The 57,671-nt window shown below is 42.5% G+C and carries 55 protein-coding genes and 1 pseudogene (1 of these 56 only partly in view); 30 read left to right on the top strand and 26 right to left on the bottom strand.

The annotated features are described in order from the left end of the window. A protein-coding gene (locus CDC33_RS19805; protein WP_109009987.1) for an efflux RND transporter permease subunit crosses the window boundary here: on the bottom strand, positions 1 to 2,329 show its 5' portion. It extends 947 nt beyond the left edge of the window; only the first 2,329 of its 3,276 coding nucleotides appear in the window; its start codon is at positions 2,327 to 2,329; the stop codon falls past the left edge of the window. Positions 2,330 to 2,397: 68 nt separating this feature from the next. Continuing rightward, positions 2,398 to 3,960: an efflux RND transporter periplasmic adaptor subunit gene (locus CDC33_RS19800; RefSeq protein WP_244919290.1), complete on the bottom strand. Its 1,563-nt coding sequence runs from the start codon at positions 3,958 to 3,960 to the stop codon at positions 2,398 to 2,400. A 590-nt stretch (positions 3,961 to 4,550) separates the two neighbouring features. Here CDC33_RS19800 and CDC33_RS19795 point away from each other — a divergent pair. Together CDC33_RS19795 and rbp are read left to right on the top strand one after the other, a co-directional pair. Then, positions 4,551 to 5,090: a phycobiliprotein lyase gene (locus tag CDC33_RS19795; RefSeq protein ID WP_109009986.1), complete on the top strand. Its 540-nt coding sequence runs from the start codon at positions 4,551 to 4,553 to the stop codon at positions 5,088 to 5,090. A 555-nt stretch (positions 5,091 to 5,645) separates the two neighbouring features. Then, positions 5,646 to 5,969 (top strand): RNA-binding regulator, encoded by a 324-nt coding sequence (gene rbp, locus CDC33_RS19790; protein WP_109009985.1) that lies wholly within the window; start codon positions 5,646 to 5,648, stop codon positions 5,967 to 5,969. Positions 5,970 to 6,070: 101 nt separating this feature from the next. Here rbp and CDC33_RS19785 read toward each other — a convergent pair whose 3' ends face one another. The 5 genes from CDC33_RS19785 to CDC33_RS19765 form a co-directional block, all read right to left on the bottom strand. Further along, complete coding sequence (locus tag CDC33_RS19785) at positions 6,071 to 6,454, bottom strand: nuclear transport factor 2 family protein (protein WP_109009984.1); 384 nt, start codon at positions 6,452 to 6,454, stop codon at positions 6,071 to 6,073. A 65-nt stretch (positions 6,455 to 6,519) separates the two neighbouring features. Beyond that, positions 6,520 to 6,762: a hypothetical protein gene (locus CDC33_RS19780; protein WP_109009983.1), complete on the bottom strand. Its 243-nt coding sequence runs from the start codon at positions 6,760 to 6,762 to the stop codon at positions 6,520 to 6,522. Continuing rightward, positions 6,743 to 7,021, bottom strand: coding sequence for a BrnT family toxin (locus tag CDC33_RS19775; RefSeq protein WP_181374084.1), 279 nt, complete (start codon positions 7,019 to 7,021; stop codon positions 6,743 to 6,745). Before CDC33_RS19775 ends, CDC33_RS19780 begins: the two co-directional genes overlap by 20 nt. A 315-nt stretch (positions 7,022 to 7,336) precedes the next feature. Then, positions 7,337 to 9,049 carry a diflavin flavoprotein gene (locus tag CDC33_RS19770; RefSeq protein WP_109009981.1) on the bottom strand — a complete coding sequence of 571 codons (1,713 nt, stop codon included), beginning with the start codon at positions 9,047 to 9,049 and terminating at the stop codon, positions 7,337 to 7,339. Positions 9,050 to 9,201: 152 nt separating this feature from the next. Continuing rightward, positions 9,202 to 10,926, bottom strand: coding sequence for a diflavin flavoprotein (locus tag CDC33_RS19765; protein ID WP_109009980.1), 1,725 nt, complete (start codon positions 10,924 to 10,926; stop codon positions 9,202 to 9,204). Between the two features lie 155 nt (positions 10,927 to 11,081). Between CDC33_RS19765 and CDC33_RS19760 the strand changes: the two genes are divergently transcribed. From CDC33_RS19760 to CDC33_RS19750, 3 genes are all read left to right on the top strand, one after another. Beyond that, positions 11,082 to 11,906, top strand: a complete 825-nt coding sequence (locus CDC33_RS19760; RefSeq protein WP_439956620.1) for a pantothenate kinase — start codon at positions 11,082 to 11,084, stop codon at positions 11,904 to 11,906. 82 nt (positions 11,907 to 11,988) lie between these two features. Then, positions 11,989 to 12,456: a hypothetical protein gene (locus CDC33_RS19755; RefSeq protein WP_109009979.1), complete on the top strand. Its 468-nt coding sequence runs from the start codon at positions 11,989 to 11,991 to the stop codon at positions 12,454 to 12,456. A 98-nt stretch (positions 12,457 to 12,554) separates the two neighbouring features. Beyond that, positions 12,555 to 12,929, top strand: coding sequence for a type II toxin-antitoxin system VapC family toxin (locus tag CDC33_RS19750; RefSeq protein ID WP_439956619.1), 375 nt, complete (start codon positions 12,555 to 12,557; stop codon positions 12,927 to 12,929). Here CDC33_RS19750 and CDC33_RS19745 read toward each other — a convergent pair. Both CDC33_RS19745 and CDC33_RS19740 read right to left on the bottom strand, forming a co-directional pair. After that, entirely contained in the window at positions 12,921 to 13,763 is an 843-nt protein-coding gene (locus CDC33_RS19745; RefSeq protein ID WP_109009978.1) for an alpha/beta fold hydrolase, read from the bottom strand. The genes CDC33_RS19750 and CDC33_RS19745 overlap by 9 nt on opposite strands. Positions 13,764 to 13,962: 199 nt before the next feature. Further along, on the bottom strand, positions 13,963 to 14,457 hold the full coding sequence (locus CDC33_RS19740) for an NUDIX hydrolase (protein ID WP_109009977.1): 495 nt from the start codon (positions 14,455 to 14,457) through the stop codon (positions 13,963 to 13,965). Between the two features lie 747 nt (positions 14,458 to 15,204). Between CDC33_RS19740 and CDC33_RS38930 the strand changes: the two genes are divergently transcribed. Further along, positions 15,205 to 15,369 carry an Asl3888 family RNA-binding protein gene (locus CDC33_RS38930; RefSeq protein WP_167407613.1) on the top strand — a complete coding sequence of 55 codons (165 nt, stop codon included), beginning with the start codon at positions 15,205 to 15,207 and terminating at the stop codon, positions 15,367 to 15,369. 262 nt (positions 15,370 to 15,631) lie between these two features. On the opposite strand, the gene argH is transcribed toward CDC33_RS38930, so the two are convergent. The 7 genes from argH to trmD all read right to left on the bottom strand — a co-directional run bounded on the left by argH (position 15,632) and on the right by trmD (position 23,413). Then, the gene (gene argH, locus CDC33_RS19735) at positions 15,632 to 17,017 is read right to left on the bottom strand and encodes an argininosuccinate lyase (protein WP_109009976.1); all 1,386 of its coding nucleotides are present in this window, start codon (positions 17,015 to 17,017) and stop codon (positions 15,632 to 15,634) included. 123 nt (positions 17,018 to 17,140) lie between these two features. Continuing rightward, positions 17,141 to 17,350 carry a hypothetical protein gene (locus CDC33_RS19730; protein WP_109009975.1) on the bottom strand — a complete coding sequence of 70 codons (210 nt, stop codon included), beginning with the start codon at positions 17,348 to 17,350 and terminating at the stop codon, positions 17,141 to 17,143. 106 nt (positions 17,351 to 17,456) lie between these two features. Next, on the bottom strand, positions 17,457 to 18,245 hold the full coding sequence (larB, locus tag CDC33_RS19725) for a nickel pincer cofactor biosynthesis protein LarB (RefSeq protein WP_109009974.1): 789 nt from the start codon (positions 18,243 to 18,245) through the stop codon (positions 17,457 to 17,459). Positions 18,246 to 18,317: 72 nt separating this feature from the next. Next, positions 18,318 to 20,135, bottom strand: coding sequence for an ABC transporter substrate-binding protein (locus CDC33_RS19720; RefSeq protein WP_109009973.1), 1,818 nt, complete (start codon positions 20,133 to 20,135; stop codon positions 18,318 to 18,320). A 178-nt stretch (positions 20,136 to 20,313) separates the two neighbouring features. Beyond that, positions 20,314 to 22,116: an ABC transporter substrate-binding protein gene (locus tag CDC33_RS19715; protein WP_109009972.1), complete on the bottom strand. Its 1,803-nt coding sequence runs from the start codon at positions 22,114 to 22,116 to the stop codon at positions 20,314 to 20,316. Positions 22,117 to 22,121: 5 nt separating this feature from the next. Beyond that, positions 22,122 to 22,604 carry a 2-C-methyl-D-erythritol 2,4-cyclodiphosphate synthase gene (gene ispF, locus CDC33_RS19710; RefSeq protein ID WP_109009971.1) on the bottom strand — a complete coding sequence of 161 codons (483 nt, stop codon included), beginning with the start codon at positions 22,602 to 22,604 and terminating at the stop codon, positions 22,122 to 22,124. Between the two features lie 59 nt (positions 22,605 to 22,663). Further along, positions 22,664 to 23,413: a tRNA (guanosine(37)-N1)-methyltransferase TrmD gene (trmD, locus tag CDC33_RS19705; protein ID WP_109009970.1), complete on the bottom strand. Its 750-nt coding sequence runs from the start codon at positions 23,411 to 23,413 to the stop codon at positions 22,664 to 22,666. A 585-nt stretch (positions 23,414 to 23,998) separates the two neighbouring features. Between trmD and CDC33_RS19700 the strand changes: the two genes are divergently transcribed. The 3 genes from CDC33_RS19700 to CDC33_RS19690 all read left to right on the top strand — a co-directional run bounded on the left by CDC33_RS19700 (position 23,999) and on the right by CDC33_RS19690 (position 29,232). Next, positions 23,999 to 24,862 carry a cyanophycinase gene (locus tag CDC33_RS19700; protein WP_100898664.1) on the top strand — a complete coding sequence of 288 codons (864 nt, stop codon included), beginning with the start codon at positions 23,999 to 24,001 and terminating at the stop codon, positions 24,860 to 24,862. A gap of 467 nt (positions 24,863 to 25,329) precedes the next feature. After that, positions 25,330 to 28,035, top strand: coding sequence for a cyanophycin synthetase (cphA, locus tag CDC33_RS19695; protein WP_109009969.1), 2,706 nt, complete (start codon positions 25,330 to 25,332; stop codon positions 28,033 to 28,035). 87 nt (positions 28,036 to 28,122) lie between these two features. Beyond that, positions 28,123 to 29,232 (top strand): RNA-guided endonuclease InsQ/TnpB family protein, encoded by a 1,110-nt coding sequence (locus CDC33_RS19690; RefSeq protein WP_109007771.1) that lies wholly within the window; start codon positions 28,123 to 28,125, stop codon positions 29,230 to 29,232. A 36-nt stretch (positions 29,233 to 29,268) separates the two neighbouring features. Here the strand turns inward: CDC33_RS19690 and tatA are convergent, their stop codons facing one another. Continuing rightward, positions 29,269 to 29,442: a twin-arginine translocase TatA/TatE family subunit gene (gene tatA, locus CDC33_RS19685; protein WP_109012645.1), complete on the bottom strand. Its 174-nt coding sequence runs from the start codon at positions 29,440 to 29,442 to the stop codon at positions 29,269 to 29,271. A 622-nt stretch (positions 29,443 to 30,064) separates the two neighbouring features. Here tatA and CDC33_RS19680 point away from each other — a divergent pair. Beyond that, on the top strand, positions 30,065 to 31,120 hold the full coding sequence (locus tag CDC33_RS19680) for an NAD(P)-dependent alcohol dehydrogenase (protein WP_109009968.1): 1,056 nt from the start codon (positions 30,065 to 30,067) through the stop codon (positions 31,118 to 31,120). Between the two features lie 234 nt (positions 31,121 to 31,354). Here the strand turns inward: CDC33_RS19680 and CDC33_RS19675 are convergent, their stop codons facing one another. Continuing rightward, positions 31,355 to 32,776 carry a serine/threonine protein kinase gene (locus tag CDC33_RS19675; RefSeq protein WP_109009967.1) on the bottom strand — a complete coding sequence of 474 codons (1,422 nt, stop codon included), beginning with the start codon at positions 32,774 to 32,776 and terminating at the stop codon, positions 31,355 to 31,357. Positions 32,777 to 32,870: 94 nt separating this feature from the next. On the opposite strand from CDC33_RS19675, the gene cbiT reads away from it, so the two are divergent. Then, on the top strand, positions 32,871 to 33,473 hold the full coding sequence (gene cbiT / locus CDC33_RS19670; RefSeq protein ID WP_109009966.1) for a precorrin-6Y C5,15-methyltransferase subunit CbiT: 603 nt from the start codon (positions 32,871 to 32,873) through the stop codon (positions 33,471 to 33,473). A 207-nt stretch (positions 33,474 to 33,680) separates the two neighbouring features. After that, positions 33,681 to 34,562 (top strand): phosphatidate cytidylyltransferase, encoded by an 882-nt coding sequence (locus CDC33_RS19665; protein WP_109012644.1) that lies wholly within the window; start codon positions 33,681 to 33,683, stop codon positions 34,560 to 34,562. 532 nt (positions 34,563 to 35,094) lie between these two features. On the opposite strand, the gene CDC33_RS19660 is transcribed toward CDC33_RS19665, so the two are convergent. Beyond that, a complete protein-coding gene (locus CDC33_RS19660; RefSeq protein ID WP_109009965.1) occupies positions 35,095 to 35,808 on the bottom strand; it encodes an LmeA family phospholipid-binding protein in 714 nt (237 codons plus the stop codon). A 133-nt stretch (positions 35,809 to 35,941) separates the two neighbouring features. Here CDC33_RS19660 and CDC33_RS19655 point away from each other — a divergent pair, with 133 nt between their 5' ends. Continuing rightward, entirely contained in the window at positions 35,942 to 36,700 is a 759-nt protein-coding gene (locus tag CDC33_RS19655; protein ID WP_109009964.1) for a pseudouridine synthase, read from the top strand. A gap of 29 nt (positions 36,701 to 36,729) precedes the next feature. Further along, on the top strand, positions 36,730 to 37,548 hold the full coding sequence (locus tag CDC33_RS19650) for a helix-turn-helix domain-containing protein (protein ID WP_109009963.1): 819 nt from the start codon (positions 36,730 to 36,732) through the stop codon (positions 37,546 to 37,548). Between the two features lie 144 nt (positions 37,549 to 37,692). On the opposite strand, the gene malQ is transcribed toward CDC33_RS19650, so the two are convergent. Next, a complete protein-coding gene (malQ, locus tag CDC33_RS19640; RefSeq protein ID WP_109009961.1) occupies positions 37,693 to 39,201 on the bottom strand; it encodes a 4-alpha-glucanotransferase in 1,509 nt (502 codons plus the stop codon). Between the two features lie 14 nt (positions 39,202 to 39,215). On the opposite strand from malQ, the gene CDC33_RS38925 reads away from it, so the two are divergent. Together CDC33_RS38925 and CDC33_RS19635 are read left to right on the top strand one after the other, a co-directional pair. After that, entirely contained in the window at positions 39,216 to 39,356 is a 141-nt protein-coding gene (locus CDC33_RS38925) for a hypothetical protein (protein ID WP_181374082.1), read from the top strand. 44 nt (positions 39,357 to 39,400) lie between these two features. Next, complete coding sequence (locus CDC33_RS19635; protein ID WP_109009960.1) at positions 39,401 to 39,832, top strand: NUDIX domain-containing protein; 432 nt, start codon at positions 39,401 to 39,403, stop codon at positions 39,830 to 39,832. 9 nt (positions 39,833 to 39,841) lie between these two features. On the opposite strand, the gene CDC33_RS19630 is transcribed toward CDC33_RS19635, so the two are convergent. Together CDC33_RS19630 and CDC33_RS19625 are read right to left on the bottom strand one after the other, a co-directional pair. Beyond that, on the bottom strand, positions 39,842 to 40,285 hold the full coding sequence (locus CDC33_RS19630; RefSeq protein ID WP_109009959.1) for a type II toxin-antitoxin system VapC family toxin: 444 nt from the start codon (positions 40,283 to 40,285) through the stop codon (positions 39,842 to 39,844). Positions 40,286 to 40,287: 2 nt separating this feature from the next. Beyond that, the gene (locus CDC33_RS19625; RefSeq protein ID WP_109009958.1) at positions 40,288 to 40,596 is read right to left on the bottom strand and encodes a hypothetical protein; all 309 of its coding nucleotides are present in this window, start codon (positions 40,594 to 40,596) and stop codon (positions 40,288 to 40,290) included. 160 nt (positions 40,597 to 40,756) lie between these two features. On the opposite strand from CDC33_RS19625, the pseudogene CDC33_RS19620 reads away from it, so the two are divergent. The 10 genes and pseudogenes from CDC33_RS19620 to CDC33_RS19575 form a co-directional block, all read left to right on the top strand. Next, positions 40,757 to 41,260: pseudogene (locus CDC33_RS19620) on the top strand (RidA family protein); the annotation flags it as partial. 152 nt (positions 41,261 to 41,412) lie between these two features. Then, a complete protein-coding gene (locus tag CDC33_RS19615; protein WP_109009957.1) occupies positions 41,413 to 42,387 on the top strand; it encodes a phosphate/phosphite/phosphonate ABC transporter substrate-binding protein in 975 nt (324 codons plus the stop codon). 152 nt (positions 42,388 to 42,539) lie between these two features. Continuing rightward, positions 42,540 to 43,274 (top strand): phosphonate ABC transporter ATP-binding protein, encoded by a 735-nt coding sequence (locus tag CDC33_RS19610; RefSeq protein ID WP_109009956.1) that lies wholly within the window; start codon positions 42,540 to 42,542, stop codon positions 43,272 to 43,274. Between the two features lie 22 nt (positions 43,275 to 43,296). Then, positions 43,297 to 44,091: a phosphonate ABC transporter, permease protein PhnE gene (phnE, locus tag CDC33_RS19605; RefSeq protein WP_109009955.1), complete on the top strand. Its 795-nt coding sequence runs from the start codon at positions 43,297 to 43,299 to the stop codon at positions 44,089 to 44,091. A gap of 392 nt (positions 44,092 to 44,483) precedes the next feature. Beyond that, a complete protein-coding gene (locus CDC33_RS19600) occupies positions 44,484 to 45,725 on the top strand; it encodes a phosphate ABC transporter substrate-binding protein (protein ID WP_109009954.1) in 1,242 nt (413 codons plus the stop codon). A 13-nt stretch (positions 45,726 to 45,738) separates the two neighbouring features. Then, a complete protein-coding gene (locus CDC33_RS19595; RefSeq protein ID WP_109009953.1) occupies positions 45,739 to 46,635 on the top strand; it encodes a vWA domain-containing protein in 897 nt (298 codons plus the stop codon). Positions 46,636 to 46,728: 93 nt separating this feature from the next. Beyond that, positions 46,729 to 50,031 (top strand): tubulin-like doman-containing protein, encoded by a 3,303-nt coding sequence (locus tag CDC33_RS19590; RefSeq protein ID WP_109009952.1) that lies wholly within the window; start codon positions 46,729 to 46,731, stop codon positions 50,029 to 50,031. 130 nt (positions 50,032 to 50,161) lie between these two features. Continuing rightward, the gene (locus CDC33_RS19585) at positions 50,162 to 50,635 is read left to right on the top strand and encodes a hypothetical protein (protein WP_109009951.1); all 474 of its coding nucleotides are present in this window, start codon (positions 50,162 to 50,164) and stop codon (positions 50,633 to 50,635) included. A 274-nt stretch (positions 50,636 to 50,909) separates the two neighbouring features. Further along, a complete protein-coding gene (locus CDC33_RS19580; RefSeq protein WP_109009950.1) occupies positions 50,910 to 51,206 on the top strand; it encodes a ribosomal eL19 family protein in 297 nt (98 codons plus the stop codon). A gap of 95 nt (positions 51,207 to 51,301) precedes the next feature. Then, entirely contained in the window at positions 51,302 to 53,872 is a 2,571-nt protein-coding gene (locus CDC33_RS19575; RefSeq protein WP_109009949.1) for a tetratricopeptide repeat protein, read from the top strand. 67 nt (positions 53,873 to 53,939) lie between these two features. Here CDC33_RS19575 and CDC33_RS19570 read toward each other — a convergent pair whose 3' ends face one another. Further along, entirely contained in the window at positions 53,940 to 54,575 is a 636-nt protein-coding gene (locus CDC33_RS19570; RefSeq protein ID WP_109009948.1) for a restriction endonuclease subunit R, read from the bottom strand. Positions 54,576 to 54,614: 39 nt separating this feature from the next. On the opposite strand from CDC33_RS19570, the gene CDC33_RS19565 reads away from it, so the two are divergent. Continuing rightward, a complete protein-coding gene (locus tag CDC33_RS19565; RefSeq protein ID WP_369694325.1) occupies positions 54,615 to 54,917 on the top strand; it encodes a hypothetical protein in 303 nt (100 codons plus the stop codon). Further along, a complete protein-coding gene (locus CDC33_RS19560; RefSeq protein ID WP_109009947.1) occupies positions 54,914 to 55,180 on the top strand; it encodes a type II toxin-antitoxin system RelE family toxin in 267 nt (88 codons plus the stop codon). The genes CDC33_RS19565 and CDC33_RS19560 overlap by 4 nt, the downstream gene beginning before the upstream one ends. 90 nt (positions 55,181 to 55,270) lie before the next feature. Here CDC33_RS19560 and CDC33_RS19555 read toward each other — a convergent pair whose 3' ends face one another. Beyond that, on the bottom strand, positions 55,271 to 55,516 hold the full coding sequence (locus tag CDC33_RS19555; RefSeq protein ID WP_109009946.1) for a toxin-antitoxin system HicB family antitoxin: 246 nt from the start codon (positions 55,514 to 55,516) through the stop codon (positions 55,271 to 55,273). A 329-nt stretch (positions 55,517 to 55,845) separates the two neighbouring features. On the opposite strand from CDC33_RS19555, the gene CDC33_RS19550 reads away from it, so the two are divergent. Both CDC33_RS19550 and CDC33_RS19545 read left to right on the top strand, forming a co-directional pair. Then, positions 55,846 to 56,100: a hypothetical protein gene (locus tag CDC33_RS19550; protein WP_109009945.1), complete on the top strand. Its 255-nt coding sequence runs from the start codon at positions 55,846 to 55,848 to the stop codon at positions 56,098 to 56,100. After that, positions 56,088 to 56,501, top strand: a complete 414-nt coding sequence (locus CDC33_RS19545) for a putative toxin-antitoxin system toxin component, PIN family (protein WP_109009944.1) — start codon at positions 56,088 to 56,090, stop codon at positions 56,499 to 56,501. The genes CDC33_RS19550 and CDC33_RS19545 overlap by 13 nt, the downstream gene beginning before the upstream one ends. 55 nt (positions 56,502 to 56,556) lie before the next feature. Here the strand turns inward: CDC33_RS19545 and CDC33_RS19540 are convergent, their stop codons facing one another. Together CDC33_RS19540 and CDC33_RS19535 are read right to left on the bottom strand one after the other, a co-directional pair. Beyond that, positions 56,557 to 56,802: a ribbon-helix-helix protein, CopG family gene (locus CDC33_RS19540; protein WP_109009943.1), complete on the bottom strand. Its 246-nt coding sequence runs from the start codon at positions 56,800 to 56,802 to the stop codon at positions 56,557 to 56,559. Between the two features lie 208 nt (positions 56,803 to 57,010). Continuing rightward, positions 57,011 to 57,667: a (2Fe-2S) ferredoxin domain-containing protein gene (locus tag CDC33_RS19535; RefSeq protein WP_109009942.1), complete on the bottom strand. Its 657-nt coding sequence runs from the start codon at positions 57,665 to 57,667 to the stop codon at positions 57,011 to 57,013. Positions 57,668 to 57,671: the final 4 nt, after the last annotated feature.

Below are 57,671 nucleotides of genomic sequence, written 5' to 3'. Positions count from 1 at the left end.
ACCCTAAAGCCGAAACTCTTTCCCAGTCAGGGCGAATTTGGATTTCCGGTTGCCGGGGGTCGGCATCTGGTCGGAATGTCGCTAATTTTGCCCTTTCTTGCAATGCTTGCAACACTTGTGCGCCTGCTTGCGTTAAGTTTTCTTCATTTTCACCTTGCAGAATCACGTCAACGTCTGACCCTTGCACTGGAGAATTACTCAAAACTAAACCCCGCACCTGACCAGGGTTGAGGCGTAGCAGAATTCCTGCTAAATTGAGTTTGTTAAATTCCTGAGTTACTTTTTTGACGAAAGCTTCTACATCTGTGCCTGGTTTTAGATTGATAGTGCTGCTGGCACGTAAAGGATTTTCTGTAGTATTGCTACCAAACAAAGAACCACCCACAGTTGTGAAAGCAGACTCTGTTTCTGGTTGTTTGAGCAAAATGTCATCGACAATTTGCATAACTTTCTCAGAAGTTCCTAAAGGTGTACCGGGAGGAAACTGCGCTCTCAAGTTAGCTTGCCCAGTACTGATGCGGGGTAAAATTTCTTGGGGAATTTGACCAAACATAAAGAAGCTGCTGCCGCCTAAAATTACCAAAGCAGCGATAACGACGAGGAGCCGATAGCGTAAAACCTTGGTTAAGAAATTACTGTATCCCCGTGTAGCATCTTCAAATCGGTGATTAAACTGTCTAAGCAACCAAAATTCACTGATTCGACTAGACCAGCTAATTCCCAAGAGTCGAGAAGATAGCATCGGCACTACTGTAATCGCTACGACAAGGGATGCTGCGACTGCGAAGCTAATTGTCAGAATCAGTTCATTAAATAGCAGTGCAATAAAGCCGCCAATTAAGAGGAATGGTACTACAGAAACTAAGTTAGCACCTGTAGCAGCAACTAAAGCAGATTCCACTTCTTGGGAAGCATTAATGGCACTGTCAATAAAGAATTTTGAATTTTTCCTCTGCCCCTCTGGCTCCATCTCTTTCTGATTGGGAGTCATCCCTGCTTTTTCAGAAATGTTCTCCAAAATCACAACGGATGTATCAATTGCTTGACCGACTCCTAATGTCAGACCTGCTAAACTAAATACATTCAAAGTTAAGCCAAATATTTTCATCAGAGCGATCGCTGCTAGAGTACACAACGGAATCGTCAAACTGATAATCAATGTTTGCCTGAATGATCCCAAAAATAACAACACTGCTGCTGCTGCTAACAATGCTCCAGAAATCCCTGAAAAGATGACATCATTTAAAGAATTGCGGATAAAAACAGATTCATCTGTGGTGGGACTCAAAGTCATATCTGCTGGAATTAAACCCGATTGTCGTAATTGTTCAATTCGCCGCTTCACAGCATCTACAACGGTAATTGTATTGGCCTCAGGCTGCTTTTGGATTGAAAATTTCACCGCAGGCTGACGATTTAGGTAGACAAATACTCGCTGGTCTTCTGTATCATCAATTACCTCAGCAAAGTCTCGCAAATAAACGCGGCGAGAAGGTGCAGGGGAGGTAGAAGAGGTAGGGGAGGCAGGGGAGACAGGGGAAGCAGGGGAGGAAACTTCTAAGGAGAGGTTTTCAATTTCTTTGGCATTTTGGAAACGTCCTACAGTCCGAGTTAATGGCTCGGAAGTTTGCCCTAGAATCCGACCACCAGAAGTATCTTGGTTACGGGCTGTTAATTCATCTAAGACATCATTTAACCCGACACCCAAAGCTTGCAATCGGTTTAAGTCAACAAGCACTCGTACTTCTTCCTCAGCACCACCAGATACATCGACTGAAGCAACTCCCGGCACGACACTGAGTTCACGGGTTAACTCTTCATCAGCAAATACACGTAAATCTTTGCCTGGCAACGAATCAGATGTTAGCGCCAATTCATAAACTGGCAATTGGGAGGGATCGAGTTTAAATAATCGCGGCTCCTCTATCGTATCTGGCAGTTGTCCTCGCCCTCGGTTAAAAGCAGCAGTAGCATCGTTTAGAGCTTGGTCAATATCGCCCCCTGGTTGGAAGTATAAATCGAGGCTTACCTGTCCTTCACGGGTGCGGGAAAAAACTTGCACTACATTCTCGGTTGCCGATAAAGCTTCTTCTAAGGGTCGGGTGATTTCATCTACTGCTACCTCTGGCGAAATACCAGGGGCTTCTAGTCGGACACTAACTCGTGGATAAGTAATTGACGGTAGGAGATCGACTTGGATCGTGGTGAGAAAAAATACCCCAATGACAATTACTGCCACGGTGAGCATGAGTGTGCCAATATGTTGGCGGATAGCGATCGCACTAAGACTAAATCCGCCATTGCCATTATTATTGTTCGCCTGTTGCATGATACTAAGTGATAAGTGCTGACTACTAAGTACTTTTTTCCTTGGTATGGTGGTTATTACTCACCCTACTATTGCTTTTCTGAAAGAATTGAAAGACTTACAGTGTCACCTTCTTTTAACGGCTTACCACTACGAACAACATAGCGCTCTCCCGTTTGCAAACCGGATAAAATTTCCACTTTCCCATCAGCCCTTTTTCCCAACATTACGGCTCGTGCTGTTACCTTAGTTTTGCCTTCTGTGTCAATAACTACAAATATTTCCCCACTTCGGTCTTGTGAATTTGCCTTTGCTATCCCAGATGTGTTAGCTGGGGAAGACTGCTGTACATTTGTTTGCGTCTCCCCTGTACCCTTGGAGTTTTTAGTGCCTGCTTGTTTTTGAATAGCTGTTTGCGGCACGACTACGCGCTGTTGTGTCTGGTTTTCAAAATTAACTCGCGCCAGCAGTCCACTACCAATTTTCCCTTGAGTATTGGGAATCACTACTTCTACAGGTATCAAACGAGCTGTGGCATCGGCAGCTGGGGAAATGCGCGTAACTCTGCCAATTAATGCTTGATCGGGGAAGGCATCTAAGCGGACTTGTACAGATTGCCCAACCTGAATTTGTGCCAGTTCTAATTCGGAAACTTGCACGACGACTTTCACACGGTTAAAGTCGCCAATTTTTAAGACTTCGCTACCTGCTTGCAGAAGGTTGCCGGGTTCTGTCACCTTTTCTGTGACTACGCCATTGATGGGGGATGTCAGTTGAGCGTAAGACCTGCGCTCTTTGGTTTGAGCAACCAATGCTTGCTGGGCCAATACTCTACCTTGGGCAGCTGCGACGGCTTGCTGTTCTGTACGAACCTGCTCTTGGGCTGCCCGTAATGCCTGTGCTGCTGTTTTTGCCTGGGTACGTGCTTGCTGTGCAGTTTGTTCAGCGATCGCTCCAGCTTTGAACAACCTCTGCTGCCGTTCTGAGTCTGCCTGGGCTTGTACTACTTCTAACCGCGCCCGTTCAACGTCTGCACGGGCATTCCTTACTTGATTGGTTGCTCTAGCTACTTCTGATTTGAGGGCTGTTAATTCTGCTTCTGCTTGCTTTAATTCGGTCGAAAGTATGGCATCATCTAACTTCCCAACGTTTTGCCCAAGCTTTACCGTATCGCCCACATCAAGGTTTAAAGCCAACAACCGAGCTTCCACTTGCGATCGCACTGATACAATCCGAAAGGGTATTGTATTACCTGTATATTCTGGTTGTTTTTCCAGTAAGTCAGTTCGAGCGATCGCCACATCTACAGGTGTTGCACCACCGCGTTCCCTACTAGCAGGACTCTGAGATTGTGCATCTGCTGATTCTTTGGGCGACGAGCCACAACTTGCTGTCAGCAACCCTATACCTAGCAAACAAGAAATAAATAAACTTCTTACAGAGGTAGAGGAAAGTAAGTAATTTTCTTTTTTACCTTTTTCACCTGTTGCACTACTGCTGTTTGCAAGAAGTCTACTCTTTAAATCTGCGTAGGCCCAGTCCGCCCCAGACATAGCTACCTCAGTATCCACAACTGAATTTAACTGGATATTAATGAGCTGGTTGGCGGCTACCGGATCTGTTATTTTCACCTGCTTGTGCGGCTTATTCATATCCAAAATCATTTATTTTTCTCTTATTGGGGAGCTTTTGGGGTTAAACGGCCGTGTTTTACTAAGTAATTGTCAGAGATATCATTAACGAAAAACGGTGAGAATTCATAAGCTGTCTAACAGTAATTTTCTGTAGCAGAAGTTACTGTTTTCCCATAAAAATCCAACACTTCTCACCGCTCTACTTCTTACGCAGAGGTAGAAAATCTTCTTGCAGATAATAAATTATAAACAAAGTATAAATATTTGTTAGTTTTCTGAAATCTACCTATAGGAGAAACCTGGGCTTTTTCTAAAGATATGAAACTTTTTGCCGCACATCCTAACATAGGCAGTATTACAATAATTACCCTTGTTTTTACATATTCATTTTTATTTGGCATAAGTAATTGTACTTATATTATAATTTATTTTATTAAGAATAATAAATATTTATTGCTTTTTTAAGTTTATAATGTATTGGAAGAGACTATTTTTCTTACCCCCCTTGCGTAATATGGCAAGAACAGGGCGATAAGTACCATAGCAACAACAGCAAGAATGAACTTTTTTGCCAGAAATATATTTGCATTAGGTGAGGAAGGTAAGGCGTGACATCATTGCTGAGAATTGTACAAACCACCGATGAATCCCAGATTTCCGAATTTTTCCAGGAATCAGCAGGGAAATGGCGATCGCAACGACGCTACTACACCCTACCGGCGGGAGAAACTAAGGAGATTGAAAGTATCGTTACGATCAATTTTTTAGAGCAGGGCTGTGATGAATTGCAAAAGCTAGCTCAGATGCACGAGTTGTCTGATGCAGGTAGTTTAATCTGTGGTGCAGCAGTTGTATGGGAAAGTACAGATGTGCTAAAGACAAAGAAAGAATCGCAAGGTTCAACAATATTCGGGGTAATGGGAAACATTTTGTATCGCGATCGCGGTTTTGCCATATCCAAACCAGTCACCGCCCAGTATTATTTCTCCAACCCAAAAACACTGTGTTTGCGAACTGAATACAACGGCTCAGTGTTTGAAGAAGAGTTAAAGCTAATTGGCAGCAAATACCGCACCAGACAGACGATCATCTCTCGTGCTGGTGAGCAGTTGATGATTGGGCAATATTTAGAAAATAGAATAGATTAGTTTCTTCCCTACTCCCCACTCCCTATCTACGCAAATACTTTCAAAAATCAAAACGAACTGCTATATAGGATTACTATTTGATTTTTGAACGAAATTAAGTATTGTAGAGTGTGTTAGAACGGAGTTCGTAACGCACTATGAACACGAGTTTGATGCCGTACTCTCCGTGCTAACACATCCTACGTATATTTTCAGAAATCAAACCGGATTCCTATATATAGGATTACTATTTGATTTTTGAACGAAATTAGGTGTTGTAGAGTGTGTTAGAACGGAGTTCGTAACGCACTATTATCAAGGGTTTGATGCGTTACGCTGTCGCTAACACATCCTACGGATATTTTCATAAATCAAACCGGATTCCTATATAACTTTTTATAACAGTTTTGAAAATTTCCCCCAGAAAGTTAATTGCTATGTCATCATGGGAAGTGAAATGAGAATTAATTCGGCGACAGTGTTTGTTTTTAGTATTGACAGGCTTTTCCCTTTTGGTATTACAGACTTCTCTCCGAAATCTAAATCTCTACAAACTTATGATTTTGGAGACATTTAATGTCAATTTACGTTGGTAACCTCTCCTATGAAGTTACACAAGATGCGCTGAGTGCTGTATTTGCAGAATATGGTGCTGTAAAGCGTGTTCAGCTACCTACTGACCGTGAAACAGGTCGTTTACGCGGCTTTGCTTTCGTAGAAATGAGTTCAGAAGATGAAGAAACCAAAGCTATTGAAGCGCTCGATGGTGCTGAATGGCTGGGTCGTGACCTTAAAGTGAATAAGGCGAAGCCCAGAGAAGACCGAGGTGGTTCCTTCGGTGGTGGTAATCGTGGTGGTGGCGGCGGCTATAACCGTGGTGGTGGTGGTGGTCGCTACTAAACTAGATAGGCGAAAGTCATTTAGTTGAATTTAGAAAAGGCTCAGGCAGAAATGCTTGAGCCTTTTTTATGCAAAACTGACAGTTGCTTGTTATGCCGCGCCTATGATTCTCTAAGCAGAGTGCCCTGATGAAAAACCATTTTCCATCGAGCATTGGTCAATTTCCAGATGGAACTTCGGAGCGAATGAACAGGCTGTTCGTCAGATATATATTTGACTACACGGTAAGTTACTAAAACAACCCCTGTTGCCAAAACTAAGGTTTTAAATTCTGTTATCGATCTTTGCGTCAGGGGTTCGATGCGTTCATTCTGCAAGCTGTTGATAATTTGCTGTTTATCGAAAACACGCCCTGAGCTTCCGAATTCAATGAACTCGTCAGCAAGTAAGTCCATGACATCTTTAGCTGACTTTCGTACATCCGGTTGAAGCAAACGCTCTTCTAACTCACGGAAAAGCGATTCCTCTAAATAGTTTGCTTTCATCTACTTGCTGGAGTTGATTATGCTTTCGATAAGATGGCTTACAACCGCCCGATGCAACAGGATTTTTAGGCTGTTTCGCCGTTTGCTGCTTGTGGCATTGACTCAATCAACGCCCTTAACACTTTGTTGACCGATTCTGGTGTGGTGAAAACCTGAGCTACATCTTCATCTAATACCACAACTGTTAATTGTTGCGTTCCACTACGGGCAGCAAAGCGATTAGGCTTTGCCTTTTGATAATCAAAGCTATACTCAGCCTGAAGCTCATCATCAGAATTTTGGGATTTTTCAAAAGGCGTTTCGTTCATAATCTTCACGTTCCCTTCGAGTAGCGAGACGGGCGCTGATGATACGGATAGCATTGGAACGCTCAGTGAAAAAAATCAATAGCAAAAGATTTTGTTGAGAGTGACCAATAATGATTTCTCGCTGCTCATCTATAGAGTGCGCTTCATCATCAAAGATAACTGCCAGAGAATTGCTGAAGACAGTTTTGGCTTCTTCAAAGCTGACACCGTGCTTCTTCAAATTTGCGGCTGCTTTTGATTTATCCCACTCGAACTCCATGACCAGATCATATCCGATTAGCTATGCAGAGTTGATAAAACTGCTCATCTCTAAGGTGAAGTTATCAGAATCCTTGCACGTTTGGGCGGAGGATCTGATCTCATTGCTACGGCTGTTATGTCAAAGGCTGAAGCTCTTAAATTATTAGAATCAGGTGGGGGGATTGTAGAAAATCCTAAAGACTAGTACCGCAAGGCGGAAGTCAAAAGCCAAAATGAATACAACATAAGCGTTTCGTTCATCTGGAATGGACGGTTTATTTCCGCCGACCTGTACTAGGTAAGAATTTCCTAATAGCCAGTCCCCAATACCTAATTAATAATGAGTTGCCGACTTGCGATGATGCACAGCTGTCACCCCATCACTATCTAACAATTTGCCATTTTCGACAGTGGCATAAACTAACCAATGGTCGCCAGATTCCATCCGGTTTTTTACAGAACATTCAAGATATGCTAAGGCATTTGTAAGTATCGGAGAACCATTTTCAGCTTCTTCAGTGGCAACATCAGCAAATCGGTCTTGTCCTGGGCCGAATGGTTTGAGAAAGTGCCTCATCAATCCCAAATGATTGCCTTCTTTAAGAATGTTGAGGACAAATTTGTTTCCTGTATGCGTCAGTGTTTCTACTGCGCGGTCTTTAGCTACAGCTATGGTCAAACCAGGCGGACTAAAGCTAGCTTGAGACACCCAAGAGGCTAACATGGCACTAGAGCGATCGCCTTCTTTTGCTGTGAGAACACAAAGAGAACCGACAATCCGACCAACTGCTTGTTCTACAGTTGTTGCAGGAATACTCTGCGATCGCACTTTTCTAGCTTTCTTCAGGGCTTGGGCAAAATCGGTTCCAGCTTCTTCACATAATTGTAAAGTGGCATCGTCGGGTTTGAATTTTACGCGGATGGTATCAAAACCAAACCGATAGCCAGCATCTTTCAATTTACCTTCAATTAAATCAACCGCTTCCCCACTCCAGCCAAAGGAACCAAAAACACCAGCGAGTTTATTGTTAGTAGCGGTGGATAGGACAATTCCTAAAGCTGTTTGCACGGGTGTGGGTGCATGACCACCGAGGGTAGGAGAACCGATGATAAAACCACCGGCTTTTTCCACAGCCGCCCGGATTTCTTCTGGTTCAGTAAATTCGCAGTTAATCGATTCTACAGCGACACCAGCTTTTGTAACTCCACGAGCGATCGCTTGAGCTAACGTTGCCGTATTCCCATAAGCTGAAGCATAAATCAACGCTACTGTCAAGTCAGCAGATGTTTGCTGTTGACTCCATTCTCGATAAGCTTTGGTCAGGTCAATTAAGCCATAGCGTACCAAAGGGCCGTGTCCTGTGGCATACATTCGCACGGGGAAATCAGCTAATTTCTCCAGCGCTGTCTCAACTTGACGAGCGTGGGGAGCCATGAGGCAATCAAAATAATAGCGCCGATCTTCGTTATATACTTCCCAGCCTTCATCAAATACCTGATCACCACAAACATGCGCCCCAAATAACTTATCTGAGTACAAAATTTCTGTTTGTGGATCGTAGGTGCAAAGTTGATCTGCATAGCGAGGATTGGGGGTGGGAATAAATTGTAAATTATGTCCGTTGCCTAAATCTAAGGTTTCTTCGCCCCGCATCACCAGAATTTGCAAATCTGGATTTTCCAGCGCCGCACGTAAATTAATCGCTCCGGGATTAGAACAAACAAAAGTGATTTGCGGGGCAATTTTCAACAAAGCTTTTAAAGTTGCAGCGCGGTTAGGGTTGACATGTCCCAAAATTACATAATCTAAGTCTTCGAGATGGAAACGCTGCTGCAACGCTTTTAAATAAATTTCTGTAAACGTTTCCCCTGGAGGATCAATAATGGCAGTTTTTTCGCTTTCGATTAAATAAGAATTAGCAGTTGTACCCTTAGCAAGAGCATATTCAATTTCAAACCTGAGCCTCGACCAACTGCGCGATCGCAGTATTCTTGTATCTGTAGCTATTGGATAAACTTGAACATCACGGGGTTTATTTTTTGACATGGCTTTATTGGGGATTGGGGATTGGGTACTGGTGATCGGGTGCTGTAGAACTAGTTACCACTAAACGGTATAAGGGGCAATAGGGATTATTGAGATTGGGTATTTGAAAACTTTTTCCCAGTCCCTAGTCCCTATTCCCCAATCCCTAGTCCCTAATAGTGGTTTCCAACTTTGCGGTGATGCACAGCAGTTAAAGCATCTGGCTTAGAAACTCGTCCGGCATAGACGGTGCTGTATACTGCCCAATGGTCGCCACAATCCATTCTACTGATAACTTCGCACTCCATGTAGGCAAGGGCGTCATTAAGAATAGGCGCACCATTTTCGGCTGGCTGAGTTCTCACTCCTTGAAAGCGATCGGCGCCAGGGGCAAACCGTTTCAAAAAGTGCTTCATTAGTGGTTGGAAATTGCCTTCTTCTAAGACATTGAGAACAAAGCGATCGCCTACTTGCATGAGTGATTCAATCGCCCGATCTTTGGCTACTGCAATGGAGAATCCCAATGGTTTGAAGCTGGCTTGAGCAACCCAGGAGGCTAACATGGCACTGGATACATCGCCTTTTTTGGCAGTAATAATATATAATCCGCCGCTAATTCTACCTAATGCTTTATCTAAGTCAGCACCAAGGGATTTCATAGCTTTGATGCTGCGATCGCGTGTTACCCATTGAGCTAAGTCAGTACCCGCTTCTTCACACAGCTTGTAGGTATTTTCTGTAGGCGTTTGTTTAATCCGAATTGCTGGAAAAACTGTTGTCAAACCCAAATTGCGGAATTTACTCAGCAAAGGATCTATTGGCTCATCATCGCCACCACCGGTTTCAAATACGCCGATAGCTTGTTTTTCTTTGGCAGATCCTAAAACTGTGCTGAGTGCAGCTTGAATGCTCGCAGCGCCAGAAGCTGGAGGTAAACCAACGATTAGCCCAGCACATCGGCTAACTAGCTCCCGCAGTTCTTGTAAATCGACTTCAGATCCCAAATCGACAATTTCCACGGCAACACCAGTTTTGCCGATACCGTTGGCAATTGCTTGCGCGAGGCGATCGCTATATCCGTATTCGGAAACGTAAAATATTCCAACTACCGTTTCTGGCTTGGCTTGCGTTTGGCTCCAAGTGCGGTAACGTCCCACTAGTTCCTCAACATTGTGAGATAATAATGGCCCGTGTCCTGTGGCAATCATGTCAATGGTTTTCAGTTCACCCATTCGTTTCAGGGCAGATAAAACTGAGCGGGCATTCGGCCCCATTAAGCAATCGTAGTAGTAATGAAAGTCTTCTTCGATAGCTGCCAAGTCTTCATCAAAGGTGCTATCTGAGCAATAGTGCAACCCAAAGGCATCGCAGGTATAGAGAATTTTGGTTTTGTGGTCGAAGCTGAAAATGGTATCGGGCCAGTGTAAATTTGGAGCAATCACGAATTCAAATTCATGACCATTGCCCAAATCTAAGCGATCGCCATTTTTCACAATCCGCCGTTTGAATGGCTGATGTACGAAATCTTCAAGAAACTGAATCGCGACTTTAGAACCGACAACGGTTATTTCCGGAGCCATAAGCAGCAAATCTTTAACTAAACCGCTATGGTCTGGCTCGGTGTGGCTGATAATCAAATAATCAATCTCTGTTGGCTTGATTAGTCCGGTGAGCGTATTGAAGTATAGTTGACGAAACTTTTCGTGGGAGGTATCAACTAAGGCAGTCTGCTCCCCACGGATGAGAAACGAGTTGTAGGTGGTACCATTTTGCAGACCAAACTCAATATCGAAGCGATCGCGATCCCAATCCAGAGAGCGAATAGCCGTCGTCTCTTGAGCGATTTCCACTGTCTGTATGGTGAGCCGTTTTTCTGTTTTTTCGGTGAGTGCTACCATAACTCCCCTCCTTGACACAATGAGTATTTGTTCCTCTTGTTTTATTGTGACACGGGATGAATGTTAATTTTTATTAAAAAACATATAACTGACTTAAAAAAGTTAAAAGTGTGAAACCCCCGACGGGGATGAGGGGGATAAGGAAGATGAGGGAGATGGGGAAAATTTGGCTAGCTTTGGAAATTGGGAACTCTCGGCTACATTGGGCGTTATTTATTGGCAAAAAGCTTTACTCAGCTTGGAATACGCACTATTTAGCTGAGTCTGTCATACAACAGTTAGCTAAATGTCAAACCCTGGATCATTTACTACTGGCAATTTCTCCACCCCATCAGAAAATTAGCAGAGAAAATACTTCCTCATCCCCCCCATCTCCCTTATCTCCCCCTCCCCTTCTCGTCGCCTCTGTAGTTCCCAGCCAAACTGCTATTTGGCAAACTTATCCAAATACTCGTGTTATTACCTTAGATCAAGTATCCCTCAAAGGTGTTTATCCTACATTAGGAATTGACCGCGCTTTAGCTTTGTGGGGTGCGGGGAAAACGTGGGGTTTTCCAATGTTGGTAATTGATGCTGGGACAGCGCTAACTTTTACTGCTGCGGATGCTAATCAGTGTCTAGTTGGAGGCGCAATTTTGCCGGGATTAGGTTTGCAATTTGCAACTCTCGGTCAACAAACAGGGCAGTTACCATTAGTAGAAATGCAAAACTTTCCGTCTCTACCATCGCGTTTTGCTCTCAATACTACAGAAGCTATTCAAAGTGGAGTGGTTTATACAATATTAGCTGGGATTAAAGATTTTATTGAGGCGTGGTGGCAATTATTTCCTAATGGGAGGATTGCAATTAAGGGGGGCGATCGCACTTTATTACTAAACTATCTGCAAACCTTATATCCTGAAATTGCAGCACGCTTAATTGTAGAACAAAATTTGATTTTTTGGGGAATGCGAGAAATAGTAATGGAGCATAAGGAATAGGAATCCGAATTTTCACGGCAAATAGACAATCCAAAACCCAGATAGCATAGAATTAAAAGAGAAGTTTACCCCTAAATAAACTATGCCCAAAACTTTACAGCTAGATGTAATTATGCAGCAATTGGATACCCTTTCTTCCGCAGAATTACTAGCAGTTAGGGCAAGAGTCGATGCCTTGATTGAGGGACAATGGTTGCCATTGAGCAAAGGTCAACCACCTTTGTTTCGTTGGCGTAAGGTTCAGATCCCTGAGAGTACTACATATTATGGGAGTTTTAGTAGATTTACATTCATTGGTAATCAGAATAACAACGTAGACATCCTTGCGGCACTTGCAACCATAAACACACCAAGAACAAATGCAACAAATCCCTTGCCAATCTGGTTACGAGAATTGAGGCAAAATCAACTTGCCCAATTTTCTGAATCGGAAGCAAAAGTGGATGATACCTTAGAAAAAGTAATAGGATTAGTTGACGAATGGATAACTGATGAATCGGAATATGATGAACAAATATATCCACAGAATCAAAATCGGATCTCAGTCTAAAAACATAGATGAGTAGAGCCGTATTGCTAGACACTCATCCTTTGAGTCAAGTAACGCATCCAAAAATAAACCCAAAAGTCCAACAGTGGTTGCGATAATTGGGGAAAATTGAAACTGTTATACGTGTGCCAGAAATAGCCGATTATGAGCTTCGGCGTGAACTATTAAGACAAGGAAAACAAAAGAGTATAGACCGCCTCAACAAACTTAGCCAAATTTGTCTCATACCACTGACTCCCGAAACGATGCGAAAAGCAGCCGAATTATGGGCATGGGTACGAAACCAGGGTCAGCCTACAGCAAGCAATGAAAGTTTGGATGGTGATGTAATTCTTGCTGATCAAGCAATTCTCCAATTAAAGAGTTTTAATCAGGTCATAGTTGTGACAACAAACTTGAAACACATATCACGCTTTGAGAGCGAAGGAATATGCGTAGTGGATTGGCAACAAACCCTGAATGAGCTAGTTTAATTTGTTGAAATTATGGTTTTTTAAAATACCTTGAATAAACTCCCGAATCTCAACTGCCACAACTCCAGCATAAGATTCTGGTAAGTCATTTCCGGCATGGGCAATCATTTTCAACTCGACTTTCGGCATCAGTTGAGCATAAACCCGACTCTTAGCTAAAGCATCTGGTGTATCTTGGCCACCTTGCAAAATAAAAACCGGCACATCTATCATATAAAGCCGCTTTTGCACTAATTCCGCTTCAATTTCTGATTGTTGCCGTTTGAAGAGTAACTGGCAAGCTATGGGGTAACGCAATAATTCCTGATGTAATTGCAAATCCTGGGCAATTTTTTCATACCAACCCACAATTTTAGTGAAAGGAGTTAGCGATCGCAACAATTTAACTATTAGTGACGGATAATTCAATAATTGCCGCATCTTTCGACAATACTCTTCTTGTCCCGCTATCTCTACACCCTCTGGTGCTAGCAATATTACACCATCAAGTTTCTCTGGATACTTTAAAGCATAGCTAGCAGCAATCCAGCCCCCAAGAGAATGCCCTACTAAATAAACTTTTTCTAGCTTGACTGCTTGCAAAAACTCAGCCAAACACTCTACTTGTAAATCTATCGAATGATGAATATTCGGATTTTCTGATTCACCAAACCCTAACAAATCAAGTGCAAAACAATGGAAATCTTGTGAAAGGGACTCCATCACAGATAACCATTGACTGCTCTCATTCCAAGCACCATGTAAAAAAATTATAGGAGTTTTTTCACCGACTTCACGCCAGAATATCAGCCCTTGAGAGAGCTTTATCCGCGAGTTACGGAATAGTGTATTCATTTTAATTTAGTAGTTAACTTTTAGCACCATAATAAATAGTCATTAGTCATTGGTCATTAGTCATTAGTAATTAGTTTTGGACAAATTACAAACACAGAAGCGTGAGCCGAACGCGACCAGCGTCTCGTAGAAAAGCTTCCTTAGATCATATACTTTGGCGGCAAATGACAAGTGACAAATGACAAATGACTAAATATTGTTATGCCAGTGTTGTCAAGCCATTCAAGTAGTCTTGCAACTGCCGAGTATGGTCATGAGACATCTGTCCTGAAGGTAGCAAATTGGGAGAGAAAGCTTGGATTTCCATAACTTCCAAAGTATCCTGAATTTTCATTGTCCCATGTACTTCAGCTTCAACCACAACACAAATTGAATGGATTCTGGGATCGCGGTCTGGTGCGGAGTAAACTCCTACTAAACGATTAATTTTCACCAATTCTAGCCCGGTTTCCTCAATCAATTCCCGGCGGACTGTATTGGGAATATCTTCTCCCCAATCCACCATCCCTCCAGGCAATGACCAAAGACCATCATCACGCCGCCGGATCAGTACAATCCGACCATCAGGTAAAATTGGGATGATACTAGTGCCAGTAATGGGATGACGAAATATAATACCCAATACTGTTTGTCCAATACGCCATAAGCTACGTGTGGACTGCACAGCTGCCGGAAAAAAAGCAATAACGTTCAATCTTCAAAATTTTTGTGTTGTATTCTATAGCTCTCTACCACTTACATAAACTCAACTAATTAAATTTTTATCGAGTTTTGTTTTATACAAAAATGTTTGCGGTTTGAGATTTTATTCTCACGATTTACGTAGAATATTATTGATTCTAACATCAAGTTTCAAGAGAAGCACTGTATTCATATATACATAAAGTTTGTTTAATCAGAAAGTTTTTCAGTTTAAAACTAACATTAGCCTTGCCCAACCAGCTATCACTAATATTTTTCAGCACACATTAAAAAAAATCATCTCAATGATAAGTTTGAATGCAAAATTTAGAAGAGATAATTAAACGAGGTTTGAAACTGTTACCTAATTCTTAATAATATTGATTAGTTTGTTCTAAGAACAACAACTAGTACCGCAAGGCAGAAGTCAAAAGGAGCCAGTGCGTTGAGCGGGTTAAGAGCGTTGTACCCCTCCAAAGAAGCAAGCTACGCGTAGCGTCTCTTTTAGGAGAAGGGCTGTAGGGAGAACCAACTGGCTCTCAAAAGTCACGCATAATTATATTCCGGGCTTTTCGTCTAGCTGGTGGGGATAATTATAAATTATTATTGACAGAGCTAGGTTGAATGCGATAGACTAGTACACTGTTTAAAGCGTATTTATTGCTGCACTAGGCTACAAGTATATCAATAACATTGGTAACTGATATTGCCTACGTGATGCCTAGTTGCTACTTTTTTGTTGTTTATTAATGAGGTGAACATGGCCAAGCGCCGTAACCCGAAAAAAGAAAAGGCGCTACGGAACCAGGCGTATGCCAGAAAGTTTCGTAAACGAACTACTACAGGAAGAATGCAGAGAAGGTTCCAACAAAGACCACCAAAGAGTGAAGAAGAAGAAGGAGCAGCAGCAGCTGACACTGAATAAGTTGTTTGCTTAAATCCTTGTTATTTAGATTATTTATATTTAAGGGCGCACATTTGTACGCCCTTATTTATTTTTGGGTATTGGGCAATTCAATTTTGGATTTTGGATTAAATTTCAATCTAATACCAATTCAATTAATAATTCCAACACATCCTTGGGTAAAGACGCGATGAATCGCGTCTCTACAAATGGTCTATTTGTCGCATTCTTTTTTCAAATTGGTATAAAATCCAAAATCTAAAATTCTTACTCCTCACTCCTTCTATTGAACTAATTGAGCGCGGGCAGCGATGAGTGCTTTGCGAACCTGTACAAAGCCAGTACCACCGTAACTGTTGCGGGCTGCTACAACTTGACGAGGGGATATCGCCTCATAAATATCTGCTGCAAATGCCGGATGTAGTTGTTGCCACTCTTCCAATTTCAAATCTTTTAGGAGTTTGCCTGCGGCAATACTAGTTTTTACCACCTTACCCACAAGATTATAAGCTTCCCGGAAAGGAACGCCCCGTGCTGCCAGATAATCTGCTACATCGGTAGCGTTAGAAAAATCTTCCGCCACAGCTTCTGCTAACCGTTGGGTACGAAATTCCAAACCTTCCTTGAGCAAAATCGTCATGGCTTCGAGAGAGCCTTTGATTGTGTTGACGCTATCAAATAAACCTTCTTTATCTTCTTGCAGGTCTTTATTATACGCCAGGGGTAACCCCTTCATAATCACTAACATTGCTTGGAGATGACCGAATACACGCCCCGTTTTCCCCCGCACGAGTTCTGGTACATCGGGGTTTTTCTTTTGGGGCATGATACTGGAACCTGTGGCACAGCTATCTTTGAGGGTAACAAAGCGGAATTCTTCTGATGACCAAAGAATGACTTCTTCCGCAAGGCGGCTGAGGTGAACCATAATCAAGCTAGCAGCACACAAGAATTCGATCGCAAAATCGCGATCGCTCACTCCATCGAGGCTGTTAGCATAAATATCGTCAAAATTCAGGAGTTTAGCTGTGTAATGGCGGTCGATGGGGAAAGTAGTTCCAGCTAAAGCACCACACCCCAAAGGTGAGATATTCACGCGGCGAGAAACGTCTCCTAAGCGTTCCCAGTCGCGTTGCGCCATTTGAAAGTATGCCAAGAGGTGGTGAGCTAAACTCAGGGGTTGGGCGCGTTGTAGGTGCGTATAGCCAGGAATTAGGGTTTCAACGTTTTTTTCAGCTATATCCAGTAAAACCCCTTGAAATTCTCGCAATTCCCTTTTAATTTGTTGGATTTGGTCACGGAGGTAGAGTCTGGTATCTGTACCAACTTGGTCATTACGCGATCGCGCCGTATGCACCTTTTTACCCACATCGCCGACAATTTCTGTCAATCGTCGTTCAACTGCAAAATGTACATCCTCAGCATCAACACCAGGCTGAAATTTACCCTGGCGGTACTCTTGGCGAATTTGTTCTAAACCTGCAACCAGTTGCTCTCCTTCTTCTGTGGAGATGATGCCCGTGTGAGCAAGCATTTTAGCATGGGCTTGAGAACCAGTCAAGTCATATTCGATTAATTCAATATCAAAATCTATACTGGCATTAAAACGAGCGATCGCTGGATGCAATGCTGATTCAAACCTCTGGCTCCAAGTTTCTTCTTTGGTCATAAATATTATGAGGATTATGAGGGGAGTGGGGAGTGGGGAATGGGGAGTAATGATTTGGGAAGAGAGGAAGACAATTTTCCTAATTTCCTACTCCCTACTCCCTACTCCCTATTCCCTCTAGATTTAACCATAGCTAGTTAGATTCCGAATCATATAGCCAATGACTAAACCAATCAACAATGCCCATACTTGACCTGTTTGTATAAAGTGACGCCAAGATTTTTCAACCTGACCCATCAAGTCTGGATCGGTAATTGTTTGTGCTAGTAGTGCTGTCAAATTTACAGGCAAATGCCAATATAACCGAGATATCAAATCACTGTAATGACTCATATTTGATGATTAAGAGGTTGGAGGTGGCAAAATTCAGTATCAGTTTATTTTTTAGATAAATTCCTGAGATTTACTGAAATATTGCATATAACCTCAATGTCTTAACTCAAGATGCAGCCGATGCCAACCGCAATTTCTCGGCAGTCCGCAAAATTTGCCCCGCTAAAACTGCTGCACCAAAACCATTATCGATATTTACTACGCCTACTCCCGCAGCACAAGAGTTAAGCATTGTCAATAAAGGTGCTAATCCACCAAAACTCGCACCATAACCGATACTGGTGGGTACGGCAATTACAGGACAACTCGCTAAACCCGCAACAACGCTGGGTAAAGCGCCTTCCATCCCCGCTACGACAATCAACACCGATGCGGACTCAATCAGGTGGCGGTTACTTAATAAACGGTGAATCCCCGCAACGCCAACATCCCAGAGGCGCTGGACGCGAAAACCGGAAAGTTCAGCAGTGACAGCAGCTTCTTCAGCAACGGGTAAATCGGCAGTACCAGCAGAAAGAATGCCGATTTCACCCCCAAATTGTGGTTCGATGGTAGAAGGAGCGATCGCACAAATTCGTGCCGATTCGTAATATCGTAAACCGTTAACTTTTGATTCCAGTGCTGTATAAACTGCTGGTTCAATGCGAGTTGCCATCACCACCGGATTACGGAGGCGCATCACCTCGATAATTTGAGCAATTTGGTCAGGAGTCTTACCGGGGCCCCAAATAACCTCTGGGAAACCAGTTCTTAGCTGGCGATGATGGTCGATTTTGGCAAACTCACCCACAGATTCATAAGTTAAATCTTTGAGTGAGTCGAATGCCGTATCTGGGGTAACTTTACCATTGGCAACCGCTTCGAGGAGCGATCGCAAAGTTTCATTTTGAGACACTGGTCTGTTGTTTGAATTTTATAAATGTTCCCAAACGTGCCACCAAGGGCGGAGATTTTAATACTTTAAACTCTATTCTGTGATTTTCAGTTCATATTTGTTCCATAACGTTCCTTTTTGGGAACCAAGTGCAGAGAATTTGACGTTTTGGATGCGATCGCGCACTGCTATCAAAGATAAAGGATTCACTAAATAAATGTAAGGTAAATATTCTTGAGAGAGGCGTTGCGTTTCGGCGTAAATCTCTTTGCGCTTTACTTCGTCTAACTCTCGTGCTGCTTTAATGTAAAGACGACCGATTTCCGCTTCCCAATCTGCAACTTGCCAACCAATAAGTGATTCTTGTCCTGCTTGAAGTTTCTGATTGAAAGTGTGTAATCCACCTTCCGGTAACCAAACATTAGCCCCGTCATTTGGTTCAATCCCTCCAACAAAGCCTAGCAGATAACATTCCCAATCGAGAGAATTAGAAAGTTTGTCTGTAAGGGTATTGAAAGCAATTGGATTAAAATCAACTTGAATGCCAATTTTACTCAAATCTTGCTTAATTTGCGCTCCCATTAAAACACGAGTTTTATTTTCAGCATTCGTTAATAAACTGAAGCGCACCCGATTACCATCAGCGTCTAGTAACTGTTTATTCTCATTATATTTAAAACCTGCGCTTAATAGTAATTTTTTCGCTTTTTCTTGATTATATTCATAAACTTTAAGACCTTTTTCTGGAGGAAAATAGTAAGGACTTTGAATTTCTATCGGCGAATTTTGTAACACACCAATCCCCCGAAAAACGTTATTTAGCATTGTTTGACGGTCGAGTGCATAAGCAACTGCTTGTCTAAAAGCAACGGTATTAAACCAACGGGATTTAATTGAGTCAACTACAGGCTGTCCGTTTTGCCGCCGACCTTTGTTGAGATTAAATGAAATATAAGTATTGGTGAATTCCGGGCCTCCATTGTAGATAGTAAACTTTCCCCGCTTTTCTTCGCGCTTAAGTAGTGAAAAGTTTTCAGGAGAAATAGTAACTGTATCTAATCCTCCAGAGCGAAACTGAAGAATTATTGTATCTGTAGATTCAATAATTTGCCAAACAATACGTTCAATATATGGTAACTGATTTCCTTGGCTATCTTTGCGCCAGTAATAAGGATTGCGCCGAAATACCACACGTTGACTGGGAGTATAACTTTCTATTTTATAAGCACCGTTAACAATAATTTTACTGGGTTCTGTATCTGTTCCCCAAGTAGATAGAAACTTGGAATTACCTTTAGTATCTTTAGATTTCAATGATTCAGCTAAAGCATGTTTTGGCAAAATACCAACTGAATTTGTTGATGCTCCGGCTGTGGTATAAAGGAAAGGAGCAAAAGGCTCAGGTAGAATAAATTCAATTTGGCGATCGCTTATTTTTCTGATTTTAGGAAAACTACCACTAGAACCAATTTTCAGACCATCTTTCCAATCAGTAGGAATCTGTGGATTGAAAATCACATCCTCATAGGTAAAAATAACATCATCTACGGTAAGCGGTTCGCCATCTGACCATTTCAGGTTTTCTCGCAAAGTAAAAGCGACTCGCTTTTTATCGTCAGAAATATCCCACGATACCGCTAAAGCTGGCTCAATTTTGCCTGTAATACCATTGAGGGTAGTTAGTCCTTCAGTCGTGAACAGAAAAACATGAGGATATTCCTGATTGAAGGCGTAGTTAAAAGTTTTCGGGTCGCCAATAGTGCTTGTAACCCATTGCGATACTTGCGCCGCTTTACTCTTAAAATTAGTTGGGTTGCAACTAATAAGAGCTATCTGAAAAATCAAAAATAGACTGAATATTGCTAAAACCACAAACCCACGGTGGCGGTTAGGCAAGAGGGCAAAAATCATAGAACTGAAAGACTAAACTGTTTGCATAATACACTTCATGTTCTGCCTTGATTGCATAAAGGGAAGTAGCAAGTGAGGAATGGGAGAAGCAGGGGAGGTAGGGAGAGATAAAGAGAGACAAAGAGACTAACTAAGCCAAATGACCAATGACAAATGACAAATGACTAATGACTAATGACTAATGACTAACTTTTTTATCTTCTGCTACTTTGAGTTCATAAAGATTCCAATTGTAACTTCCTATCGCCGAGTATTTTATGTTCTCAATGGTATTACGCACCGCTACTAAAGCTAGAGAATTGAATAGGTGAATAAAAGGCAGATACTCTTGTGAGAGTTGTTGTGTTTCTGCATAGATAGCTTTGCGTTTTGTTTCATCGAACTCTCTTGCACCTTTAATGTATAGGTCTTCAATTTTCTGCTCCCAATCTGTAGCTTTCCAACCGACGGTTGGGGATTGTCCGGCTTGAGCTTTCTGATTAAATACATGAAAGTTACCATCTACAGACCAGACATTGAAACCATCTTGCGGCTCAATACCACCAGTAATAGCTCCATACCAACATTCCCAATCTAGGGTGTTAGAGATTTTTTCTCCAATAATACTGAAGTCAAGAAATTGTAAATCAACTTTAATACCTATCTTGCCGAGATCCTGTTGAATTTTAGGTGTGATTGTCGGTCTATTACCAGCAACAGCCATCATTGTGAAGCGGACTCGATTCCCATCCGCGTCCAACAGTTGACCTTTATCATCGTATTTAAATCCTGCTCCTAGTAAAAGTTGTTTAGCTTTTTCTGGATTGTAATCATAAGTTTTTAAACCTTCTTTTGGAGACAAATAATAAGGACTAGGAACAGAAATCGGAGAGTTTTGCGGTTCACCCAATCCCCGCAAAGTGTTGTTGATCATCGTTTGGCGATCAATCGCGTAGGCGACAGCCTGTCTAAAAGCAACGTTGTTAAAAATGCGGGACTTAATAGGATCTACAACAGGCTTGCCATTGCGACTACCTTTGTTGAGATTGAAAGTTATAAAACTTGTCCCAGTGTCAGGCCCAGCATTTTTAATAGTAAAGTTACCCTGCTTTTCTTGACGCTTGAGCAATTGAAAACTTCCAGGGCCAATTTCTAGTAAATCTAACCCTCCAGAACGAAATTGCAGCAAAGCTGTATCAGGCGATTCCACAATTTGCCAAATTATACGCTCAATATATGGCAGTTGTTTTCCTTGTGCATCTTTTTGACGCCAGTAGTAAGGGTTGCGCCGAAATGTTACGCGTTGATTGGCTGAATAACTCTCGATTGTGTAAGGGCCATTAACAATAATTTTTTTGGGGTCTGTGTCGGTTCCCCAAGTGGACATAAACACTGGCTTACCGTTAGAGTTTTTAGCTTCCACAGCTGCACGCAAGGCGTGTTCTGGTAATATTCCTACTCCTGCTGCAATTGATCGCAAAAAAGGAGAAAACGGTTCTGGCAGAATAAATTCTACCCGGCGTTCATCGATTTTGCGGACTTTGAGAAAAGCCTTACTGATACCAATGCGAAGAGCATCTTGGGTATAAGTGGGAATGCGCTTGTTCATGTAGATGTCATTGAAAGAGAAAACGACATCATCGGCTGTTAATGGCTGACCATCCGACCACTTCAATCCTTCTCGCAAAGTAAAGACAAACCGCAGTTTATCGGGGGAAAGTTCCCAAGATTCAGCTAAAGCTGGCTGAATTTCCTTAGTTATTCCGTTTTGAGTGGCTAATGCTTCATAAGTGAAACCAGAAATATTGGGAGATTCTTGGATGAGGGCTAAGTTAAAGGTTTTAGGATCAGTGGTAGTAGAAAGAACCAACTGAGGAACTTGTGCAGCTGCGGTTTTAAAGTTAGATGGATTGCACGCGGTAATTGTAATTGCTGTTGTCAAAACCAGAATTATTGGTAAGAAAAAACGCTTAATTATGTAAAAAATTGGAAAATATTTCATAATTTTTATTCTTTCAAAAGCAAGACAACAGCATAAGCACATATACCTTCTTCACGTCCAACTGGGCCTAATTTTTCGTTGGTGGTAGCTTTAATGCCAATTTGATTTGCTTCTAATTCTAAAACTGCTGCTAATTTATCGCGCATATTGTGAATATGCGGTTTTAATTTTGGACGTTCTGCTACTACCACCGAGTCAATATTTCCCACCTGCCAACCTTGATCCCGAATCAGTTGATGTACTTGATTTAATAGTACTAAACTATCTGCTCCCGCCCATTGAGGATCGCTAGGTGGAAAATAGTGACCAATATCCCCCAAAGATAATGCCCCAAGCATGGCATCCATAATCGCGTGGGTAAGCACATCAGCGTCACTGTGACCCAATAAACCCAGTTCATGAGGAATTTCAATTCCACCTAAAATCAAAGCGCGATCGCTCACCAGTTGATGAATATCGTAGCCGTTACCAATACGAATTTTAGTCATTTGTCATTAGTCATTTGTCATTAGTCATTAGTTAGGAGTTAAGAGTTAGGAGTTAGGAGTTAGGAATTATTATTCTCCCGTGCCTCCCCTGCTCCCCCTGCTCCCTCTGCCCCCTTGCCCCCTGCCCCCTGCTTCCATTTATCCAGGAGATCAGGACGGCGATCGCGGGTTCTTTGAATTTGTTGCTCGTAACGCCACCGGGCGATCGCGGCATGATTCCCACTGAGCAAGACATCAGGCACTTTTAAACCGCGAAAATTGGCAGGACGAGTATATTGGGGATAGTCCAATAACCCTTCCTCAAAACTTTCTGCTGTGAGGGACTCCGTTTTAGCTACGGTTCCTGGGATCAGCCGCACTACGCCATTAATCAAAGCCATTGCTGGAATTTCTCCGCCAGTCAGAATAAAATCTCCTAAAGATACTTCACGAGTTACCAAATGTAGCACCCTCTCATCCACTCCTTCGTAATGCCCGCAAATAACTACTAACTGGTCGTAATTTGTCACCAATTCTTTTAAAAGAGGTTGATTAATTGTTTGACCCTGTGGACTCATCAAAATTATTTCTCTTCGGGGTAAAGTTGGCAGCGACTCCACAGCGTTAAAAATAGGTTCTGGCTTCATTAGCATCCCAACGCCGCCGCCGTAGGGTTCATCATCCACCTTCCGGTGCTTATCAGTGGTAAAGTCCCGTGGGTTAACCAGATGCACTTCGGCAATCTGTTTGGCTAAGGCTTTACCTAGCAAACCAGAGTTGAGAACAGAGTTAAAACAGTCAGGAAAAAGCGTAACTATATCAAAGCGCACAGTTATTCGTATTCAAGGACACTAATCTAAAGAGTGAATGTCTAGCAAACATCAACAAGCCGCCATTCGGGTCAAACTCCAGTTAAACTTTATCAATAGTATCTAAAACTACCAGACCTCTTGGATTTTAGATGGGATTAAAAGTTTTTCTAATTACTTAATTTATGTTTAAATGTTGTCACAAGTACATTTAAATTAATAATCTTATCAAGTTAACAACTTCCAGGATGCATCGAGCCAGTCTCAGAAAAAAGCGTAGTCTTAACTGCTCGTCCTCAATGCCAAAGCGGGAATTTAGCCCCATAAAGACTATTTTGCCCTGCTGCAAATGGACAGGTGAAAAACAAGGCACTGGCTTTGAGGAATGGGAACGAACACGTTTAGACTGAGGCAACGCGAGCGTTAAGCGAAAATTTAGAGAGTAGCTTACCCAGTTCCAAACTTCCAAAAAGTGTCCTCTCAAAAGTTGCAAAGCGCAAAAATCATGGCTGCAACTGAACCTTGTTAAATTCACACGCCATTCGCCACAAGCCGGGGAACCCGTCCAAGGCGATGGCTCCTGAAGTTGTTGACAGGAGAAACACAATGCCGCAATTACAAGCTAAATCGCTAGAAATGAGGACACCCCAAGCAACTAAAACCGCCGTTCTGGTTATCGGAGGTGCAGAAGATAAAGTTCATGGACGCGAAATCCTCCGAACTTTTTTTGGACGCGCCGGTGCTAGTAAGGCTTATATTACAATTATTCCATCTGCCTCTCGCGAACCGGCCATCATCGGTGGTAGGTATATTCGCATTTTTGAAGAAATGGGTGCTCAGAAGGTAGAGATTTTAGATATCCGCGAACGAGAACAGTGTGAATCCTCCCAGATCAAAGCATCCTTAGAAGCCTGTAGTGGGGTATTTTTGACAGGAGGCGACCAGCTGCGTCTCTGTGGTGTATTGGCAGATACACCAGCAATGGAAATTATTCGCCAGCGTGTGAGGGCGGGGCAACTAACCTTAGCAGGCACGAGTGCAGGAGCAGCAGTGATGGGGCATCACATGATTGCAGGTGGCGGTAGTGGAGAATCGCCAAATCGTTCCCTAGTTGATATGGCAACGGGTTTAGGGTTTATTCCTGAAGTCATCGTTGACCAACACTTTCACAACCGTAATCGGATGGGGCGGCTGATAAGTGCGATCGCAGCTCACCCTGATCGCTTAGGTATTGGCATTGACGAAGATACTTGTGCAGTATTTGAACGTGATGGTTGGTTACAAGTTATGGGTAAAGGCAGTGTCACCATTGTTGATCCCACTGAAGCCACCCACACCAACGAACCCCATGTTGGTGCTAATGAACCATTAACAGTACATAATTTACGTCTCCATATCCTCAGCTACGGCGATCGCTTCCACTTGTACCAGCGCACTGTATTGCCTGCTGTACACCGGATCTCCAGCTGACGGGATAAAGTATCTGAGGTTACACTGAGTTGGCCACAAATTTTAGATTTTGGATTTTGCAAAAAGTTGTAAGGAAGAGCCACTGCGTTGCGCGGGTTCCCCGCGTTGTAGCAAGTGGCGTTGGTTTACCGACCTAACAAGCTTTTCAAGACGGATTTTAGATTAAAAGAGCTTTTTGGCAGATGCCGCCAAGTGGGCGAAAGAAATCTAAAAAACCATCAACGACTCGTTAAGCCTTTGCGATCGTAAATCTAAAATTAAGAGAGCTAAGTACCCTAATTGTCTCTTTTAATCCAAAATCATAAATCTAAAATCCTGTTAGAGGTTGACCGCACATTTATTTCTTGTTGTAGAAAAATGATGAGAATAGTATGTAAAAAGAAAAAACTGTTTGCAACGAACAGTTTAGCGGTCAATTCCAGTAAGAAACTAGAATTTTGGTTCCGAATCTCCATCTACCTATTCCCATGAGAATCCTCAAGATCCAGACCTTACGCGGCCCAAACTATTGGAGCATTCGACGCCACAAGCTGATCGTCATGCGCCTCGATTTAGAAAACCTTGCCGAGACGCCCTCGAATGAAATCCCTGGCTTTTATGAAGGACTAGTTGAGGCGCTGCCGAGTCTGGAGGGTCATTATTGTTCTCCTGGCTGTCGTGGTGGTTTTCTGATGCGAGTCAAAGAAGGCACTATGATTGGTCATATCGTAGAACACGTAGCCCTAGAACTCCAGGAATTAGCTGGTATGCATGTTGGCTTTGGTCGCACCCGCGAAACTGCCACACCCGGAATTTATCAAGTAGTAATTGAGTATCAGAACGAGGAAGCGGGACGCTACGCTGGACGAGCCGCAGTACGGCTGTGTCAGAGTATCGTTGATCGAGGGCGTTATCCCAAAGCAGAACTAGAGCAAGATATCCAAGACCTGAAAGACTTCACCCGTGATGCTTCCTTAGGCCCGTCCACTGAAGCGATCATCAAAGAAGCAGAAAAAAGAGGTATTCCCTGGATGTCTCTGGAAGCCCGCTTTTTGATTCAGCTGGGCTACGGCGTGAATCAGAAGCGGATGCAGGCCACAATGACGGACAACACCAGCATTCTGGGCGTAGAACTAGCTTGCGATAAAGAAGCCACTAAACGCATCCTTGCTGCTGCTGGTGCGCCAGTACCCAGAGGTACAGTGATCAACTTCTTAGACGATTTGGAACAAGCCATTGAATTCGTTGGCGGCTATCCTATCGTCATCAAGCCCCTGGATGGCAATCATGGACGGGGGATCACCATTGATATTAGAACTTGGGAAGAAGCTGAAGCAGGATACGAAGCCGCTAGACAGGTTTCCCGGTCAATTATTGTCGAAAGATATTATGTTGGACGCGACCATAGGGTACTAGTAGTAAATGGCAAAGTAGTAGCAGTAGCCGAACGCGTCCCGGCTCATGTGATTGGCAATGGCAGATCAACCATCGCCGAACTCATTGAGGAAACAAACCTAGACCCAAATCGCGGTGAAGGACATGATAACGTCCTAACCAAGATTGAACTAGACCGCACCAGCTACCAACTCTTAGAAAGGCAAGGCTATACCATAAACAGCGTGCCACCCAAGGGGACTATTTGTTATCTCAGAGCAACGGCAAACTTAAGTACAGGTGGTAGTGCCGTAGACCGTACCGATGAAATTCACCCAGAAAATCTTTGGTTGGCACAACGGGTAGTTAAGATTATCGGTTTAGATATCGCCGGACTCGATATCGTCACCACGGATATTAGCCGTCCCCTGCGGGAAGTTGATGGCGTGATTGTCGAAGTTAACGCCGCTCCCGGCTTCCGAATGCACGTTGCCCCAAGCGTGGGTATTCCCCGTAACGTCGCTGGCGCAGTAATGGATATGCTGTTTCCCAACGAGCAATCTGGACAAATCCCCATCCTTAGCATCACGGGTACTAACGGTAAAACTACTACAACCCGACTACTAGCACATATTTATAAACAGACTGGTAAAGTAGTTGGTTATACTACTACCGATGGAACATATATCGGTGATTACTTAGTAGAAGCTGGCGATAACACAGGCCCCCAAAGTGCCCACGTCATCCTTCAAGATCCCACAGTAGAAGTAGCGGTACTGGAAACGGCTCGCGGTGGCATTCTCCGCTCTGGATTGGGCTTTGAAGCCGCAAATGTGGGAGTGGTGTTGAATGTAGCTGCCGACCACTTAGGAATCGGCGATATAGATACAATTGAGCAGTTAGCTAACCTCAAGAGTGTAGTAGCAGAAGCCGTATTCCCTGATGGCTATGCGGTACTTAATGCCGACGATCGCAGAGTCGCCGCCATGTCAGAAAAAACTAAGGCTAATATTGCTTACTTTACAATGAACCCCGACTCGGAATTAGTGCGAAAGCACATCCAAAAGGGCGGAGTAGCAGCAGTATATGAAAATGGCTATTTGTCAATTGTTAAAGGTGATTGGACACACAGGATAGAAAGAGCAGAAAATATACCTTTAACAATGGGCGGTCGAGCGCCGTTTATGATTGCCAATGCTTTAGCAGCAAGTTTGGCAGCATTCGTGCAAAACGTCACTATTGAGCAGATTCGTGCTGGTTTGAAGACCTTCCGGGCTTCAGTTAGTCAAACACCAGGACGGATGAACTTATTTAATTTAGGCAACTACCACGCTTTAGTAGATTATGCCCACAACGCAGCCAGTTACGAAGCTGTAGGTTCCTTTGTACGGAACTGGACTACAGGACAACGGATTGGCGTAATTGGTGGGCCAGGCGATCGCCGCGACGAAGACTTTGTTACATTAGGCAAATTAGCAGCACAAATTTTTGACTACATCATCGTCAAAGAAGACGATGACACACGGGGACGCTTACGGGGTTCAGCCGCCCAGTTGATTATTCAAGGCATCACCGAAGTTAAACCTGATAGCCGCTACGAATCAATTTTGGATGAAACCCAAGCGATAAATAAAGGCTTAGACATGGCTCCTGATAACAGTCTGGTGGTAATTTTACCAGAAAGCGTTACACGAGCTATTAAGTTAATTAAGCTGCGTGGTTTAGCCAAAGAAGAGACACACCAACAAAATACTGGCACAACTGTCATCGATTCTCAAAATGGAATAGCACCTTCTTCTGTTGTTAATACATTACTGTAGTCAGGAGGAGTCAGGGCGCTGACTCCTGTATTCTGATTACTTTTATGAAGCTGTGATTATTGCTTACTACAAGCCAGTAGAATCTACATGAAACGTACTGTTAGTATCCCAGTTGATTTACCATCGGATAAATTTTTACCTTTGATGAACCAGTGTGCAGAGATATTTAACGCACACGTTGACTGGGCTATTGCTAAGAGTAGTTACAACAAAAATAAGGCACACAAGGAACTGTATCACTTGTTAAGAGTTCAGTATCCGTGTGTGCCTTCTGCGCTATTGCAAACAATCAGAGATAACGCACTTGAAGCTATCAAAGCTACAAAATTCAAGAGCATTCCCAAGAAAAAACCAACATCGGGATTAAGGTACGATAAACGCACAATGACGCTAAGAGGAAAGCAATTAACCCTCTCGTGCATTGGGAAACGAGTCACTTTAATTCTTGATGTTCCTGAATATTTTCAAGAAGTGTTTGAAACTTGGGAATTTTGCGGTGCAACTGTTACCTGTACTAACAACACCAAGCAATTCTGGGTGAGATTGGTTTTTGAGACAGAAGACCCGCAACAGATAGAAGGACAAATTCAAGGAATTGACCGAGGCTTGTATCATCAAGCTGTTACCAATGATGGTCAATTTTTCAGTTCTTCTAAAATCAGGGAAGTACAAAGACGTTATTTACATAATCGTCGTAAACTCCAGCAAAAAGGCACTCGCAGTGCCAAACGTCGTTTAAAGGCGATGTCTGGACGCGAGAAGCGGTTCATGCGGGATACGAACCATTGTGTAAGTAAAAAGTTAGTCAACCAACCCTTAATTGCGGTTTTTGTACTAGAGGACTTGTCCAGTATTCGCACTCAGCGACGCGGCAAGAAAATGAATAAATGGTTGGGTAGTTGGGCGTTCTATCAGCAAGAGCAGTTCTTGGCTTACAAGGCAGAAGCGTTGGGAAAACGAGTAGTACACCAAGATCCTCGTTATACCTCCCAAAAATGCAATATTTGTAAGCACATCCGAAGAACAAATCGGCACAAGTCCAGATTTCATTGCAAAAATTGTGGACATCGGACACACGCGGATCTCAATGCTGCCAAGAATGTTCGGGACGACTATATTCTCTCCTCTACCCAGTTAGGGACACAGGAGCAGGCATCAGTCAATATGCCGTATGTTTCAGCCGATTCTGTCGGTTAGTTACAAGCCCCATCCCCTTGTGGGTGGGGCGGTTGACTATTGTTTTTCTTCTTCCTGATTGATTTCGTCACTGGGAGTTTTCATCTCCTCCTTAAACCCTCGTAGGGTTTTGCCCAGTGCAGTTCCCAGTTCGGGAATTTTTTTTGGGCCAAAAATTAAAACAGCGACTATGGTAATTACAGCTATTTCTGGCCATCCCAGTCCAAACATATAAATTTCCTCTAAGGCTTCTGTAATTAAATATAGACATTGATGGCGCAAATTCCATAAGTTCTGCTATCTTCAAAAAATTTTGCTAAACAACATACTATAAGCACTTTAGGGAATTCAAAAAATTAAATTACTCAATTGTTCCATCCAACACGATTAGTAGAATTTTTTTCCTGCTCCCCCTCCTCCACCTACTTCGTCTACTGTCTCATACTTATGATGGTGACTCAGACCAGTCTGACTTCCTTTATACTCATTTTCATGGAGCTATTAAACCAATTCGCAATTCGCAATGGGCTAACGCCCCGCTCCGCTAACGCAATTCGCAATTACGTTTTGTGACGGGGATTTAGACCCCGACACAAAACGTGCTGCCTATCTTGCTGGGGACTTAAACCCCCAAAGTTCGTTAAAGCCGGAATCATCAGGGACATTGTTCGGGAAATATCGAAACGAATCTGGGTAGAGGAGAGGCACTCCCCTGTCCTAGCATTTAATACTGAGTAGGAACAATTTTGGTCTGTTAATTGCAGTATATGAGCAGTTTCGAGGAACTGAGTCAGAAAACTTTGAATAAGGTTCACAATACCTATGAAACAATTTAGCAAAAAGGAGATTATCTGTGATTAAGAGTGTTGGATACGCAGCCCAAAGTGCAAGTACACCACTAGGATTGTTCACTTTTGAACGGCGAGAGTTAGGGCCGCACGACGTACAAATCGAGATCCTTTACTGTGGCGTGTGTCACTCGGATCTGCATACAGTCGCTAATGAGTGGAAAAATACGGTTTACCCTGTCGTACCTGGACATGAGATCGTTGGTCGTGTAGTGAAGATTGGTGAGCAGGTTTCCAAGTTCAAGGTAGGCGAGACTGCGGGCGTTGGTTGTATGGTCGATTCTTGTCGCACCTGTCCAAACTGCCGTGAGAGTTTTGAGCAGTACTGTGATAATGAAATTATCTTCACCTACAACAGCCCAGAGAAGCAGACAGGGAAAACGACTTATGGGGGTTATTCAAACCAGATTGTCGTGGATGAAAATTACGTGCTACGCGTTTCGGAAAAACTGGATCTCGCTGGCGTCGCACCCTTATTGTGTGCGGGGATCACGACGTACTCGCCTTTACGCTACTGGAAAGTTGGCAAAGGCGATAAGGTGGGTATCGTCGGGCTTGGTGGGTTGGGACACATGGGGCTAAAATTAGCTCACGCTTTTGGTGCTTACACTGTGCTGTTCACAACGTCGTCAAGTAAGACCGAAGATGCCAAGCGCCTTGGAGCCGATGAGGTTGTCATTTCAAAAAACAGCGATGAGATGAACAAGCATATCAACAGCTTCGACTTCATTCTCAACACGGTTTCGGTATCGCACGACCTGGACGCGTACACTCAGTTGCTTAAGCGTGGTGGTACGCTGTGCTTGCTTGGTGTACCGGAAAATCCGCACCCATCACCTAACATCGGTAACTTGATTTTTAAGCGCCGAGTAATTGCCGGTTCGATGATTGGCGGGATTCAGGAGACACAAGAAATGCTCGACTTTTGCGCTGAACACAATATCGTCAGTGACATCGAACTTATCCCGATTCAGAAGATCAACCAAGCATACAAGCGGATGCTAAAAAGCGATGTGAAATACCGCTTTGTGATTGACATGGCATCGCTGAAGGAAGAATGACAGTAAAAAAATGCTATTGTCGCTTTTGATGAACAGTCCTGAATCCTTTGCTTTTTAGGGTGTAAGAAAAACCAATAAAAAAAGTTTGAGCGTTGGTTTTCGGCGCTCAGACTTTTTTATTAAAAATTAAATTAAATGATTACCTTAACTTATACTAATTTAATTAATGATTGCAACACATCCTTGGGTAAAGACGCGATGAATCGCGTCTCTACAAATGGTCTATTTGTCGGATTATTTTTTCAAATTGGTATTACTTCCCATTGGATTGGTAATTGGCAAACCTAACCACTCACTTAATTCATGAGCTAACCATTCAAGTTCTACTTCAGATTTAATACCGACATCGTTTCCACTAATTTGGTATTTTTGTAATCCTGAGTAAATATATAATTGCGCTGGAACGGCAACTCTAGTGTCTTGAGAGCCTTTAATAAAATGTTTTGGAATGTAAACCAACTTATTAACACTTTGCCTTGGGGATGGTCGGGGACGCTCAAACTTCCAACTAAACAACTCCCAGCTTAGGGAAATTTGTTCTGCATTCAGGCGTAAGCAGATGCGTCCAAACAAATTAAAGAAAAATTTATACACCATAGAACAGCCAGCAACCCAAAAAGCAAGTGAGAACAACGCAAAGGGGATGTTGACAGGAAAAGGGGCCCAAAGAGCGTAAATTGTCCAAAGTAGGACAAATGAATTCCAGGCGATCACAAATACACCTGTCAATACTATTGATGGATGGAAACCATCTGGTGGAATGATAATTTCTAGAGAATCCCAGTTTTTGGTTAGTTGAATCTTACTCCCATCTGGTTTGCTGGCAACTAAAGCAGGTAAGTTAGTCACTTGTGGCTTCTCTAAAGCTGCGATCGCATCAGCAGCAGAACTAAAACGCCCTTCTAAACTGGGTTCAATCATCCACTTTAGCCACTTGCTAAAGCTGGGACTCAGATTAGCGGCTACCTCAAACTGAATGCGAAAATCCTTTTGCGGTAAATCAGCTGGGTGATTCCCCGTCATTAAATAAATTAAAGTTGCGCCTAAACTATAAAGGTCTGATGCTGCAACAGTGCGTCCGCCAAATTGCTCTGGTGGCATATAGCCATAAGTTCCTACCACAGTTCTTGTCCCGGTTTCTGTGGCGAGGATAGTCTGCACTGAGCCAAAATCTACCAAATAAACTTGTCCAACACTATTACCAGAACGCTCCCCTAATAAAATATTGCTAGGCTTAATATCACGATGAATTACAGGCGGATACAGCCCATGTAGGTAAATAAGAATCTCTAAAAGCGCTTTGGCTATCTGTTTGACTTCAGCTTCAGTAAATGTTCGCCCACTTTGTAAATATTGTTCTAAAGTTTTTGCTCTTATATAAGTTTGTACAAGCGCAAATCCTTTAATGGTTGGTAAATTTACCTCAAAATAGTTTAAATACTGAGGAATTAAGGGATGTGACAAAGATTTTAAAGTTTCAGCTTCCCGTTCAAAAAGCTTGAGTGAATCCCATTCAAAGTCATCACCAAAAGAGAGTAACTTAATGACAACTAATTCTTGAGTTTGCAAATCACGAGCTAGCAAAGTCCGCCGCCCTGCTTTTTTTCCTAGTAGCTGCTGAACTTCGTAGCGTTCGCCTAATATTTCGCCGATCATTATGGTTTCTTCTAATGCTACGGTTGAAAAGTTTTTAAAGGTTATAGCTTTTCAAGTTGGCAAATCCATATCTTTAGTATAATTGCGTAATTCTATGCCCTCCCAACTTTGGCCTTATATTACCCCTGGTATTCCCGATGAATTGTTTGAAAATTTGCCAGGAATTCCCCTGAGTCAACGAGAAGTCCGACTAATGTTAATTGCCCAACTGCGACTAAAGTCAGATTCTGTGTTATGGGACATTGGCGCAGGGACGGGTACAATTCCGGTAGAGGTGGGGCTATTGTGTCCAGGTGGAAAGATTATCGCTATAGAAAGGGATGAAGAAGTAGCTAATCTAATCAAGCGTAACTGCGATCGCTTTGATGTGAAAAACGTCGAAGTAATTGAAGGTAGTGCCCCAGAGTGTTTACACGATCTTAAAGTTACACCTCACCGCGTTTGTATCGAGGGAGGACGACCCATTCAAGAGATTCTGCAAGCAGCATGGAATTATTTGCCCCCATCCGGTCGGGTTGTAGCCACAGCTGCTAATCTAGAAAGTCTGTATGCTATTTCTCAGAGCTTTTCTCTGTTAAGGGCTAGAAATATCGAAGTCGTTCAGTCTGCCGTTAACCGCTTAGAGACGCGTGGCTTTTCTCAAACCTTTACCGCCGTTGATCCCATTTTTATCCTCAGTGGTGAGAAACTGGATTAGGGAATGGGGCATGGGGCATGGAGCATTGAAAGAAGCGGTAAAGGAAGGGAGAAAACAGAGATGAGGAAGTAGGGGGAGCTGGCGTTGCAGGGGAAGAAAGAATAACCAATGCCCAATGCCCAATGCCCAACACCCAATGCCCAACACCCAATGCCCAATGCCCAATGCCCCATGCCCCATGCCCCATGCCCAATATTTAATACTTCTATGCCTTGGTCTCGGATTATTAGTGGAATTGTTGCGATCGCTCTTGCTCTTTCTGCAACCCTTTTGGGGGGTTGGTATTTTACCATCATCTTTGCGGTTATCATCTTTTTGGGTCAACAGGAATATTTTAATTTAGTACGAGCCAGAGGCATCGCTCCCGCCGCTAAAACTACTATGGCTGTCAGCCAAATTCTGCTGGTAATTTGTACCCTTGATGGCAGTTTAGCTGAGGCTGTGATGCCAATAGCTGGCACACTTATTTGTTTTTACCTGCTGTTTCAGCCAAAATTTGCCACGATCGCTGATGTTTCCGCTTCTATTATGGGGCTATTTTACGTAGGTTATTTGCCAAGTTACTGGGTGCGATTACGAGCAATTGATACTGCTGCTTTTAGCAATCTTCCTTTCGGAGGTTATTGGCCTACAACGTGGACAGATTTTTGGGAAAAGGCAAATTCTGCTTCTTTACCACAAGGTTTTACAGCAACACTGCTAACTTTTTTGTGTATTTGGGCAGCCGATATCGGCGCTTACACTATTGGCAAATTTTTTGGGAAAACCCGTCTGTCTGATATTAGCCCGAAAAAAACTGTAGAAGGTGCTGTCTTTGGCATTACTTCAAGTATTGCTGTAGCCATAGCAGGAGCCTATTATTTACACTTGCCCAGATCCCCCTTCACTGGTTTAGCATTGGGTTTGCTGATTGGCATTGCTAGTCTTTTGGGGGATCTTACCGAATCTATGCTGAAGCGAGATGCTGGAGTCAAAGATTCTGGGCAGTTAATCCCTGGACACGGTGGTATTTTAGACCGTACTGATAGTTATATTTTCACTGCTCCGTTGGTATATTATTTTATGACACTATTGTTGCCGCTACTGTAGTGGTTTTTTGTAACAGTTAAACTATTGCACTGACCCATATCCCGCCCGGAACTTAAGTTCCGGGCTAATAGCTAAAGTCCACTTAAGTGGACTGAAATTCTTATTTAGTCCTCTTGAGAGGACTTAAGCTATTAGCCTTGGAATTTATTCCGAGGCGGGATAGTAACGAAGGGGGGGATTGTCCCCTTGTCGTCCTCATCCCCTCAAAGGCGCTAGATCATTTAAACCAATTCGCAATTCGCAATGACGCTCGTTCCTCGCTAACGCAATTCGCAATTACGTTTTGTGACGGGGATTTAGACCCCGACACAAAACGTGCTGCCTATCTTGCTGGGGACTTAAACCCCCAAAGTTCGTTAAAATAATGTAAATAGGTGGGCATAAACAAACCTAACTATGTAACGAAATATAAAATGCTCAAAACCTTTGCGATTGCTTCTCTACGAGACGCTCCGCGAACGTTTCACTCGTAATGAGGTAGTTATGAATTTTCACGCCTACCTACTTATTAGCATTGTTTAATTCGTCATCATCAAGGGTTAACGTTAATTCGCCCACGACACACTAGCTTGCCTGGGATCAGGGTTAATTCTTGGATATCGACATCTGAACCAAGATCCAGATTGTGTTCATCATTGTCCTCTAATATATCCCCTTGGTCGGACTTGATTTTTATATGTGCCAGTTGCAACTCATGCCCACTAAGTAATTGTAAGCTTAGACAAATCTCTAGAGGAGTTGTTTCACTATTGGTTACTCTCATACCTCGCAGTATAATTTGGTTGTTATCAAGAATAATTTCTTGCCAATTTATTGGTTGTGACTTTGGGCAATCTCTTGGTAAAACTTTAACCAGTAAATCACTCAAAGCAGTCGATAATAAGTTAGATGAGAGAGAAGCATTAAGATCCTTCTCGTCTACGATCAAATCGCCAACTACTGGTACTGTTTCTAACAGTCGTAGCGGTTTTCCTTTGAGTACCGAGCCAATATTTATGCGAATATTTTCCGCTATTAATTGAATTTTTGTAATTAGGAGACCTTGATAAACTGCATCAGTAGCAAAAATAGATACCGACGGGATACGCCCAGAGAGAATTTGGCGATCGCTCGCTTTAATTTCTACTTCTAAGTCCGATATTTGGCTCACTTGCGCTCTCAACCAGAGCTTTAGGGCTGTTGTGAGTACCTGCGTAATTATGCGTATTTTATTAGTATGTGTTGTCTGAAAATTTTGCTCTGGCATCTAAGGAATCTGTTTATGAATATTTACTTAACAACCGAACAGAAATTAAATAAGTCTTAAATGTAACATTTATGTCTACTGGCTACAAAATGCAAATATCATTTAATTGTTAACAGTAAATAAGCAATTCCACATGGAGGCACGGTTACAAAAAATTCTCGCTCAATGGGGTATCGCCTCACGTCGTGAAGCCGAAGAAATGATTAGGCACTCGCGGGTGCGGATAAATGGGGCGTTAGCACATTTAGGTCAAAAAATTGATCCCGAAAAAGATGCGATCGCTATTGATGGTAAGCCTGTATCTAAAAAGCAGCGTCCGGCTTTAATATATTTATTGCTACACAAACCAGCAGGTGTGGTTTCGACTTGCTACGACCCTCACCGTAGACCAACAGTCCTGGATCTACTACCGAAAGAATTACGGGAGGGTACAGGTATTCATCCAGTTGGACGCTTAGATGCAGATTCTACAGGAGCATTAATCCTGACCAATGACGGAAATCTAACATTTGGACTAACCCATCCTCGCCACAGCATTTCCAAAAAATATCGTGTTTTGGTAGAAGGACACCCTCCAGAAACAGTTCTGAAAATGTGGCGTCAGGGTGTGATGTTGGAGGGTAGAAAAACCAGACCCGCTAAGGTACAGCTAATAGAACATTGTGGCGAGCAAAGCTTTTTAGAAATAGTGTTGCAGGAGGGAAGAAATCGCCAAATTCGCCGGATAGCTCAACAGTTAGGATACCCAGTAATCAAGCTGCATCGGACTGCTATCGGCGCAATTCAATTACAAACTCCAAAAGAACCTTTTTTGTCAGAAGGTAAATATCGTTCCCTCAAAAATCATGAAATTCACTTTTTGCAAGATCAGATAACACAACCTAATTATTGATTCTGTGGAGTTAAGGAGTGTCAGTAGGCATGAAATGGCTAAGAAAGAAGAATAATAACCAGCCATCAATTTCATTAGAGCAACAACGAGCCGAAAAATTGGCAGAAATGGGCGCTCAACTTTGGGCATTGCGTCAAGAACAGGGATTATCTCTAGAGCAAATGGTTGCATTAACTAGGATTCCCCAGCGATTATTGCAGGCGATCGAAGAAGGTAATTTAAACGATCTGCCAGAACCAGTCTATATACAGGGTTTAATCAGGCAATTTGCCGATGCACTAGGCTTGAATGGAGTAGAGTTTTCTGGCACTTTTCCGATTAGTTCTGCACAAGTGAATCCTCAAGGTATAGAGAATAATTCACCCCTTAATCAACTACGTCCGATTCATCTTTACTTTCTTTACATATTGCTAATTGTATGCTCTGTAAATGGCTTATCTCAGTTATTAAATAACGCAGTACTACAAGCAAGTACAAGTAATAATCAAAATCAGCCATCCCCAAAACAAAAGTCCATTGTTAAACCAGAAATAGCCCAAGTAAAAGAGTCAGTGGAGGTTCAATCAGTTAACGATACCCTTAGCGCCGTCCAACAGGGAAAGGCTGTACAGATTGGTGTCACCTTAAAAGCGTCATCTTGGATTCGCGTAGTAGCTGATGGTAAAACCGAGTTTGAGGGTACTCTCCCAGAGGGAACTCACCGGATTTGGAAAGCCCAACAGCAACTCACAGTGAAAACTGATAATGCTGGTGGCGTGTTAATGAGCATCAATCAAGAGAAAGCCAAAGAAATGGGAGAACCGGGGAAAGAGGAAGAAGTTAGAATTGCTGCAAAACCTAAGTTTTGAAATATGGGGCATTGGGCATTGGGTATGGGGCATTGGGCATTGGGCATTGGGCATGGGAAAGAGACAAGAAAGAAACTTGTTCAATAGTTCTCCCTTGTCCCCCTCATCTCCCCCTGCTCCCTCATCTCCCCCTGCCCCCCTGCCTTATTGCCTTTCCGGGGCGCGTCCATTAAGTCTGGTAAGAACTTTCAAGCGATCGCCTAATTCTTGTGTCAAAGCTCCTGCTTGATAGCGCCATTCCCAGTTACCCTCAGCAACACTGGGAAAATTCATCCGCGCTTCGTTTCCTAAACCCAAAATATCTTGCAAGGGAATAATCGCTTGGTTAGCTATGGAACTCAAAGCTAGGCGAATTAAATCCCAGTGAATGCCTTCAGGACTAACACAACCTAAATAAAGCAACAGGTTTTGCTTTTCGTAGTCACTGGCTGAATTAAACCAGCCTACAGTTGTGTCGTTATCGTGAGTGCCCGTATAAACTACAGCATTTCGCGGGTAATTGAATGGTAAAAATGGATTACCAGGATCAGAACCAAAGGCAAACTGTAAAACCTTCATTCCAGGAAATTCATACTTATCTCGCAGTGCTTCTACCTCTGGTGTAATTACTCCCAAATCTTCCGCCAAGACGGGTAGCTTGCCCAACTTCTCTCTAATCGCTTCAAAAAAAGCGTCTCCAGGCGCTTCCACCCATTTACCATTCATGGCAGTTTCTTCGCCTTGGGCTACTGACCAATAAGCCTCGAAGCCCCGGAAGTGGTCAATGCGAATAATATCTACATAATCTAGCATTGCCTCAAAGCGCTGTACCCACCATTTAAAGTCTTGTTTTTGTAATTCTTCCCAGTTATAAACCGGGTTGCCCCACAATTGACCGGTGGCGCTAAAGTAATCTGGTGGAACTCCTGCCATTTGGGCGGCAACTCCTGTCTCTTCGTCTAAGCAAAAGATGTCGGGATGCGCCCACACGTCGGCACTATCATGAGATACGTAGATGGGAATATCGCCTATTATGTCAATACCGCGCATATTAGCGTAGCTTTTCAGCTCTGACCATTGCCGGAAAAACTCAAATTGGACGAACTTGTAATAAAAAATCTCTCCGTTAAGCCGATCCTGTACATGAGCTAATGCTTCGGGTTGGCGCTTGACAAATTCTCGCTCCCATGTATGCCAGCTTGCATTTTCGTGGGCATCTTTCAGCGCCATAAATAAGGCGTAATTATCTAGCCAATAGGCTTTACTGTCGCAAAAACCTGCAAACTCGTTTTTTTGGATGTCCGTAGCATTCACTTTAAAGTTTTCACAGGCTTTTTTGAGTAGCCCAATCTTAATTGGCACAACCTGGTCGAAGTCTACCTTTTCTACCGGGAATCCTGGTAAATTAGCAAAGTCTTCTTCAGTGAGCAAACCCTCATCTCGGAGTTTTTCTGGGCTAACCAGCAGGGGATTTCCCGCCATTGCTGAGTAGCACATATAAGGGGAATTGCCGTATCCAGTGGGGCCTAAAGGTAAAACTTGCCAATATTGTTGATGGGTATCTTTAAGAAAATCGATGAAGCGATAGGCTTCTAAGCCTAAATCTCCAATGCCAAATCGGCTAGGAAAGGAGGTAGGATGCAGCAAAATACCACTGGATCTAGGAAAAGGCATAAGTAACCTGAATTATGAGAGGGAGCAATTATCTGATGGACACGCTATGCGATCGCCCAAGGGGCAGTGGCAAAGCCAATCGCATCGAATTTATCACGGAACAGTATTTGCACGGTAAATCAAGTAAACTCATCTTGATTGTCATTTGTCCTTGACTAATGACTAATGACTAATGACTAATGACCAATGACTCATAAATATGACTTACCGAAATCCTGCACCAACAGTTGATATCATCATTGAACTAGTAGATCGACCTCATCGGCCAATAGTGTTAATTGAAAGACATAATCTACCCTTAGGTTGGGCTATTCCTGGTGGTTTTGTGGATTATGGAGAAGCGGTGGAAGTGGCGGCGCGGCGAGAAGCTGAGGAAGAAACGGGTTTGCAGGTGGAGTTAGTTGAACAATTACTAGTATATTCTGACCCTAATCGCGATCCGCGTCAGCATACCATTAGCATTGTGTTTTTAGCGACAGCGAAGGGTGAACCAAAGGCTGGGGATGATGCTAAGGGTATAGGAGTTTTTGAGTATTGGTGTGTGCCTGGTAATTTATGTTTTGACCACGATCGCATTCTGCGGGATTATTGGCGATATCGGCATTATGGGATACGTCCAAGGTTGGGGTAGGAGAAGATGTCAAAGCCAAGATTCTAACGCTAAGGCTTGCACCTGTTGTATCCTTTGAAAATCGCTGTCCCTTGAGACAATGGTGAGGTTATAGTGCAGAGCAGTTGATGCTATCCACAAGTCGTTATCACTAAAACCCAAATTTTGAACTGTAAATTTTCTACGCTTTGCTTTGTCTTTGGGGCCAAAATTTTCGACAATTTCTCCTTTGAGGCTACCGTAAACATCGGCAACCCCTCCACTAATGGGATAAAGGTCAATGGTTTGCAAAAAAGTTCTAACAAAGCGAAGATCTGCTTCTTGTTGAGAAGACTTTTGCACCATGTAAAGGAGTTCACCTTGCACAATAACGCTAGTTGCAACTCCTAAGCCGATGTGTTCTTGTAATCGACGAATGACGTTGCTTTCTCCAAAAATGATTCGGCTACAATGGTTAGTATCTAAAAGGTACATCACTAAAATTCAGCCGAGGAACGAGTTTCGTAAACAAGCTGTAAGCACTCTTCAAAATCATCTCCTTGCCAAGTTCCGGCAAATTTTAGCAAGTCTTCTGCTTTAGAGCCTCTAAGAATTGGTGTTGCTTCATGTATTTGCGGTTCTGTTTGATGATTGGAAGTATCATCATTTTTTTCCGTTGACAGGTCAAGAGATATTTCCTCGGTTGTTGGTTTTGTTTTGAGAGAACGCAAAAAATCTAGCGTTTGGGCTAGTAGAACATCTGAGGATGATTCAATTTCTTGGAGCAGTATTTCTTTTATATTCATCAATGATGTTTTGCAGTTTGTTGTACCAGTATTATACGAGTGCGATCAAGATGCTGACCTAGCGGCATTATGGAATACGTCCAAGGTTGGGATAAAAGGGACGAACCGCAAAGGAAGAAAAGAGAGCAATACCTGTGACACAAAGTTTTTGTGATTATAAGATGCTGACCTGACTGGTGCGATAATGCCAGATGGAGAAGTTTACAAACCGATCGCTTCTCAGCTAGAAATTGGTAAACAAGAAACATCGTTAGAGAAAGTAATATTTATGATCCGTAAAGTAATTAATACTGATAACGCACCCGCACCAGTCGGCCCTTATAATCAAGCGATCGCAGCTTCAGGTCAATTTGTATTCGTCGCTGGACAAATTGCCATCGATCCCCGCCTTGGTGATGTCGTCTACACTGATGATGTTAAAAAACAAACCGAGCAAGTATTAGCTAACCTTGAAGCCATCCTCACAGCATCTGGTGCGACTTTTGAAGATGTGGTGAAAACCACTGTATTTCTGGCTGATATGAATGATTTTGCGGCGGTGAATGCCGTATATGCTAAATATTTCCCGGAAAATACAGCCCCAGCGCGGGCTTGTGTGCAGGTATCGCGCTTACCTAAAGATGTGTTGGTAGAAATTGATGCGATCGCTGTAGTTAGCGGTTAGTGCCAATACACTTACAAAAGAAGCCTACAACTCTCCAAACAAACTAGGCTTTATTATTGACTTTTGTTCTTAAAAGCTATAAATATTTTTTAAGGATTAATTGAAATTAATTAGCAAAAGAACTGATAAAACTTCCTAATGGAGAGTTGCAAATGAGTGTGAGGAAAAAGAGCTTATTGGGTGCTGGCGCGGCATTTGCAGTACTTACAGGTTTAGTAGTCAGCACAGTAGGGGCTATGCAGGCAACGATCGCCAACCCCACCACTAATCAACAGACACCACGCTTACTTGCCCAACGGCAGAAGACTTTAACAATAGTTTTTCCCAGTCGTGCTGATTCTACAGACTTGCAAAATAAGGCAAATGCGGTAGGAGCTTTTCTATCGAAAGAGTTAGGAATTCCAGTCGTCGCCCAAGTTGCTGATGATACAGCTGCTGTGGAAGCTTTGAGAGCAAATCGGGCTGATGTCGCTTTTTTAAGTAGCCGTCCGGCTTTGAAAGCGAAACAATTAGCAAACGCCAGCTTGTATCTAGCCGAAGTTCGTCCTACTTATTCTGGAAAATACACCTATAGCTCAATATTTGTTGTCCCTAAAAATAGTCCCCTAAAAACTCAAAATTCAGCTAAAGCCACTTTAGAACAACTGCGGGGCAAAAAAATTGCTTTTACTTCCCCTACTTCTGGCTCTGGGTTTATTATCCCTGTCGCTGAGTTGGTCAAACAAAAATTTGTACCTAACCGCGATCGCTTAGATGGTTTCTTTGGTCAAGTTTCTTACGGCGGTAATTACAGCAAAGCCTTGCAAGCAGTTGTGCGCGGTCAAGCTGATGTGGCTGTTGTGTCAGAATATGCTCTGAATCCACCTTATATTACCGCCGAAGAGAAGAGTAAGTTACGGGTTCTGCACAAAATTACTGGTGTACCTGCCCACGGTATTGCTATTGATGATGATGTTCCAACACCAACACGGGAAAAAATCATCAACGCCTTACTGAAATTAAATAAGTCGGAAAATAATAAACTGTTAAGCGACTTGTATAATTCCACAGAATTAGTGCGAATTAATCACGATCGTCACTTAGCAATTATGCGTGACGCTCTGCAAGTTGCTGGCATTGAACCATAATTCAGTTAACAGTTATTCAGTGAACATTTTGAATAACTGTTAGCGGATAAAGAAATTTCTATAGCAGTCCTAAATGATTCGTAAACCTCTTTCCTTCTTTTCTTGGCGGCTTGGCGGTTCGATAAATTTTACAACACAAATAGGATTGCTATATGAATGATTATGTTATTGAGTGTCATAACCTAGAAACAGCTTATGCTGCATCTCTGAATCGTCCTATTATCAACGGGATTAATTGCCAGATTAAACGCGGTGAATTTGTCGTTTTACTGGGGCTAAACGGTGCTGGTAAGTCTACATTACTACGATCGCTAGTTGGATTAGTGCCATCAGTCAGAGGAGAAATCATCGTCAATAATGTTGAGATGAATTCCCGAACACTGCCAAAAATTCGGCGCGATGTTGGGATGTTATTTCAAGGTGGCGGATTGATTCGGCAGTTATCAGCATTGGAAAATGTCTTGTGCGGATGCCTTGGTAAAAGAACAACTTGGCAAACACTCTTTGGATTTTCCAAACGCGATCGCATGTTGGCACTAAATTTATTAGAACAGTTAGGACTCTTAGAGTTAGCTTTTCAAAAAACCAGTCAATTAAGTGGCGGACAGCAACAACGAGTAGCGATCGCCCGGACTTTAATTCAATCACCGCAAATTCTCTTAGTCGATGAACCCATCACAGGCTTAGATGTTGTGGCATCCCAACAAGTCATGGAAACTCTATCCCAATTGCACACTCAGCAAGGTATGACTATTGTCGCAGTTTTGCACGATTTGGGAATCGCAGAAAAATATGCCCAAAAAGCGATCGTCTTAGATGCTGGACGCGTCGTTTACCAAGGACTTTGTGACAACTTACAAGCTAAATTTGCGAAAGTTTCCGGTTGAGTGGGATTTGATTTAATACAATATGAGTTCCTTTTTTAATTTAAAACGCTTACGCTTCTACCCTTGGCTGAGTTCTCTACTCATCTTATTAATTGTCGTAGTAGTTTATGGTTGGGCTTTGCGAGGACTCAAACTCGATTTTGAACTACTGCGTTCTAGCTGGCCATACATCACCGATTTTATTACCCGGTTATTTCCTCCCGATTGGAAAGTTTTAGATATTGCAGTTAAAGCACTAATTGAAACTGTACAAATGTCTTTATGGGGAACTACCATTGGAGCCATTCTTTCTGTACCGATTGCTATAGCTAGCGCCAGCAATATTGCGCCTGGGTGGTTGCGATCGCTAGCTAATTTACTGCAAAATACTGTGCGTTCCGTCCCCTCAATTATTCTAGGGCTAATTTTTGTAGCTGCCACTGGCTTAGGCGCACCAGCAGGAACTTTAGCTTTGGGAATCTACACCATCGGCTACCTTGCCAAATTTTATCAACAGGCAATTGAAGCCGTTGATCCGCGTTCTCTTGAATCCTTACAAGTTATCGGAGCTTCCAAGTTACAGATTGCTCAATACGGCATTCTCCCGCAAGTGCTACCTCTAGGATTGGGTTACACCTTTTGGATGTTTGAGTACAACATCCGTGCTGCTTCTGTCTTGGGTGTAGTTGGTGCAGGTGGTATTGGCTTTCAGTTGAAAAGTTACATCGACGGGTTCGAGTATACGAAAGCAACAACCATGATGTTAGTGCTTTTGGTAGTCGTTACAGTCATTGATGCTTTTAGTAGCCAATTACGTCATCGGCTCGATTCTATGTAACAAAACTAACAGTGGAATTTAACAGTGCAAGTTAAGTACACATCAACCATTCTCATGTCAACGCAAAAAGTGTAATTAAATAACACTAAATACATTTATAGTAGATACACTGATGTTTACAGGGTATTTACCGTGAGTTTTCCTCACTATTGCAAAATTTTAACAAAAAAAATATTATTTTCAGTAATCAACAGCATTTTTACTGAAAAATTTTAGCATGAGTTTATGCTTGCTAAGTATAGTCAAGATTTAATCCTTCTAGTATATACGTATTATAAAAGCGTAATTTATTTAATTACACCTACCTGGCGGCTGGTGTTTATTCTTTCAGTCAGGATCTAGAAAAATAAATAGCCAAAGTAGCAAACAGTCGATTAGGAGAACCGACAAGCATGGCAAACTGGAAATGTGATGGTGAGCCAAAAAATGGCAAAACCTACCCAAAGCAAAATCCTAATGGCAAGCATCAACCCTATGAAAATTACGGCCCATCTTGTGTGATTTGTGGTTTACCAAAGGAGGCAATGGACAATAGCCGTCAATTGCCAACATGGGTCAAACCTGCTGCTATCATTGGTGCTGTTTTAACTGCCCTTGTTGCTGCTTTCATATTTATACGTAAACCTTGTCCAACAGGTCAGCAAAAAATCAACGGTGTCTGTTTGGCACTTACTCCTGATCCAAATCCAACTACTCCTACTCCTACCCCTCCCATTACTCCTACTCCTACCACTTCAGTCTCTCCTGCTGCTATCGTTAATCTTTACCCTACCTTACGCGATGTGCCTAACGTTCCTCAGGGAATCATTAGATACGGTGGTTCTACAAGCTTTGCACCGCTGAGGAGTCGGGAAATAGTAGCGCTGATTTTGAAAGCTCATCCGGGATTTGAGTTGGTCTACACCGGGCCATCGTCAGGAATCAAGGCTGGGTCTGGTAGCGGGATCAGAATGCTTCTAGAGGGTCAACTGAGTTTTTCCCAAACTTCTAGAGAAGTAAAACCGGACGAGCATAACGAAGCGAAAACACGCAATTTCACTCTGGAACAGCAACCTGTTGCCATTGATGGAATTGCTTTTTACGTCCATCGTGATTTGACTATCCCTGGTTTAACGATATCTCAGATTAAGGATATATACACTGGCCAAATCACGAACTGGAAGCAAGTGGGTGGCCCCGATATTCAAATTACGCCTTCGAGCCGTGACCCTGATGATGGTGGTACTCCTGAATACTTTCAAGAAAAAGTGTTGGAGAAGGAAGCATTTGCCCCATCTGTAAAACCTTATGCGATAGACACTACAACTGCTATCCGAAAGGTAGCTCAAACTCCTGGCGGGATTGGTTATGCAACTGCTTCTGAAGTCTGCAATCAAAGTTTGATTAAGCCTTTGCCAATAGGAAAAGAGGCTAATCAGAGTTTTGTGTCTCCTTGTATCGAAAAACTAGTGAATAAAACTGATTTTGCTAAAGACATCTACCCTCTGACTAGACGACTGTTTGTTGTGATAAAACGCGATCGCAACCTGGATGAACAGGCTGGTGTAGCTTATGTAAACTTACTCTTAAGTGATGAAGGTCAAAAACTAGTAGACCAAGCTGGTCTAGTACCGATTCGCAACTCAACTCCTTAAAATCCCACATCCAATGAGCAGATTTCGTCGCAGTTTGTGGCTATATCCTTTGTTTCAGATTCCGTTAATCGTGTTCGGAGTTTGTTTAGTTGCGACTGTTTTGTGTTCAATTTTAGCGTTGGGTAGACCTAGTGTAGCAGTAGCGATCGCTCTGGATATGAGCAGCAGCACCTACGAAGGTCAGCCATTCAACGCACCTAATACTGTCATGGCTCAAGAAGTGGCGGCGGTGCGATCGTATATTGAGCAAAACTCCCAGCAATTAAAATCTCCTAACAAGATCCAGATTTTTGGGTTTGGCGATCGAGTTATCCCCTTAACTAATTCCTTCACATCAGATAGACAAAAGTTAGAAGCTGAGTTGAACTCAGACTTAGCAAACTCTAATCTGTCATCTCAGATTGGTACTGGAACAAATCTTAATCAAGCCATTGACCAAGGTACGAAAGCTCTCAGCAATATTCAAGATCGTTGCCGTGAATTATTGCTCGTCACTGATGGAGTGGCTGAGGTGATACCATCAGTTTTGACTCAGGCAGTAGCTCAGAAAGTTAAAATAAATGCTGTGGTGATAGGAGCATATGCTCCCGAAATAAAGTCAGCCACCGACACCACAAAGGGGATTTATCTATCTGGCGAATCGAATAATGTTCAAAGATTTTTTAAAGATATATTTTTTGCTAGCTTTAATAGCAATCACAAATGGGTTTATTTCTGGCGAGGTTGTACATGGATTGCTTTGATGTGGTTAATTATCCTGCCTTTAGACAAATGGGTTTTTCAAGGGTTAATCAACTTACCAATGAACTTTAGTGGTCAGTTGGCATTAGGCAACGCTTTATTTTGGACTGTTGTTACTCCCCTAATTATTTGGCAATTATCTGGCTTACCTTTTGTCTCAACTTGTTGAGACAGGAAACAGGAGTTTGGAGTTGGTGATTAACAAATAATCAAGATAAATAACCCTTCATATTTTAAAGTTCAAAATTAAAAGGAGAAAATTATGGCAGCAGTTGAAGAAAAAAGTATGGTTCCCACCGTGTTGGTGGGTGTAGGTGGTACAGGTGTAGAAGTCTTGTCACGGGTAAGAAGATTAGTAGAAGAAGTCTATGGCAGTTTGAAGAATTTTCCAATTATTAGTTTTTTTAGTATTGACACAGATAAAGATTATAAAGTAAGTAATCCAGAGGTAGCAGGATCGCCATTAATGGATCATGAAAAACATTGGGCAAGTGTCAGTGGTAAAGAAGTCAATGACATTATGTCCAATATGGAAAAGTATCCTTGGATTGAGTCTTGGTTTCCGAAAGAATTAGAGCGCAATATTGGAGCATTAGAAGCTGGTGCAGGTCAAATTCGTGCCTGTGGTCGCTTTGCCTTTTTTTATAACTATCACAAGATTAGACAACGGTTTATTGAAGCGTGCGATCGCGCCAAAGGTCACGAAAGTTTGATGTTAGACAAGTACGACATCAGAGTTAATAGTGGTGGGTTAAATGTTTTCGTCGTTGGCTCAATTTCTGGTGGTACTGGCAGTGGGATGTTGATTGACATCGGCTACTGCTTACGTAACTGGCTTAAAGGTCAAGGAAGCCCTTTAATTACAGCAATTGTCCCAATGCCTAATGCTTTTGCCAGTATTAATGTGGGCGATCGCGTTCTCGCTAATGGCTACGCTGCTCTGATGGAATTGAGTTACTTTTCTGACTACAGAACTGAGTATGTAGCTAAATTTAGCGCTGGTTTAGTGGATGAGGTTCGCAATAAATTACCTCCCTTTGACTTTACTTATTTAGTTGGCACCAAGAATGGCGAAAGTGAGTTTAATCTCGACCAAATTCGGGAAATGATTGCTCAAAATGTTTTTTTGGATCTAACCTCTGATTTTTCTCCACACAAACGTTCGATTCGAGACAACATTAAAGGAGCTTGGGCGCAGGCTGATTCAGGTGGTAGAGGCTATCCCAAAAACTTCATGAGCTTTGGTCTTTCCACAATTGAAATTCCTGTAGCTCAGATTCGCAATTCGCTATCCAATCGCCTAAGTATGGATTTAGTAAATTGGTGGCTGAATGACTCGGTGTCGCTGCCACCTAATGTTTTGGATTTGGTACAAAATGATATTCTCAAGCCAATGCGACTTACAGAAACCGAATTGCTTGCAGACCTCTCTTCGGCAGTAGATAAATCGTATGTGTCAGAAATATCTGGCTGGATTAAGAGTATTCGTGATGAAATCACCAGCGACAATAAATTGCAATGTACTCATCAAAATGTAAATGTGCTCGGCACAGAACGAGGCAAAATTCTGAGATTTCTGGATGATTATCTTATCCCCAAAGTTGATGAATATCGCGCCAATCATTTGCGAGAATTAAGCCCCGATGAACGAACACATGGTGACTTTCTCCAAAAAATGTACGATAACCGCGAACAGATTATCGAAAAAGGCAAAAACGCGATTGAGGCAGAGTTTTACAAGATCATTAGCGATCGCAATCGCGGCCCCAAATTTGCTGATGCTTTCATTACTAACGTCCGTCAGCTATTTGCCAATACTTCAGAAAAGTTCCGCCGGGAGTTAGAAAAAGTTTGGCAACCTAACGAAACTAATCGGCAACAGCAGTATAATGCCGCACTCCAAGATATTAACCAATTTAAAAATTTGTTTGGCTTAACTAAACAAGCCCAAATGGAGAAGTATTGCGAGGAAGCACTCACAGGTTTAGAAAGCAGCTTTATTGCGATCATTCAAGGCAAAAGCCGCAGTTTGTCTCTACAGGTGATTGAGCGAATTTTAGAGCATCTGAATCGCATGGAGCAGCGATTAACGCGGTTTAATCAAAGGCTGCGGCAACTACGCGATAATTTTAAACAAAAAGCTGACAAAGAAGCAGATAGCGCTGATGCTTTGAAAATTAACGGGTTTAAGCTCTATAACCGCGAAGAACTCAACCTACTTTATGAGGACATGATTGAGCAGTTAACAGCAGCCACTCAAGGTAGCAAAAGCCGCTATGAAATAGGGCTGAACCAGATTTGCACCACTATGTCGGAAGATGTTTTGCGAGATACCAGTCCTCTGTGGAAACAGACTCGCACCGCCAAACAAGTAATGCAGTTATTCGATATCAGTCAACTACTAGAAATCAATGATGAGGACTTTCAAGAAATAGTTGCCGCCAGAACCCAGTTAGTGGTCAAAAATCCTCCTCAAGAGAGCCGATTAAAGCAAGATTTAAAAGCGTGCGATCGCCTTTTCAAAAACTTCCAAAATGATCCAGAGGCAATTCGCAGCAACATCCGCATTGTTTATCAAAAATCCCAACCGCTAATCTTACTATCCCAAGCAGTTCTCTCAGGTGCAGATGCCGGGTTTACTCCCGCCTTAAATACCAAAGTTGCTATAGTGGGAGGTCGCAATAGCAGCGATCCGACTGCTATTAAACTAATTCCTTATTTACAAGAAAGAGTGGGAAGTGCCGATTCTATCACTCCTCTGGGACAACAAGAACAGCATCGGATTGTTTTTGTTCAGGAAAAAGGCGGTTTTTCACTGCGCTGTATAGATGGTATTAGAGAGTTGCGGCAATCTTATCAAGACTGGAAAGGACAATCCATTGAAGCAAAACGAGCGCAACTCAGAGGTGAAAACAAAGACCTCCCTGTTCCCGTTCATATTCAAAAAGAACCTCCTTTCTGGGATGTCTTGCCCGAAAACCCCGAAGTTTTTAAACTAGTAGTGCAAGCCAGAGCATTGGGTATTTTGCGGTTAGAAGAAAATCGCCGCACTAAAGAAAAGGGGATTCGCTACACCCTCGAAACTGTTACCGGCGCAGAGAATGTAGAAATTGCCTCTAGCTGGGAAGAAGCCGTGCAAGTATTAGAGGTGCTGGCGTGTCGCCCTGATAAAGAAGCAATTGGGGGTCAAGTTTCGGCAAAACTAGCCGATGCTGAACAAGACCAAGACAAACAAGCCTTGTACGACCAGTTCATAAACTATTTGAAGCAGCGAGAAGCACAACTAGAAAAAGATGGGGGTCAAGATAGTCCAGATTACAAACGCGAAAACACAATTATTCGGGATTTAATCACTTCTAAGAAACTGCTACCAGATAACAAAAGCAAACCCCCAGTTATTCAGCCTGTAATTCCTCCTGAGAAGCCACCAATACCAAATATTCTTCCTGTTGAAATTCCTTTTGTCCCAAGTGCAAATGTTTTCTGTGTCGAGTGTGGTGTACAAAACCCGGCTCAGTCTAAATTTTGTTGTAACTGCGGGACTCGATTAGTTAAACCTAATTGATTTAGGGCGATGGCTCTACTAATTTAACCTTCCGGTTTTCTCGTCTGCATTCATAACTCAACAGTAGAGTGAATGTGTAGCAGCTAACTTTGGGAATACTGAAATTAAGTACCCTAAAGGAGTATTAAAAATGTCAGAAAATCGTATCAGTGCTAGTCTATCCCCAGCAGATAAAGAAGCAGTCATGCAGGCGATCGCTACAATTAGAGAAAAGTTACCATTTTTGGTAGATTTGACCCCTGAAGATCGGCGAACAATGCTGAAGATGGGAGATAAAAGTCGGGCTTTTGTCAGCAAAGCTTTAGAAGTGGCGACGCAAAACCCTAACTTTTTGCCCCGTTCTTTTGATTTAGAAGAGATGCGCCGAGATTTGGAAATATATGAGGACTTGTATCCAGTGCTATTGTCTCTAACCCAACTGCAAGAATTAGTGGATGATACCTGTATAGCCTCTGCTAGTGAAGCGTATGCAGCAGCATTAGCAGTTTATAGCTATGCCAAAGCTAGCGGTGATGTCGCAGGTTTAGATGCAGTAATTGATGAGATGGGACGCAGGTTTAACCGCCGTTCTAAGAAAAAGAAACCCGAAGTCTCAGTTAGCTAAAGCTTGCAATAAGCAATTATACCAGTTGTCAACTTGGTAAAATACACATCATTTGTAGGGGCATAACATTGTTATGCCCTTTTTGCGTCTTGAATCCAAAGATTTTTGAAACTTGCGGAGGGAGGTTTTGTTTGTATAGTTACGATTTTTATAGCGTATCTCGTTTACCTAAAATACACTTTGACCTCTCTCCAAACCTCTCCCCTACAAGGGGAGAGGCTTTGAATCTTACTCCCCTTCCCTTGTAGGGAAGGGGCTGGGGGTTAGGTCTGTATTGCACTCAACTGATAACCGCTATAGTCACCAGGGCATTTTTGAGCCTCAGAAGGTCAACATTGAGCCTCAGAAGGTCAACATTGAGCCTCAGAAGGTCAAAGTCGAGCCTCAGAAGGTCAAAGTCGAGCCTCAGAAGGTCAAAGTCGAGCCTCGGAAGGTCAACGTTGAGCCTCAGAAGGTCAACGTCGAGCCTCAGAAGGTCAACGTCGAGCCTCAGAAGGTCAACGTCGAGCCTCAGAAGGTCAACGTCGAGCCTCAGAAGGTCAACATTGAGCCTCAGAAGGTCAACGCATAAAAATTACCTAGAAAAAGTTTGATAAATTCCGAAATACACTTTGTATATTTAGTAGTTATCCTGTAAGCATTAGCATCTCAAAATAGAATCTTGTAATGAACCCGCAAAACAAGCCCAAGAGTCTACAAGATATTCTTAAGCAGCGCCAGCAATCAGGTTTTGTGGGTCGTGAAGACCAAGTAAACCAATTTCGCCAAAATTTAACATTATCCCCAGAAGACAATCGCCGTCGTTTTCTGTATAACGTTTGGGGTCAAGGCGGAGTTGGTAAAAGTACCCTGCTGCGACAGTTTCGTAAAATTGCTGACGAAGCAAAAATCATTTCGGCTTACATCGATGAAGCTGAAAAAACTGTACCAGAAGTCATGGGTCGTTTAGCTGAAGAGTTAGAACGGCAAGGTCATAAACTAACGCAGTTTACAGAACGCTACAAAGTTTACCGTCAAAAGCGCCAAGAATTAGAAACCGATCCAGAAGCTCCTCAAGGTTTTTCGGCTTTTGTAGGCAAAACTGTCTTTAAAACTGGTGTGCGTCTAGCGCGTCGAGTTCCCGTTGGCGGCGCTGTATTTGACTTGGTAGATGAGGATGCTTTTGCTACCCAAGCCGGAGAATGGGCATCTTATGTTGCAAAGAAAATAACAAATAAAGATGAGGTGCGCTTAGTTCAAGAACCTGAAGAAGTGCTAACCCCGTTATTTTTGCAAGATATTTTTAAAATTGCAAAAGAAACTACTGTTGTTTTGTTTTTTGATACTTATGAACGCACCGGGGAATTCTTAGATAACTGGCTACGGGAAATTTTGGAGGGTCGCCACGGTGAAGTCTCTCTCAATATATTGATAACCATCGCCGGTCGGCATGAATTAGATAAAAATCATTGGGCATCTTATGAGGGGTTAATAGTTCGTTTCCCTCTGGAACCCTTTACAGAAGAAGAAGCCCAACAATATCTAACTCGCAAAGGCATTACAGACAATCGCATTATTGAAGTGATTTTGCGCCTTTCTGGAAACTTACCCCTGCTAGTGGGAATGCTAGCAGATGCTCATCCTAACGACCCAAACCAGGTAATTGAGCCTAGCAGTAGTGCTGTAGAACGCTTTTTAAAATGGGTTGATGATCCTAAACGGCAACAAGTGGCGCTTGATGCTGCCATTCCTCGGTGTTTGAATCGGGATGTTATGGCCAAGTTGAGAGGAGAAGAAGAAGCGGATGAACTGTTTAGTTGGCTGAAAGAAACATCCTTTGTTAACGAACGTACCGATGGCTGGGCTTATCATGATGTTGTCAAAACCCAAATGTTACGCCACAAGCGCCTTTCATCGCCGCAAGGTTGGGCTGACATACATGGCAAGTTAGCAGACTATTATCACAGCCTGCGGAACGATCTGCAATTGGAAGAAGAGGAAAAACAGCGCGATCCTAGCTGGCAAAGTCACACATTAAATGTGTTGTACCACAACTTATGTCAGTCACCGCAAAGGAATTTATCTGTATCTCTGAATCAATTTCTTGCTGCACTCAAAAATCAACGCAAATTTGCCCAACAATATGCAGAAACGATGCTTCAGGCTGGTAAAGATGCGGATTCTGCTGAAGTTCAGCGTTGGGGTGAGCAACTAGTAAATGGGTTAAAAGCTTATGAGGAGGACGTTTATCAAGTTACGTTGGAAATGTTTACCGCAGTCCTACAAAATTCTAGGATTGAAGTTAAATGGCAACCAATTGCTTTAGGTTGGCGCGGTGAAACTTACCGCTTAATGAAGCGTTACCCAGAAGCCCTACAAGACTTTGACTGCGCCATTGAACTTGACCCCAAATATGACTGGGCGATTGCACATCGCGGTGAAACTTACCTCTTAATGAAGCAATACACGGAAGCTCTACAAGACTTTGACCGCGCCATTGAACTTAACCCCAAACTTCACTGGGCGATCGTACATCGCGGTGAAACTTACCTCTTAATGAAGCAATACACGGAAGCTCTACAAGACTTTGACCGCGCCATTGAACTTGACCCCAAATATGCCTGGACGCTCAAATTTCGCGGTAGAACTTACCACTTAATGGAGCGTTACACGGAAGCTCTACAAGACTTTGACCGCGCCATTGAACTTAACCCCAAATTTGACTGGGCGATCGCAAATCGCGGTGAAACTTACCGCTCAAAGGAGCGTTACGCGGAAGCACTACAAGATTTTAACCGCGCCATTGAACTTGACCCCAAACATGACTGGGCGATCGCAAGTCGCGGTCAAACTTTCCTCCAGCTTAAGCAGTACAATGAAGCTCTTGCAGATTTCAATCGCGCTATTGGCTTAAAATCTCATGATGATTGGTACTTGTATGATCGCGCTTTAACTTACCTAGCTCTTAACCAAGCAAACAAAGCACAAATTGACTTAGCACTTGCTATCAAGCTTGCTAAACAGCATTACGAAAAAGATACTAAAGACTGGCGTAACACCTTTAATTTAGCCCTTTATTATTTGGCTGCTCATTACACTCAACCAGCAGAGCAATTATATCGATATACCTTATCTCAAGGTGCTTCTTTAGAGCGTATCCGTATAGCTATCCAAGACCTAAATGACTTTTTAACCGTATTCCCTAACCATGTGCAGGCTACATCCATGCGACAGTTGTTACAGTCTTCTCTAACTTAGGTTGTATAATTTTCAGTAGAAATTGTGAAGCGATGCCTAGAGCCTCCCATAATTAGTAATTAGTAAACTAATTGTCATTTGTCGCCAATTTACCCAGACCCTTCAATACACGCAAAACTGTATATAACTCATTCCCAGGATTGAAGATATAGAATAAGCGAGACAAGGCATACTTTGGTGTATCTTGTTTAACTAACTTCACGAAAATAAAGCTACCGCCATTGGTAATTAATCCGTATATTGGTTTATCCGTGTTAGATAATGCCAGCATATAAGCTAGTAACTGTGCTTTACCCACTTCTACAGAAAAAGCTGCTTGTTTGGACTCTATGACTATTACTACTAGCTGTTCAAATAAAATTAAAACATCAATCTGTCCTTTGACCGTTACGCCTTCATCATCAGCAGTAACTTCTACAGACTTTTCAGATTTGACATGAAACGGCGATAAATAAAAGTCTGCTAAATCTAGCAAGGGAGACAGCACCACCATCTTGACGGTGTTTTCTAACAGAGGAGGATACTTGAGTAAATTGGCATAACTGGACTTAACTCGGTCGAGTTGCTGTTTTTCGGTGTTAGTTATTTCTGGTAAGTTATCTTGCCACTCCCTAAAAAATTGGTCATCCTCAACCAATTGCAGTCCAAAGCTGTTCTCTAACTCAAGCAGGGTAATTTCTTTAGCCTGTATTGTTTGAACCATAATCCCAAAATATTTTAGTCAATGATAGTGAAGGTAAATATGCCTTTAGGCGAAACTAGAGAAGGTAGCACAAAAAGTAAAACCACGCTTGAACGATCAAAAATGAAATCAACAAACGAAAGAGAACAGTTAATTAAAGATATTAACGTACTGCTACATCAAGCTTATGACAGTACTTTAGATGAAATTTACGCACTCTTAAAAAGAATCGATGATATAGACGACGAAGAAGACTTAAAAGCCATTAAAGAAGCTAGGGAAGATATACGCATTAATGGTACTGTGTCTTGGGATGAAATTCAAAACGAAATCAGAAACGAAATAAAACAGGATGTTGCGTGAGTTACGAAGTTAAATTTTCCAAGGGTGCGAAAAAGCAGTTTCGCAAACTACCTCTAGACGTACAACAGCGCATACAAACTAAAATCAACGAATTGGCAATAGAACCTCGTCCAAACGGGGTAAAAAAATTACAAGGTGATGATAATTCATATCGTCTTCGAGTAGGAGATTATCGAGTTATTTATGAAGTAGTTGATAATGTTTTGATTGTAACTGTAATTAAAGTAGGACATCGTAGCAATATTTATAAAGATGAAAGTTAGCACAAGTCCGTCAAGCAACTACCGCCAGAGAGTATACAAATCGTATTATTAGCTCTAGCAAAGGAAGGTGAAGGGCCCTGTACTGTGTTGTTAGGCTGTGGGTAAGCGATCGCAAGATCCCGGTTCAATATCTGGTGCTTTCGCTAAAACTGCGTCGTATTTTTCTCGACTGCCTCGCTTTGCTAACTCCCTTAGATAAATTTCAGTTGTGAGTGCAGCGATTTTCTCCACAACTGCTGTCGCCACAAACTGATCGATAGAAATGCCGTCTTGTTTAGCAAGTTCCTGCAAACTTTTGTACAAAGAGTCAGGAAGCTGGACGCTCAGGTTGCCCATGACATGCTCTCACTCAACCCAATTGCCTACAAATATTAAGCGATGGCTACTATAGGAATCCGGTTTGATTTCTGAAAATATCCGTAGGATGTGTTAGCGACAGCGTAACGCATCAAACCCTTGATAATAGTGCGTTACGAACTCCGTTCTAACACACTCTACAACACCTAATTTTGTTCAAAAATCAAATAGTAATCCTATACTACTTTGCCTTTCTTATGACAAATCGTAGGTGTAGGCTAGCAAGAACCGCAGGCATCGCAAGTTAAATCTCTTGATACGCTGAAATAAGAATTGAGAAAAACTAATCCAATTTTCCGGTAACAACCATGCCAAAGCTGACACTGAGCGATGAACAAGTAATTGAATTAGTCAAGCAGCTACCTCCAGAGAGTAAACGAGTAGTATTATTAGCCCTAGCAAAGGAAAGTGAGCAAGAGCGCGATTCTCGTATGGAGTATGCCCAAACCCAATTACGGAACTTGTGTACTGAACGTGGTTTAGATTGGGACAGTATGTCAGAAGATCAACGTGAGTCATTTATAGATGACTTGGTGCATGAGGACAGACAGTGCGACCAATAATAGTGTTTGATACAAATGTTTTGCTCTCTGCTATTGGCTGGAAAGGTAGTCCTTATCACTGTATTGATTTGGCACGCCAAGTCCGGGTAAAAGGTTTAATTTGTCCAGAAATACTTGATGAACTAACCGAGAAGTTAGAAAAGAAGTTGAAATTTACGCCTATTCAAGTAATTCAGACAATAGCTGATTTGCTTAGTTTTCTACGACTAGTCACAATTGCCAACACTTTAAATTTTCTCACTACTGACCCAAACGATAACATGGTACTAGAATGCGCCGTTGTTGGGAATGCGACTTATATTGTTACGGGCGACAAGCGGCATTTGTTACCTCTGGGCAGTTATCAAGGTATTGCAATTGTTAGTGCCAGAGATTTTCTGACTTTGGTTATACCTGAATAATCAAATGAACTTAACACTGAGGTTGAGGACTCTACACATCCCCTGCATTGCATTGTTAGCCTGTGGGTAAGCGATCGCAAGATTCCGGTTCAATATCTGGTACTTTAGCTAAAACTGCGTCGTATTTTTCTCGACTGCCTCGCTTTGCTAACCCCCCTAGATAAATTTCAGTTGTTAGTGCAGCGATTTTCTCCGCAACTGCTGTCGCCACAAACTGATCGATAGAAATGCCGTCTTGTTTAGCAAGTTCCTGCAAACTTTTGTACAAAGAGTCAGGAAGCTGGACGCTCAGGTTGCTCATGACATGCTCTCGCTAAACCCAATTGCCTACAAATATTAAGCGATCGCTACTACTACTTTGCCCTTCTTGTGACAAATTGTAGGCGATCGCTTAATTTGAAACTTTTACAAATACTGGGCTAAAGCCGAATGCCGAGTATTAATGGAACACACTTGATGAAGATATTATTAAACTTTCTGATTCAAATGTCAAGATTTGGCTAAGTTTTTCAGCAAAACTTAGCATTAAATATCGCTGCTTCCTTTAAATTCTCAGGCTGCGTTTCTAAACTCTTGTCACCAAAATGCTTATCCATCAACGCCGGAACCTGTGTAGCTTGAATTCGGCTATGGCGCGTTTTATCTGGCATAACTAAGTTTGGCCCAGCTTTACAATTCTTCATACAACCAGTGCCTTTGATTGTAACTTGGTCTTCTAAACCGCGATCGCTTAAAGCCGCCTCCAACGCCTGACAAACTGCTTTACCACCGCGTTTCATACAATCAGATTTTTGACAGACCAAAATCGTGGCTTTAGTTTTAGCTGGTTTTACCTTGGCATTATCAATAGATGGGGGTTCTTGTGGTGCGGCGATGCTTTGAACTGTCGCCATTTCAGAACGCGCCGCCATCACACGTTCAGCTTTCAGTGTAACTTTGTCTTTTTTTATATCGTATTCTTTATAACCAGCAACTTGCAGCCAAGTCCCTGGTGGTAAGCGCAAGTCAAAAGCAGCCCGTAAATGTTTAGCGAGTTTAATATAAGACTCACCCTCATGAGTCCCCAGCATTAAGCCTTTAAGCTTATAGCCATCTTTAATAACAAAATCTATAAATCTGCCCTCAAGGCAAAACTGCGATACTTCCATACTGTGAGATGCACCCATTTTT

The sequence above is a fragment of the Nostoc commune NIES-4072 genome (assembly GCF_003113895.1).
In the GTDB taxonomy this organism is placed as follows: Bacteria; Cyanobacteriota; Cyanobacteriia; order Cyanobacteriales; family Nostocaceae; genus Nostoc; species Nostoc commune.
This window is presented reverse-complemented; position numbering and strand designations above follow the sequence as displayed.

What these genes read in the sequence shown, in the direction of transcription:
- CDC33_RS19770 (WP_109009981.1), bottom strand. Translation starts at nt 9,049, where the DNA reads ATGTCAAAAAATAAACCCCGTGATGTTCAAGTTTATCCAATAGCTACA.
- CDC33_RS19610 (WP_109009956.1), top strand. Translation starts at nt 42,540, where the DNA reads ATGAATGATTATGTTATTGAGTGTCATAACCTAGAAACAGCTTATGCT.
- CDC33_RS19775 (WP_181374084.1), bottom strand. Translation starts at nt 7,021, where the DNA reads ATGGAGTTCGAGTGGGATAAATCAAAAGCAGCCGCAAATTTGAAGAAG.
- CDC33_RS19700 (WP_100898664.1), top strand. Translation starts at nt 23,999, where the DNA reads ATGCCGCAATTACAAGCTAAATCGCTAGAAATGAGGACACCCCAAGCA.
- CDC33_RS38925 (WP_181374082.1), top strand. Translation starts at nt 39,216, where the DNA reads ATGAGAGGGAGCAATTATCTGATGGACACGCTATGCGATCGCCCAAGG.
- CDC33_RS19755 (WP_109009979.1), top strand. Translation starts at nt 11,989, where the DNA reads ATGCCCAAAACTTTACAGCTAGATGTAATTATGCAGCAATTGGATACC.
- CDC33_RS19765 (WP_109009980.1), bottom strand. Translation starts at nt 10,926, where the DNA reads ATGGTAGCACTCACCGAAAAAACAGAAAAACGGCTCACCATACAGACA.
- CDC33_RS19535 (WP_109009942.1), bottom strand. Translation starts at nt 57,667, where the DNA reads ATGGGTGCATCTCACAGTATGGAAGTATCGCAGTTTTGCCTTGAGGGC.
- CDC33_RS19540 (WP_109009943.1), bottom strand. Translation starts at nt 56,802, where the DNA reads ATGAGCAACCTGAGCGTCCAGCTTCCTGACTCTTTGTACAAAAGTTTG.
- CDC33_RS19630 (WP_109009959.1), bottom strand. Translation starts at nt 40,285, where the DNA reads ATGTACCTTTTAGATACTAACCATTGTAGCCGAATCATTTTTGGAGAA.
- phnE (WP_109009955.1), top strand. Translation starts at nt 43,297, where the DNA reads ATGAGTTCCTTTTTTAATTTAAAACGCTTACGCTTCTACCCTTGGCTG.
- CDC33_RS19615 (WP_109009957.1), top strand. Translation starts at nt 41,413, where the DNA reads ATGAGTGTGAGGAAAAAGAGCTTATTGGGTGCTGGCGCGGCATTTGCA.
- CDC33_RS19800 (WP_244919290.1), bottom strand. Translation starts at nt 3,960, where the DNA reads ATGAATAAGCCGCACAAGCAGGTGAAAATAACAGATCCGGTAGCCGCC.
- CDC33_RS38930 (WP_167407613.1), top strand. Translation starts at nt 15,205, where the DNA reads ATGGCCAAGCGCCGTAACCCGAAAAAAGAAAAGGCGCTACGGAACCAG.
- CDC33_RS19690 (WP_109007771.1), top strand. Translation starts at nt 28,123, where the DNA reads ATGAAACGTACTGTTAGTATCCCAGTTGATTTACCATCGGATAAATTT.
- CDC33_RS19785 (WP_109009984.1), bottom strand. Translation starts at nt 6,454, where the DNA reads ATGAAAGCAAACTATTTAGAGGAATCGCTTTTCCGTGAGTTAGAAGAG.
- ispF (WP_109009971.1), bottom strand. Translation starts at nt 22,604, where the DNA reads ATGACTAAAATTCGTATTGGTAACGGCTACGATATTCATCAACTGGTG.
- CDC33_RS19550 (WP_109009945.1), top strand. Translation starts at nt 55,846, where the DNA reads ATGCCAAAGCTGACACTGAGCGATGAACAAGTAATTGAATTAGTCAAG.
- malQ (WP_109009961.1), bottom strand. Translation starts at nt 39,201, where the DNA reads ATGCCTTTTCCTAGATCCAGTGGTATTTTGCTGCATCCTACCTCCTTT.
- CDC33_RS19720 (WP_109009973.1), bottom strand. Translation starts at nt 20,135, where the DNA reads ATGATTTTTGCCCTCTTGCCTAACCGCCACCGTGGGTTTGTGGTTTTA.
- CDC33_RS19715 (WP_109009972.1), bottom strand. Translation starts at nt 22,116, where the DNA reads ATGAAATATTTTCCAATTTTTTACATAATTAAGCGTTTTTTCTTACCA.
- CDC33_RS19745 (WP_109009978.1), bottom strand. Translation starts at nt 13,763, where the DNA reads ATGAATACACTATTCCGTAACTCGCGGATAAAGCTCTCTCAAGGGCTG.
- CDC33_RS19650 (WP_109009963.1), top strand. Translation starts at nt 36,730, where the DNA reads ATGAAATGGCTAAGAAAGAAGAATAATAACCAGCCATCAATTTCATTA.
- cbiT (WP_109009966.1), top strand. Translation starts at nt 32,871, where the DNA reads ATGCCCTCCCAACTTTGGCCTTATATTACCCCTGGTATTCCCGATGAA.
- CDC33_RS19665 (WP_109012644.1), top strand. Translation starts at nt 33,681, where the DNA reads ATGCCTTGGTCTCGGATTATTAGTGGAATTGTTGCGATCGCTCTTGCT.
- CDC33_RS19625 (WP_109009958.1), bottom strand. Translation starts at nt 40,596, where the DNA reads ATGAATATAAAAGAAATACTGCTCCAAGAAATTGAATCATCCTCAGAT.
- CDC33_RS19585 (WP_109009951.1), top strand. Translation starts at nt 50,162, where the DNA reads ATGTCAGAAAATCGTATCAGTGCTAGTCTATCCCCAGCAGATAAAGAA.
- CDC33_RS19600 (WP_109009954.1), top strand. Translation starts at nt 44,484, where the DNA reads ATGGCAAACTGGAAATGTGATGGTGAGCCAAAAAATGGCAAAACCTAC.
- CDC33_RS19595 (WP_109009953.1), top strand. Translation starts at nt 45,739, where the DNA reads ATGAGCAGATTTCGTCGCAGTTTGTGGCTATATCCTTTGTTTCAGATT.
- CDC33_RS19565 (WP_369694325.1), top strand. Translation starts at nt 54,615, where the DNA reads ATGCCTTTAGGCGAAACTAGAGAAGGTAGCACAAAAAGTAAAACCACG.
- tatA (WP_109012645.1), bottom strand. Translation starts at nt 29,442, where the DNA reads ATGTTTGGACTGGGATGGCCAGAAATAGCTGTAATTACCATAGTCGCT.
- CDC33_RS19675 (WP_109009967.1), bottom strand. Translation starts at nt 32,776, where the DNA reads ATGATCGGCGAAATATTAGGCGAACGCTACGAAGTTCAGCAGCTACTA.
- CDC33_RS19555 (WP_109009946.1), bottom strand. Translation starts at nt 55,516, where the DNA reads ATGGGCAACCTGAGCGTCCAGCTTCCTGACTCTTTGTACAAAAGTTTG.
- rbp (WP_109009985.1), top strand. Translation starts at nt 5,646, where the DNA reads ATGTCAATTTACGTTGGTAACCTCTCCTATGAAGTTACACAAGATGCG.
- CDC33_RS19635 (WP_109009960.1), top strand. Translation starts at nt 39,401, where the DNA reads ATGACTTACCGAAATCCTGCACCAACAGTTGATATCATCATTGAACTA.
- CDC33_RS19575 (WP_109009949.1), top strand. Translation starts at nt 51,302, where the DNA reads ATGAACCCGCAAAACAAGCCCAAGAGTCTACAAGATATTCTTAAGCAG.
- CDC33_RS19655 (WP_109009964.1), top strand. Translation starts at nt 35,942, where the DNA reads ATGGAGGCACGGTTACAAAAAATTCTCGCTCAATGGGGTATCGCCTCA.
- CDC33_RS19590 (WP_109009952.1), top strand. Translation starts at nt 46,729, where the DNA reads ATGGCAGCAGTTGAAGAAAAAAGTATGGTTCCCACCGTGTTGGTGGGT.
- CDC33_RS19570 (WP_109009948.1), bottom strand. Translation starts at nt 54,575, where the DNA reads ATGGTTCAAACAATACAGGCTAAAGAAATTACCCTGCTTGAGTTAGAG.
- CDC33_RS19760 (WP_439956620.1), top strand. Translation starts at nt 11,082, where the DNA reads ATGGGGAAAATTTGGCTAGCTTTGGAAATTGGGAACTCTCGGCTACAT.
- CDC33_RS19730 (WP_109009975.1), bottom strand. Translation starts at nt 17,350, where the DNA reads ATGAGTCATTACAGTGATTTGATATCTCGGTTATATTGGCATTTGCCT.
- cphA (WP_109009969.1), top strand. Translation starts at nt 25,330, where the DNA reads ATGAGAATCCTCAAGATCCAGACCTTACGCGGCCCAAACTATTGGAGC.
- CDC33_RS19780 (WP_109009983.1), bottom strand. Translation starts at nt 6,762, where the DNA reads ATGAACGAAACGCCTTTTGAAAAATCCCAAAATTCTGATGATGAGCTT.
- CDC33_RS19660 (WP_109009965.1), bottom strand. Translation starts at nt 35,808, where the DNA reads ATGCCAGAGCAAAATTTTCAGACAACACATACTAATAAAATACGCATA.
- argH (WP_109009976.1), bottom strand. Translation starts at nt 17,017, where the DNA reads ATGACCAAAGAAGAAACTTGGAGCCAGAGGTTTGAATCAGCATTGCAT.